At 61.9% G+C, this 57,671-nt stretch carries 43 protein-coding genes and 10 pseudogenes (2 of these 53 running past the window's edge); 22 read left to right on the top strand and 31 right to left on the bottom strand.

All coding sequences use genetic code 11. The features are described from left to right. The 11 genes and pseudogenes from ACZ1HK_RS18870 to ACZ1HK_RS18920 form a co-directional block, all read left to right on the top strand. Positions 1-735 carry the 3' portion of a citryl-CoA lyase gene (locus tag ACZ1HK_RS18870; protein WP_472629986.1) on the top strand. The gene continues 33 nt to the left of window position 1, outside the view, so only the last 735 of its 768 coding nucleotides appear in the window; its start codon lies off the left edge, out of view; its stop codon occupies positions 733-735. 138 nt (positions 736-873) lie between these two features. After that, on the top strand, positions 874-1,755 hold the full coding sequence (locus ACZ1HK_RS18875) for an NAD(P)-dependent oxidoreductase (RefSeq protein WP_472629987.1): 882 nt from the start codon (positions 874-876) through the stop codon (positions 1,753-1,755). 4 nt (positions 1,756-1,759) lie between these two features. After that, positions 1,760-2,962 (top strand): annotated as a pseudogene (locus tag ACZ1HK_RS18880) (endonuclease/exonuclease/phosphatase family protein). Between the two features lie 30 nt (positions 2,963-2,992). After that, entirely contained in the window at positions 2,993-3,406 is a 414-nt protein-coding gene (locus ACZ1HK_RS18885; protein ID WP_472629988.1) for an aminopeptidase P family N-terminal domain-containing protein, read from the top strand. Beyond that, positions 3,403-4,134, top strand: a complete 732-nt coding sequence (locus ACZ1HK_RS18890; RefSeq protein WP_472629989.1) for a M24 family metallopeptidase — start codon at positions 3,403-3,405, stop codon at positions 4,132-4,134. Before ACZ1HK_RS18885 ends, ACZ1HK_RS18890 begins: the two co-directional genes overlap by 4 nt. 132 nt (positions 4,135-4,266) lie before the next feature. After that, entirely contained in the window at positions 4,267-5,313 is a 1,047-nt protein-coding gene (mnmH, locus tag ACZ1HK_RS18895) for a tRNA 2-selenouridine(34) synthase MnmH (RefSeq protein ID WP_472629990.1), read from the top strand. Between the two features lie 185 nt (positions 5,314-5,498). Continuing rightward, complete coding sequence (locus ACZ1HK_RS18900; RefSeq protein ID WP_472629991.1) at positions 5,499-8,588, top strand: valine--tRNA ligase; 3,090 nt, start codon at positions 5,499-5,501, stop codon at positions 8,586-8,588. A gap of 489 nt (positions 8,589-9,077) precedes the next feature. Next, the gene (locus tag ACZ1HK_RS18905) at positions 9,078-10,739 is read left to right on the top strand and encodes a tetratricopeptide repeat-containing sulfotransferase family protein (protein WP_472629992.1); all 1,662 of its coding nucleotides are present in this window, start codon (positions 9,078-9,080) and stop codon (positions 10,737-10,739) included. Between the two features lie 103 nt (positions 10,740-10,842). Then, positions 10,843-11,262, top strand: a complete 420-nt coding sequence (locus ACZ1HK_RS18910; protein ID WP_472629993.1) for an SH3 domain-containing protein — start codon at positions 10,843-10,845, stop codon at positions 11,260-11,262. Positions 11,263-11,285: 23 nt separating this feature from the next. Next, positions 11,286-11,519 (top strand): hypothetical protein, encoded by a 234-nt coding sequence (locus ACZ1HK_RS18915; RefSeq protein ID WP_472629994.1) that lies wholly within the window; start codon positions 11,286-11,288, stop codon positions 11,517-11,519. A 125-nt stretch (positions 11,520-11,644) separates the two neighbouring features. Continuing rightward, a complete protein-coding gene (locus ACZ1HK_RS18920; RefSeq protein WP_472629995.1) occupies positions 11,645-11,965 on the top strand; it encodes an SH3 domain-containing protein in 321 nt (106 codons plus the stop codon). A gap of 4 nt (positions 11,966-11,969) precedes the next feature. Here the strand turns inward: ACZ1HK_RS18920 and ACZ1HK_RS18925 are convergent, their stop codons facing one another. Further along, on the bottom strand, positions 11,970-12,134 hold the full coding sequence (locus tag ACZ1HK_RS18925) for a Tat pathway signal protein (RefSeq protein ID WP_472629996.1): 165 nt from the start codon (positions 12,132-12,134) through the stop codon (positions 11,970-11,972). Positions 12,135-12,195: 61 nt separating this feature from the next. Here ACZ1HK_RS18925 and ACZ1HK_RS18930 point away from each other — a divergent pair. Further along, positions 12,196-13,298, top strand: a pseudogene (locus ACZ1HK_RS18930) (pyridoxal phosphate-dependent aminotransferase). Here the strand turns inward: ACZ1HK_RS18930 and ACZ1HK_RS18935 are convergent. Further along, entirely contained in the window at positions 13,295-14,485 is a 1,191-nt protein-coding gene (locus ACZ1HK_RS18935; RefSeq protein WP_472629997.1) for a pyridoxal-phosphate-dependent aminotransferase family protein, read from the bottom strand. The pseudogene ACZ1HK_RS18930 and the gene ACZ1HK_RS18935 sit on opposite strands and share 4 nt — an antisense overlap. 99 nt (positions 14,486-14,584) lie before the next feature. Here ACZ1HK_RS18935 and ygfZ point away from each other — a divergent pair, with 99 nt between their 5' ends. Continuing rightward, complete coding sequence (gene ygfZ, locus ACZ1HK_RS18940; RefSeq protein ID WP_472629998.1) at positions 14,585-15,364, top strand: CAF17-like 4Fe-4S cluster assembly/insertion protein YgfZ; 780 nt, start codon at positions 14,585-14,587, stop codon at positions 15,362-15,364. 47 nt (positions 15,365-15,411) lie between these two features. On the opposite strand, the gene ACZ1HK_RS18945 is transcribed toward ygfZ, so the two are convergent. The 7 genes and pseudogenes from ACZ1HK_RS18945 to ACZ1HK_RS18975 all read right to left on the bottom strand — a co-directional run bounded on the left by ACZ1HK_RS18945 (position 15,412) and on the right by ACZ1HK_RS18975 (position 22,141). Beyond that, positions 15,412-15,873: a methylated-DNA--[protein]-cysteine S-methyltransferase gene (locus ACZ1HK_RS18945; RefSeq protein WP_472629999.1), complete on the bottom strand. Its 462-nt coding sequence runs from the start codon at positions 15,871-15,873 to the stop codon at positions 15,412-15,414. Between the two features lie 31 nt (positions 15,874-15,904). Continuing rightward, the gene (locus ACZ1HK_RS18950; RefSeq protein ID WP_472630000.1) at positions 15,905-16,138 is read right to left on the bottom strand and encodes a DUF3253 domain-containing protein; all 234 of its coding nucleotides are present in this window, start codon (positions 16,136-16,138) and stop codon (positions 15,905-15,907) included. Continuing rightward, the gene (gene yghU / locus ACZ1HK_RS18955; RefSeq protein WP_472630001.1) at positions 16,128-17,009 is read right to left on the bottom strand and encodes a glutathione-dependent disulfide-bond oxidoreductase; all 882 of its coding nucleotides are present in this window, start codon (positions 17,007-17,009) and stop codon (positions 16,128-16,130) included. The genes ACZ1HK_RS18950 and yghU overlap by 11 nt, the downstream gene beginning before the upstream one ends. Before the next feature lie 169 nt (positions 17,010-17,178). Beyond that, positions 17,179-20,090 (bottom strand): annotated as a pseudogene (gene ileS / locus ACZ1HK_RS18960) (isoleucine--tRNA ligase). A gap of 223 nt (positions 20,091-20,313) precedes the next feature. After that, positions 20,314-20,928, bottom strand: coding sequence for a hypothetical protein (locus ACZ1HK_RS18965; protein ID WP_472630002.1), 615 nt, complete (start codon positions 20,926-20,928; stop codon positions 20,314-20,316). Positions 20,929-21,180: 252 nt separating this feature from the next. After that, positions 21,181-21,711, bottom strand: coding sequence for a hypothetical protein (locus ACZ1HK_RS18970; RefSeq protein WP_472630003.1), 531 nt, complete (start codon positions 21,709-21,711; stop codon positions 21,181-21,183). 124 nt (positions 21,712-21,835) lie between these two features. After that, positions 21,836-22,141 (bottom strand): hypothetical protein, encoded by a 306-nt coding sequence (locus ACZ1HK_RS18975; protein ID WP_472630004.1) that lies wholly within the window; start codon positions 22,139-22,141, stop codon positions 21,836-21,838. 120 nt (positions 22,142-22,261) lie between these two features. On the opposite strand from ACZ1HK_RS18975, the gene ACZ1HK_RS18980 reads away from it, so the two are divergent. Beyond that, entirely contained in the window at positions 22,262-23,443 is a 1,182-nt protein-coding gene (locus ACZ1HK_RS18980; RefSeq protein ID WP_472630005.1) for an FAD-dependent oxidoreductase, read from the top strand. Here ACZ1HK_RS18980 and ACZ1HK_RS18985 read toward each other — a convergent pair. From ACZ1HK_RS18985 to ACZ1HK_RS19000, 4 genes and pseudogenes are all read right to left on the bottom strand, one after another. Then, positions 23,412-24,335: a DMT family transporter gene (locus ACZ1HK_RS18985; protein WP_472630006.1), complete on the bottom strand. Its 924-nt coding sequence runs from the start codon at positions 24,333-24,335 to the stop codon at positions 23,412-23,414. The genes ACZ1HK_RS18980 and ACZ1HK_RS18985 overlap by 32 nt on opposite strands. Positions 24,336-24,367: 32 nt before the next feature. Then, entirely contained in the window at positions 24,368-25,990 is a 1,623-nt protein-coding gene (locus tag ACZ1HK_RS18990) for an FAD-dependent oxidoreductase (RefSeq protein ID WP_472630007.1), read from the bottom strand. Next, positions 25,971-26,997 (bottom strand): annotated as a pseudogene (locus tag ACZ1HK_RS18995) (YcjF family protein). The gene ACZ1HK_RS18990 and the pseudogene ACZ1HK_RS18995 overlap by 20 nt, the downstream one beginning before the upstream one ends. A gap of 84 nt (positions 26,998-27,081) precedes the next feature. After that, positions 27,082-28,494 (bottom strand): YcjX family GTP-binding protein, encoded by a 1,413-nt coding sequence (locus ACZ1HK_RS19000; RefSeq protein ID WP_472630008.1) that lies wholly within the window; start codon positions 28,492-28,494, stop codon positions 27,082-27,084. Between the two features lie 103 nt (positions 28,495-28,597). Here ACZ1HK_RS19000 and truA point away from each other — a divergent pair, with 103 nt between their 5' ends. The 4 genes from truA to ACZ1HK_RS19020 are packed head-to-tail and all read left to right on the top strand — an operon-like array spanning position 28,598 to position 34,935. Continuing rightward, on the top strand, positions 28,598-29,401 hold the full coding sequence (gene truA / locus ACZ1HK_RS19005; protein WP_472630009.1) for a tRNA pseudouridine(38-40) synthase TruA: 804 nt from the start codon (positions 28,598-28,600) through the stop codon (positions 29,399-29,401). Beyond that, the gene (gene selD, locus ACZ1HK_RS19010) at positions 29,401-31,524 is read left to right on the top strand and encodes a selenide, water dikinase SelD (protein WP_472630010.1); all 2,124 of its coding nucleotides are present in this window, start codon (positions 29,401-29,403) and stop codon (positions 31,522-31,524) included. Before truA ends, selD begins: the two co-directional genes overlap by 1 nt. 44 nt (positions 31,525-31,568) lie before the next feature. After that, entirely contained in the window at positions 31,569-33,866 is a 2,298-nt protein-coding gene (locus ACZ1HK_RS19015; RefSeq protein WP_472630011.1) for a xanthine dehydrogenase family protein molybdopterin-binding subunit, read from the top strand. Beyond that, positions 33,853-34,935: a DUF2235 domain-containing protein gene (locus ACZ1HK_RS19020; RefSeq protein ID WP_472630012.1), complete on the top strand. Its 1,083-nt coding sequence runs from the start codon at positions 33,853-33,855 to the stop codon at positions 34,933-34,935. The genes ACZ1HK_RS19015 and ACZ1HK_RS19020 overlap by 14 nt, the downstream gene beginning before the upstream one ends. 109 nt (positions 34,936-35,044) lie before the next feature. Here ACZ1HK_RS19020 and hrpB read toward each other — a convergent pair. Then, a pseudogene (gene hrpB, locus ACZ1HK_RS19025) lies at positions 35,045-37,456 on the bottom strand (ATP-dependent helicase HrpB). Between the two features lie 91 nt (positions 37,457-37,547). Here hrpB and meaB point away from each other — a divergent pair. Continuing rightward, positions 37,548-38,516, top strand: a pseudogene (meaB, locus tag ACZ1HK_RS19030) (methylmalonyl Co-A mutase-associated GTPase MeaB). On the opposite strand, the gene ACZ1HK_RS19035 reads toward meaB, so the two are convergent. From ACZ1HK_RS19035 to ACZ1HK_RS19050, 4 genes are all read right to left on the bottom strand, one after another. Next, positions 38,513-39,043 (bottom strand): DUF4166 domain-containing protein, encoded by a 531-nt coding sequence (locus tag ACZ1HK_RS19035; protein WP_472630013.1) that lies wholly within the window; start codon positions 39,041-39,043, stop codon positions 38,513-38,515. The pseudogene meaB and the gene ACZ1HK_RS19035 sit on opposite strands and share 4 nt — an antisense overlap. Before the next feature lie 124 nt (positions 39,044-39,167). Then, complete coding sequence (locus tag ACZ1HK_RS19040) at positions 39,168-39,506, bottom strand: thiol-disulfide oxidoreductase DCC family protein (RefSeq protein WP_472630883.1); 339 nt, start codon at positions 39,504-39,506, stop codon at positions 39,168-39,170. Then, positions 39,503-39,784, bottom strand: coding sequence for an HlyU family transcriptional regulator (locus ACZ1HK_RS19045; protein WP_472630014.1), 282 nt, complete (start codon positions 39,782-39,784; stop codon positions 39,503-39,505). The genes ACZ1HK_RS19040 and ACZ1HK_RS19045 overlap by 4 nt, the downstream gene beginning before the upstream one ends. A 163-nt stretch (positions 39,785-39,947) precedes the next feature. Then, the gene (locus ACZ1HK_RS19050) at positions 39,948-40,310 is read right to left on the bottom strand and encodes a YigZ family protein (protein WP_472630015.1); all 363 of its coding nucleotides are present in this window, start codon (positions 40,308-40,310) and stop codon (positions 39,948-39,950) included. A 408-nt stretch (positions 40,311-40,718) separates the two neighbouring features. On the opposite strand from ACZ1HK_RS19050, the gene ACZ1HK_RS19055 reads away from it, so the two are divergent. Then, positions 40,719-41,192: a hypothetical protein gene (locus ACZ1HK_RS19055; RefSeq protein ID WP_472630016.1), complete on the top strand. Its 474-nt coding sequence runs from the start codon at positions 40,719-40,721 to the stop codon at positions 41,190-41,192. 145 nt (positions 41,193-41,337) lie between these two features. On the opposite strand, the pseudogene rpoD reads toward ACZ1HK_RS19055, so the two are convergent. The 11 genes and pseudogenes from rpoD to ACZ1HK_RS19110 form a co-directional block, all read right to left on the bottom strand. Then, positions 41,338-43,341 (bottom strand): annotated as a pseudogene (rpoD, locus tag ACZ1HK_RS19060) (RNA polymerase sigma factor RpoD). A gap of 6 nt (positions 43,342-43,347) precedes the next feature. Beyond that, positions 43,348-45,417 (bottom strand): DNA primase, encoded by a 2,070-nt coding sequence (gene dnaG / locus ACZ1HK_RS19065; protein ID WP_472630017.1) that lies wholly within the window; start codon positions 45,415-45,417, stop codon positions 43,348-43,350. 46 nt (positions 45,418-45,463) lie between these two features. Further along, positions 45,464-46,003 (bottom strand): sarcosine oxidase subunit gamma, encoded by a 540-nt coding sequence (locus ACZ1HK_RS19070; RefSeq protein WP_472630018.1) that lies wholly within the window; start codon positions 46,001-46,003, stop codon positions 45,464-45,466. Beyond that, positions 45,996-48,923: pseudogene (locus ACZ1HK_RS19075) on the bottom strand (sarcosine oxidase subunit alpha family protein). Before ACZ1HK_RS19075 ends, ACZ1HK_RS19070 begins: the two are co-directional and overlap by 8 nt. Next, a complete protein-coding gene (locus ACZ1HK_RS19080) occupies positions 48,920-49,171 on the bottom strand; it encodes a sarcosine oxidase subunit delta (protein WP_472630019.1) in 252 nt (83 codons plus the stop codon). The pseudogene ACZ1HK_RS19075 and the gene ACZ1HK_RS19080 overlap by 4 nt, the downstream one beginning before the upstream one ends. 11 nt (positions 49,172-49,182) lie before the next feature. After that, positions 49,183-49,671 carry a hypothetical protein gene (locus tag ACZ1HK_RS19085; RefSeq protein WP_472630020.1) on the bottom strand — a complete coding sequence of 163 codons (489 nt, stop codon included), beginning with the start codon at positions 49,669-49,671 and terminating at the stop codon, positions 49,183-49,185. Between the two features lie 7 nt (positions 49,672-49,678). Continuing rightward, a pseudogene (locus tag ACZ1HK_RS19090) lies at positions 49,679-50,934 on the bottom strand (sarcosine oxidase subunit beta family protein). A 118-nt stretch (positions 50,935-51,052) separates the two neighbouring features. Beyond that, positions 51,053-51,598, bottom strand: a complete 546-nt coding sequence (locus ACZ1HK_RS19095) for a TadE/TadG family type IV pilus assembly protein (protein WP_472630021.1) — start codon at positions 51,596-51,598, stop codon at positions 51,053-51,055. A gap of 12 nt (positions 51,599-51,610) precedes the next feature. Continuing rightward, complete coding sequence (locus ACZ1HK_RS19100) at positions 51,611-52,132, bottom strand: TadE/TadG family type IV pilus assembly protein (protein WP_472630022.1); 522 nt, start codon at positions 52,130-52,132, stop codon at positions 51,611-51,613. Positions 52,133-52,161: 29 nt separating this feature from the next. Beyond that, positions 52,162-53,475 (bottom strand): hypothetical protein, encoded by a 1,314-nt coding sequence (locus tag ACZ1HK_RS19105; RefSeq protein ID WP_472630023.1) that lies wholly within the window; start codon positions 53,473-53,475, stop codon positions 52,162-52,164. 436 nt (positions 53,476-53,911) lie between these two features. Next, a pseudogene (locus ACZ1HK_RS19110) lies at positions 53,912-54,187 on the bottom strand (TadE/TadG family type IV pilus assembly protein); the annotation flags it as partial. Positions 54,188-54,426: 239 nt separating this feature from the next. Here ACZ1HK_RS19110 and ACZ1HK_RS19115 point away from each other — a divergent pair. Further along, the gene (locus tag ACZ1HK_RS19115) at positions 54,427-55,860 is read left to right on the top strand and encodes a Glu/Leu/Phe/Val family dehydrogenase (protein ID WP_472630024.1); all 1,434 of its coding nucleotides are present in this window, start codon (positions 54,427-54,429) and stop codon (positions 55,858-55,860) included. Between the two features lie 7 nt (positions 55,861-55,867). Here ACZ1HK_RS19115 and ACZ1HK_RS19120 read toward each other — a convergent pair whose 3' ends face one another. Further along, positions 55,868-56,419, bottom strand: coding sequence for a hypothetical protein (locus ACZ1HK_RS19120; protein ID WP_472630025.1), 552 nt, complete (start codon positions 56,417-56,419; stop codon positions 55,868-55,870). 37 nt (positions 56,420-56,456) lie between these two features. Here ACZ1HK_RS19120 and ACZ1HK_RS19125 point away from each other — a divergent pair, with 37 nt between their 5' ends. Beyond that, positions 56,457-57,368 carry a pirin family protein gene (locus ACZ1HK_RS19125; RefSeq protein WP_472630026.1) on the top strand — a complete coding sequence of 304 codons (912 nt, stop codon included), beginning with the start codon at positions 56,457-56,459 and terminating at the stop codon, positions 57,366-57,368. A gap of 6 nt (positions 57,369-57,374) precedes the next feature. Here ACZ1HK_RS19125 and ACZ1HK_RS19130 read toward each other — a convergent pair whose 3' ends face one another. After that, on the bottom strand, positions 57,375-57,671 hold the 3' portion of the coding sequence (locus ACZ1HK_RS19130; RefSeq protein WP_472630027.1) for a hypothetical protein. Its footprint extends 75 nt past the window's final position; the window shows 297 of its 372 coding nt (coding positions 76-372); its start codon lies beyond the right edge, outside the window; it ends in the stop codon at positions 57,375-57,377.

Below are 57,671 nucleotides of genomic sequence, written 5' to 3' on the forward strand. Positions count from 1 at the left end.
ATCATCGACATGGAACCTGGCCGCATCGACCTGCGCGGCACGCCCGTTCAAGACCATATCGGCAATCGCAGCTTTGCCGAAATGATCTGGCTGATGGTCATGGGCGAAGAAATCAACGGCCCCCGCGCGGCGCTCTTCGAGGCGGCGCTTGTCGCTGCCGTCGACCATGGCCCGCAAGCCCCCTCCATCGCCGCCGCCCGTATGGCCACCACCTGCGGTGTCGGCCTCAACAATGCCATGGCCACTGGCCTCAACATGCTGGGTGATGTGCACGGCGGGGCAGGGGAACAGGCCGTGGCCCTCTACCATCATGTCGAGCGGGCAGGCCCGGAAAACATCGCCTCCACCCTCGGCACATGGCGCGCGCAGAAAGGGCCGTACCTTCCGGGCTTTGGGCATCGCTTTCACAAACCCACCGACCCGCGCGCTCCGCGCCTGCTGCAATTGGTCGATGAGTGCGCTGAGACAGGCTCCGTCCCCGGGGCCTATGCCATGATCGGCCGCGCGATCGAGGCACATCTGGCCGAGGAAAAGGGCCGACCCGTGCCTATGAACATCGACGGGGCCACGGCGGTGATTTTTGCGGAATTGGGCTGCCCCGCGCCACTCGCGCGCGGGTTCTTCTGCCTGTCGCGCTCGGTCGGCATCCTTGCCCATGCCTGGGAGCAGTCTGAGCAGGGCGGACGCAACAAGGGCCCGACCCCGCCGGGCTATCGCTGGACATTTGACGGGTAGAGGGGGCGCTGCCCCCGTCCTGCGGACTCCCCTGAGGTATTTTTGAAACAAGGAAGACGAGACCTGGCCCGTGTCGGACGCTAGACACCACCGCCGTGCCTGCTACGTTCCGCGCAACTTTTATTGGCGGAGGCTCCCATGGCGAAACTGGCATTCCTTGGACTTGGCGTGATGGGCTACCCCATGGCCGCGCATCTTATGGGCGCGGGCCATGACGTGACGGTCTACAATCGCACCACACACAAGGCCGAGAGGTGGGCGTCCGAGATCGGCGGCGGTTTCGCATCGACGCCGCGCGAGGCGACGGATGGCGCGGACTTTGTCATGGCCTGTGTCGGCAATGACGATGATTTGCGGAGCGTCGTTCTGGGCGATGACGGCGCACTTGCCGGCATGAAAGAGGGGGCGATCTTTGTCGACCACACCACCGTATCGGCGATCGTCACCAAGGAACTTGCCGCAGTTGCGTCCGATCAGGGCGTGGGCTGGGTCGACGCTCCCGTCTCAGGCGGGCAGGCAGGCGCCGAAAACGGCCAACTCGCCATCATGTGCGGCGGCGAAGCCGCGCATTTTGAGGCGGCAAAACCCGTCATCGCCGCCTATTCCAAGGCAAGCGTGCATTTCGGGCCTGTCGGATCCGGCCAGTTGGTCAAGATGATCAACCAGGTCTGCATCGCGGGCGCGATCCAGGCGGTTTCCGAAGGCCTCTACATGGCCATGAAAGCCGGGCTGGACGCCAAGCAGGTAGCCGACCTCGTCAGCCAGGGCGCGGGCGGGTCCTGGCAGCTGGCCAACCGCGCGGGCACCATGGTCGACAATGAATTCAACCACGGCTTTGCGGTGGATTGGATGCGCAAGGACCTCGGCATTGCCTTGGCGCAGGGCAAGGATATGGGCCTGTCGCTGCCCGTGACCGCCATGGTCGACCAGTTCTACGCCGAAGTGCAGCAACTGGGCGGCGGGCGGTGGGATACGTCCAGCCTGATCCAACGCTTCCGCAAAATGAATGACGAGATCTGAGCGCGTGCCCGATTTCTCAATCGCCAGCTTCAACGTGAAAAACCTGATTGGGCCGGATCAGGAATACTACCGCTTCCAGTCCTACACGCCCGAGGAATATGCCTGGAAGGAAGATTGGCTCGCCGACCAACTCCTGACCATGGACGCCGATATCATCGGCTTTCAGGAGATTTTCGAGGAAGCCCCCTTCAAGCCGTCATCGCGGAGACCTCGCGCCGTGCGCGGGAGTTAAACGCCGCCACCATCCCCGACCGCTCCAAGCGCTACCATCGCAAGGCGATCTTCCGGAAGCTCGCCGTCGCGCCCTACGATGACGCAACGCTCGCCTTCGCCCCCAACGCTGCCGATACAGGGGAGCCCGGCCAACGCCGCCCCGGCGTCGCAATCCTGTCGCGCAACGGCTTTGCCGAGCCGCCCCAGATCATCCAGGACCTTCCCGCACCGCTCGATATCCCTTTCGCCCCCCTACGTGGGTTCGAGAATGACGAGGCCGGCTTTTTCGCCTTCGCCGCCTGTCGCGCCCAATTCTAAAGGCGCGCATCCCCGTGGGCGACACCATCCTTACCGTCTTCAACTGCCACCTGAAATCAAAACTGGGCGAGCAGATCACGCCCGAAGGCGCGGCCTATCCCCCCGCCAATGACCTGACCAATTACGACCCCACCGCCCGCGCCCTGGGCAGCCTGCGTGCCGGCCTGCGCCGAATGGCCGAGGCCTGGGTGCTGCGCCGCGCCATCGTGGATGAACTGACCCAAGGCCACCCGGTCATGGTGCTCGGCGATTTCAACGACAGCGAACACGCCGTCTCCTCCGAGATCATAACCGGCGAGACGCCCTTCAAGAACTACCAATGGATGCTCCGCCACGACGCCCAGACCCCGCGCGACCGCTATTCCGAGGAAGACCACATCCAGATCACCGAGGATATCGAGGCCGTCCGTCTGCATTCCGCCGAAAGCCTCTTCGCCCGCAAATCCCGCCGCGACATGGTCTACACCTCCGCCTTTGGCGGCGTGTACGAGAGCATCGACCAGATCTTCATGTCAGCCGCCACTTCCTGCCCGAGAACCCGGATCGGATCGGCGAGATGGATTACTTCTCCGTCCTCAACGACCACCTGACCGACGGCTCCCACCCCGAGGCGCCCTACAACAAGCTCGCCTCAGACCATGGCCAGATCATCGCGCACATGCGCATGCGGGGATGAGGCCCCGATGCCCTGCGACGGGATGCTGACATGAGCCTTTTTCACGACCGGATGCAGGCATTCCGCGCGCAGCTTTCGGACCATGGCATCGACGTGGCCCTGATCACCGATGACGATAACGTTTACTACCTGACGGGCTATTACGATTACCTGCATATGGAATTCGGACGCCCCACAATCCTTGTCGTTCAGCCTGACGAGGCTAGCGTTCTGATCACCCCCACCATCGACCTCAATACCGCCAAATCCGCGGCTCGGGTTGACCGCATCGCGCCGTGGAACGATGGCATGGGCGACGAATGGCGCGGCGATCTGCCCGCGCTCCTTAAGGGGCGTGTCGCCATTGAACCCGCGCATATGCCCGCCCTGTCCGGTCTTATGTCGATGCGCAGACAGGTGGCGAATATGCAGATGCGGCGGCGATCCTTGCGCGGATGCGCATGATCAAATCACCTGAGGAGTTGCAAATGGCCCGCCATGCGAGCGAGGTCGCGAATGCCATGATGGCAGCGGGGCGCGCCGCCATTGGCGACGGCGTGCCGGAATTCGAGGTTGCCCTCGCCACTACGCAGGCCGGTACCCGCAAGGCGGCGCAGCTTCTGGCGGATCATTACACCGACGCAGACATGTCGCCTAACATGCATTTCCTGCAAATCATGGCGACTGGCGATACGATCACCAAAACCCACCATCGCGCGTCCACCCGCGTGATGCGCCATGGGGATCCTGCTTTCCTTTGCTTCTGTGGCATGACGAATTTCCACCGCTTCAAACTGGGCTTCGACCGCACCTTCTGGATCGGAGAGGTCTTCGACACGTCGCAGATCGCGGTCTACGAGGTCGCCGTTGCCAGCCAGCAGGCCGCGCTCGCCGCGCTCCGCCCCGGTGTAACCGCCGAAAGCGTCCACGCAGCCTATGCCGAGGTCATTCAGGGCGCGGGCTATGAATATCCCTTCCGCTGTGGCCGCTCGACCGGGTTCAGCTTTCTTGAGACACCGCAGCTTGTGACCGGTGATACGACCGTGATCCAACCCGGCATGGTCCTGGCCGTCGACGGCTCCGTCTCGGTCGACACCTTCCGCGCCCAGGTGGGTGACAGTGTGATCGTGACAGAAGACGGGTGGGAGGCTTTGACAGATCACCCCAAAGAGGTCGAGGATGTGATCCTGTAAGGCGCTGAAATCGAGGTGAATGAAGAGTTGATGGTTTTCCATTTCTCATAGCTTTCCATGGCATAGCCCCCGGTCACACGCGTGCAACCCGCGCCCTTTGACCCCAGCCCCATTCTCCCCTAAGCCGCTCCCATGGCCTTCCCCCTCACCGATCTGCCCTCGCTTCGCGCCCAGGGCTTCGACACCATCATCGACGTCCGCTCGCCCGCCGAATTCGCTGAGGATCACGTGCCCGGCGCGGTCAATATGCCCGTCCTGTCGAACGAAGAACGCAGCGTCGTCGGCACCATCTACGTGCAGGAAAGCCCCTTCAAAGCCCGCAAGATCGGCGCGGCGCTTGTCGCCCGCAACGCCGCCACCGCGATCGAGCAGCACATGATGCACCACGATGGCGGCTGGCGACCGCTTGTCTATTGCTGGCGTGGCGGGCAGCGCTCGGGCAGCTTCACCTCGATCCTTCAACAGATTGGCTGGCGTGCCGAAACTCTGCAAGGCGGCTACCAATCCTGGCGTCGTCATGTCGTGGCCGAGCTCTACGATGGCACGCTGCCCTTCAAGGTCATCCGCCTCGACGGTCTCACCGGCACCGCGAAAACCGATGTCCTCAAAGCCGCCGCGACCCACGGCGCGCAGGTCCTCGACCTTGAAGGCCTCGCCAACCATCGCGGCTCCATCCTCGGCGACATCAATGGCGACCAACCGGCCCAGAAAGGGTTCGAAAGCCGGATCCTCGAAACCCTCTCCACCCTCGATCCGTCCCGCCCGCTCCTGATCGAGGCCGAATCCGCTCGCATCGGCACCCTCCGCCTTCCACCCGCGCTCTGGGCCGCGATGAAGAACAGCCCCCGCATCGTGCTGGAGGCCACGCCCGAGAACCGCGCCCGATACCTGTCCACCCAATACGCCCCCCTTGTCGCCACTCCCGATGCGCTGATCTCCCGCCTGGACCACCTGCGCCAGCTCGCGGGTCACGCCACCGTGGAAAAGTGGATCGCCCATCTGCAAAACGGTGAAACCCAGGCCCTTGCCCACGCGCTCATCACCGACCACTACGACCCCGCCTACCGCCGCCTGCGCCGCTCCGATGAAACCCCGGTCACCGCGACCCTCGACATGGGCGATCTTGGCGAAGAAGCGATCATGCGGGTCGCCAGCAATCTGGCCGCGCGTCTGAGCTGAGATGCGTTCACCTGAACGAAGTTTTACCCGCCCGCGACCAAGCCCGGAAATGCGTTCACTTGAACGCAGTTTTCGAAAAATATGCGTCCAGATGAACGCATCTCCGTTCAAATGAACGCATCTCCCTTCACCTCGGCGCTTGCATCGGCTACCTGACGGGCCACACCCGCAGATGGACAAGACGCATGGAAAAGTCATTCAACGCCGCCGAGGCCGAGGCCCGCATCTCAAGCATGTGGCAGGCCCGCAATTGCTTTGCCGCTGGCGCGAATTGGGACGGAAAATCAGACGCTTACTCGATCATGATTCCGCCGCCCAACGTCACGGGCGTCCTCCATGTGGGCCACGCCTTCAACAACACGCTGCAAGACGTCCTGATCCGTTGGCACCGCATGCGCGGCTTCGACACGCTCTGGCAACCGGGAACGGACCACGCGGGCATCGCCACGCAAATGGTCGTTGAACGCGAGCTCGCGAAGTCCCAAATCCAGCGTAAAGGCTTGAGTCGAGAGGAATTTCTGGACCACGTCTGGGCCTGGAAAAAGCAATCCGGCGGCACGATCATTGAGCAGTTGAAGCGCCTCGGCGCCTCCTGCGACTGGTCGCGTGAGGCGTTCACCATGTCCGGCGCGCCCAACGCGCCCGAAGGCGAAGAGGGCAATTTCCACGATGCCGTCATCCGCGTCTTCGTCGACATGTACAATAAGGGTCTGATTTATCGGGGAAAAAGGCTGGTCAACTGGGACCCGCATTTCGAAACTGCGATCTCGGATCTTGAGGTCGAGAATACCGACGTCGCGGGCCATATGTGGCATTTCAAATACCCGCTCGCTGATGGCCAAACCTATGAATATGTTGAAAAAAACGAGGACGGAGAGGTCACGTTGCGCGAAACGCGCGACTACATCTCCATCGCCACAACGCGGCCCGAAACCATGCTCGGCGACGGCGCGGTTGCGGTCCATCCGGATGACGAACGCTATGCGCCAATTGTCGGAAAACTCTGCGAAATTCCGGTTGGCCCCAAGGAACATCGCCGACTGATCCCGATCATCACCGATGAATACCCGGACATGAATTTCGGCTCCGGTGCCGTGAAAATCACTGGCGCGCATGATTTCAACGACTACGAAGTCGCCAAGCGCGGCAGCATTCCCTGCTATCGTTTGCTCGACACCAAAGGCGCGCTCCGTGAAGACGGCGCGCCTTACGCAGAGGCCGCAAAAATCGCGCAAGCCGTTGCAAATGGGGAGAAAACTCTGGGCGAGATGGAGGTTGATGCCCTCAACCTCGTCCCCGATCACCTGCGCGGCTTGGACCGGTTCGACGCCCGCGAAAAGGTTGTGGCGGAGATCACCGCCGAGGGCCTCGCCGTCATGACCACCTCCGACGATCCGCGTCTGGGGGGCAAGAAAAAGAAGGGTGAGGACGAGGAAATCACGACCGTCCCGCTGGTCGAGGCCAAGCCCATCACTCAGCCCTTCGGCGACCGCTCCAAGGTCGTGATCGAGCCGATGCTGACCGACCAATGGTTTGTAGATACAGCAAAAATCGTCGGCCCCGCCCTCGACGCCGTCCGCGACAGCCGCGTTCGCATCATGCCCGAACAGCACCGGAAGGTGTATTTCCACTGGCTGGAGAATATCGAGCCCTGGACCATCTCTCGCCAGCTGTGGTGGGGCCACCAGATCCCGGTTTGGTACGGGCCAAAGCTGCTGGACCTGCACGGCAAGCAATACACAAGCTTCGCGCAAGGCGACATTCAGATGTTCTGTGCACCCTCAAAAGAAGAATTGCGACAACAGACTTTTGCCTACTATGGGCGCGAAGTCGTCGAAATGGGTGTTTGGAAAGGGAACCGAGTAGAACTGCATGAACCACTCGAACCTGGCGGCAAGACCAATGTGCCGATCGGAGGTGGAGGGGTAGAGCTTCCCGCAGATCCCACGGTTCCGGTGTCCATATTCCGCGACCCCGACGTCCTCGACACCTGGTTCTCCTCCGGTCTCTGGCCCATCGGCACGCTTGGTTGGCCCGAGCAAACGCCTGAACTGCAACGCTATTTCCCGACGTCCACGCTGATCTCCGGCTTCGACATCATCTTTTTCTGGGTCGCCCGGATGATGATGATGCAACTCGCCGTCGTCGATGACATCCCCTTCAAGGACGTCTACGTCCACGCCCTTGTCCGTGACGAGAAGGGCAAGAAGATGTCGAAGAGCACCGGCAACGTGCTCGACCCGCTCGAACTCATCGACGAATACGGCGCCGATGCTGTGCGTTTCACGCTGACCTCCATGGCCGCCATGGGCCGCGACCTGAAGCTCTCCAAGGACCGCATCGCGGGCTACCGGAACTTCGGCACCAAGCTCTGGAACGCCGCGCGCTTTGCGGAGATGAATGAATGCAAGCCGAGTGCTGACTTCGACCCCGCGAGCGTCACTCAAACGGTCAACAAGTGGATCGTCGGCGAAACCGCCCGCGCGCGGTTGGCTCATGATGAAGCCCTTGAAAACTATCGCTTTAACGACGCCGCTAACGGCCTCTACCAGTTCGTCTGGGGCAAAGTCTGCGACTGGTATCTGGAATTTGCCAAGCCGCTCTTCGCATCTGGCGACGACGCCGTTATCGCCGAAACCCGCGCCACAATGGCCTGGGTCATCGACCAATGCATGATCCTTTTGCACCCCACCATGCCCTTCATCACCGAAGAGCTTTGGGCCGAGATCGCGACCCGCGACAAACCCCTCGTGCACGCCGATTGGCCCGCCTATGGCGCGGAGTTAATTGATGACGCCGCCGAGAAGGAAATGCGCTGGGTGATCGGGCTGATCGAGGAAATCAGGTCGGTCCGCGCGCAGATGCATGTGCCGGCAGGCCTCAAATGCCAGCTTCTGCAAGCTGACCTCGACGATGCCGGGCAGGGGGCTTTCGCCCGCAACGCCGCGATGATCGAACGGCTCGCGCGCCTCAGCGAAGTCACCCCAACCGACACGCTGCCAAAGGGCGCTGTGACGATTGCCGTTGATGGCGGTACCTTCGCGCTGCCCATCGCCGATCTGATCGACGTGGCCGAAGAAAAGGCGCGGCTTGAGAAAACCCTTGGCAAACTCGCCAAGGAGTTGGGCGGGCTACGCGGGCGGGTGAACAACCCCAAATTCGCCGAAAGCGCGCCGCCCGAAGTGGTTGAGGAAACAAAGGAAAACCTCGCCGCCCGCGAAGAGGAGGAGGCGCGGCTGAAGGAGGCGCTTGCGAGACTTTCTGAGGTGGCATGACACTCAGCACACAAGGCACACGTCTGTTAATGCAAACCAAGACGGCTTTGGCCGCGGGTGATGCAGAACTTGCGGATGCCCTACTGACGCGTTTGGCCGACAGTGGCGAAAGCCCGGTCGATGCCATCGTTTTGCGTGCACAGATGTTGATTGCGGCCGGGCGTGCGAAGGATGCGATCGAAGCTTTGCGGATGGCGCGGCAAGACTCACAATCGGAGCCTGCCCTTTGGATTGCATCCATCGACGCAGCCGTAGCCTTGGGCGAAAGCGATGCTCTCGCTTCAATCCTTGATGAGGCGAGAGCATCGCGACAGCCAAGCCGCTCTTGGATCTATTGCAGCAAAAGGCGGCAAGTAAGAACAAGTCGGGCGCGGCTAAACTGGGTCGCTTGCCGGCAAAGGACTTTCAAGCCGTTGCAGGCCTTTACCAAACAAGGAAGTTTCCAGAAGCCGAGAGGGCAGCAAAGGGTTTGCTCAAAACCCACCCCGAGTGGCCCCACTATGGGCGGTACTTGGGGCAGCGCGTGCAGCGCAGGGCAAGGTCGGTGCGGCAGAAAAGGCTTACACCAATGCACTGAAGATTGACCCGGATTACGCGGAGGCGCGTCTTCAGTTGGGGCAGCTTTTGTTGCAGACCGGACGGACTGAGGATGCCCTCAAGCAGTTTCATTTGGCTAATGCGATTATCCCGGGCGCACCACTGCTTCACAAGCAATTCGGGCTGGCCTACGTGGCGAAAGGGCGCCTGCCAATGGCGGTCCAACATCTTTCGGAAGCGGCACGTGGATTGGGTTTTGACCCCGAGGTATTGGCTGCGCTTGTTTACGCGACGAATTCAAGCAACCGCACTGATTTGGCGAAAGGAGCGGTGGATGCGGCGGTCAAAAGCCACCCGGACCACCCAGTTGTCCTTCTTGCGCAAGGCCAGATGCTTTTGGAGGAAGGCGCTTCCATCGAAGCGATCGAGCTTTTCAATAAGGCAAAAGCATATCCAGCCTTTCGGGCGCGCGCATCCCAGTTCCATGCCGAGGCGCTGGAGCGCATCGGCGAGCTAAGCTCGGCAAGAGAGGTTTTGACCGACCTGCTTGCATCATCGCCGAAAGATGCGGACGCCTTTTTTCGGTACACGCGGTTGGGCAGGGTTTCAGCTGACGACACCTTGGTGGCGCATGCTCAATCTCTGTTTGCCTCCGGAAAAAATGGAGATCAGGCGCAGGTAAGGTATGGGTACGGCCTTGCAAAGGCGATGGAGGATCGCGGCGAATTTGATCAAGCGTTTCGCTATTTGACAAAGGCCAAGAAGATCCAGCAGCGCACCTATCCGATCTCCGCTTCAGCGCCAATTGATGCAGCGTTTTCGGAGATCAAGAAGGTCTGGGAAATGGAAAGGCCCAGATTGCAGAGATATTCCAGCGAACCGTCACCGATTTTTGTGACTGGAATGCCGCGGTCAGGCACCTCACTGGTGGAAGCAGTGCTTTCGAGCCACAGCACAGTCGCCGCCGGTGGCGAACTCGAAATCCTGTACCCCGCGTTGGCGAGGGAAATTTCGATCGCTCTGCCGACCCAAACCCCGTTCGATGAAACCCGGATTGCGCGATTGCGCACCGATGTCGAACGGGCCTATCGCGCTCATGCCTCCGGGAAGAAGGTTATTACCGATAAATCAATCCTGACCTTTCAGATGATAGGCTTTGTGAAGCAGGTGTTCCCGGATGCCCGCATCGTCGTCGTGCGTCGCGACCCCCGCGATAACTGCCTTTCTATGTACAAGAACAACTTTATCGACGGTGCCTATCGCTACACCTACGATCTGAACGCGTTGGGCGAAGCGTATCTTGGATTTGAAAGGTTTGTGCACTTTTGGCGCGAGGCGTGCCCGAATGATTTCTTCGAAGTTCGATACGAGGATTTAATCGCCGAGCCTGAGAGGCAAACGCAGGAACTTGTGACGCAGCTTGGCCTGCCTTGGGAAGATCGGTTGCTGGAATTCAACCGAGCACAGCGGTCGGTGAAAACCCTCAGCAGCGCTCAGGTGCGGCAACCGATCTATTCATCTTCTGTCGGGGGATGGCGCAATTACCGACAGCATCTGTCGCCACTGATCGACGTGCTTAGGGCCGGAGGGGCTTTGGCGGACTATGAGACGTGAGGTGACATTCCCTGCTGATGACTGGGCAGGAATCCCTCCATTGAGGGCGTAACCGGAAAAGGGGGATAGTGGTGGCATAGATTTAAACACAAGGACCCCTTCCATGCGTTTTGTTAAAGCCACCGCTCTCGCCCTCGTCGCCGCTTTGTCGGTCACGGCCACCACCGCCTCTGCCACTGGATACGGTCAGCAGACCTATCCCCAATATGGCTACGGCCACACCCAGCCCGTGACTTACCACGGCCAAGGTGGCGGCTACGGCCATTCCAATTGGGGCCATTACAACAACTATTCCTGGTACCACGTCTCAGGCGTTAGCTATTACGACCACCTGAACGTGCGCAGCGGCCCCGGTGTCCGCAACCACGTGGTCTACGCGCTTGCGCACAACGCCTATGGCGTGCAGCTGCAGGATTGCACCGTGATCTCGACCAGCCGCGGCCCTTCGCGCTGGTGTCTTGTGGCGCATAACGGCCAGGTTCGCGGCTGGGTGAACGCCCGCTTCCTCGCACAGTCCCACTGATTTTGACTTAGGAGGGTCCGGCCATGGCTGGACCCAACCGACCCATGAACATGCTCGACACACTGATGATCCGCCACCTTCTGCTGCCCGCCAAACGGCGCGGGTTGCTTGGTGTGTTCGTGGTGATTGCGGCTGCCATTGCCGCTTGTGAGGTGCGGACAATGGGCATGGGCCTGCAGCGCTCGGACGGGCGGAATGCGGGCCTTGCCGATGCGCTGATTGTGCAACTGGCCCAGGTGCTTCTTCCGGTTCTGTAGGCGGCTGCGAAAACCAGCCATTGAGCGGCTGTGCGCCTTTCCGCTAGGCTTTCCCAAGTGTCAGCCCCTTCAAGGACCCTTACGATGAAAGCTTTTTTGCCCGCCTTGCCGTTGTCACCCTGCTTTTGGCCGCTCTGGCCCCCGCCGCGCATGCCACGGCCGATGGACCCGATGCCTGGCGGGTTCACAACGTTGCGTCCAATGATGTGCTGAATGTTCGCGTCGGGCCGGGCACCAACTATTTTCAGATCGATGCGCTGCCTTTCAATGCACGTGGTGTGCAGATTGAGTATTGCGTGCCGACCGTCACCCAGCAGCAGTTCTTTGCCCTGACGGCGCAGCAGCAAGCGCAGTTGAACACCTACCCCACCTGGTGCCTGATCTTCTGGAACGGAACGCAGCGCGGTTGGGTCAATCGCCGCTTTCTGACGGAAGACAGCTACTGAGCCGTCAGGGAACCAACCGGTCCACCGCGCGCATCATGCCCAACCCCTTGTCGTAGACCAGCGTCAGCACGCGCCGTCCACCGGTGCGCGCAACGATGGCGGGGCCGAGCCGCGCGGCGGTTGCCGCAGCAGTTCCCAGGATGATGAATTGGCGTCTGTTTGGCGTCATGCACTCAATATGGGGCCAGCGCCCCCTTGTCGGGCGGGGAAAAATCGGCAAACGAGGACCTATGTCCAATCCTCGCTACACCCCGCTCGTCCAATCCCTGCCGTCCACAGTGCCGTTCGTTGGCCCGGAAACACAGGAGCGCGCGCGTGGCGCAGCCTTTGCAGCACGGCTGGGTGCGAATGAGAGTGTCTTTGGCCCCAGCCCGCGGGCAATTTCGGCCATGGCAGACGCGGCAAGCGGCGCGTGGATGTATGGCGACCCTGAGGTTCATGATTTGCGTGCAGCCCTGGCCGCGCATCACGGTGTTGCACCTGTCGATATCCTTGTGGGCGAGGGGATTGACGGCCTGCTTGGTTATCTGGTGCGCTTGCTCGTTGGGCAGGGCGATGCGGTTGTGACATCCGACGGGGCCTATCCAACCTTCAACTACCATGTTGCGGGTTTCGGCGGGACGCTCCACAAGGTGCCCTACGCCGATGATCATGAAGACCCAGAGGCGCTGGTTGCCAAGGCGCGAGAAGTCGGTGCAAAGCTGATCTACTTCGCCAACCCCGACAATCCGATGGGAAGCTGGCACAGTGCGGCTAAGGTTCAACGCATGATTGACGCGCTGCCCGAGGGTGTGTTCTGGCTTTGGATGAGGCCTATGCAGACACCGCCCCGGCTGACGCCATTCTGCCGCTCGACATGACACATCCACGGGTGATCCGGTTTCGCACCTTCTCCAAAGCTTACGGCCTTGCGGGGATGCGGGTGGGCTATGCACTGGCCCAGTCCGATTTCATCACCGCCTTCGGCAAGATCCGCAACCATTTCGGGATGGGCCGGGTCGCGCAGGCTGCCGCCTTGGCCGCGTTGGACGATCAGGCCTATCTGGAGGATACCGTTGCGCGCATTGCTGCAGCCCGAGACCGTATCTCAGCCATCGCCCACAGTAACGGTCTGACGCCGCTGCCGTCGGCGACCAATTTCGTGACAATTGACTGTGGTGGTAATGGCGATTTCGCCCGCGCTGTCTTGGCCGCTCTCGTCGCGCAGGGCATTTTTGTCAGAATGCCGTTCACCGCCCCGCAAGACCGTTGCATCCGCGTCTCCTGCGCGCCTGATGACGCGCTGGACGCTTTCGCGAACGCCTTGCCAATCGCGTTGGAGCGCGCCCGTTAGGCGGCTTCGGCAATCACCTTCATTGCCGCTTCCAGCCCGGTTGCTCCATGGGGGATCTGCAGGGCCGACATGCCCGCCTGCAACCCGGCCAGCACGCCCAGAACCATATGGCCATTTACATGGCCCATATGCCCGATGCGAAGGTAGTCGTCCGGCGCGTCCAACCCATCCAGGGGAACACCCAGCGTCACGCCATAGTTCGCCTCCATCCACTCGCGCAGGCGTAACCCGTTGCCCGAGCCAAAGTTCACGAGCGTCACGGCATGACTGCGTTTGTCCCGTTCGGTGATGTTGGCGCGCACGGGGCCCGCCTGGCCCCAGATGTCCAGGGCGGACCAAATCGCTTCCGCCAACACGCCGTGTCTACGCCAGACCTGTGTCAGTCCCTCTTCATGGATGATCATGTCGAGTGCTGTGCGCAGGCCGTACAAGTGGTGGGTCGGTGCCGTGCCGCAGAAGTAGCGATAGAAATAGTCCGGATCGATCCGTGGGCGCCAATCCCAGTAGGGCGTGACCATGTTCGCGCGATCCCGCGCCTTGTCTGCCTTGTCGTTGAAGTAGACGAAGGCCATACCCGGCGGCGTCATAAGGCCCTTCTGGCTGCCTGTGACCATGACATCGACGCCCCATGCGTCCATATGGAATTCGTCGCAGCCGAGGCACGCGATATTGTCCGAGAAAAGCAACGCTGGGTGGTCTGCTGCGTCCAGCACATTCCGCAAGCCGAGGATGTTGTTCTTCACCGAGGTTGCAGTATCGACCTGCACGGCAAGAACGGCCTTGATCTTGTGGTCCGCGTCAGCGGCCAGCGCCTCGGCCACGCGGTCCATGTCGATGTCGGAACTCATTCCGAAATCAAGGACTTCGCACTCAGCGCCCAGGTCCCGGGCCATCTCTCCCCATCCGATGCCGAACCGCCCCGTCGCCAGGACCAGCACCTTGTCCCCGCGCGACAGTGTATTGACCAGGGCCGCCTCCCACGCGCCGTGGCCATTGCAGATATACATCGCCACGTTGTGCGACGTGTCTGCGACGGCCTTCAGGTCCGGCACGATCGTTTCCACCATCTCTACCAATGCGCCGCGGTAAATGTTCGGCGCTGGCCGGTGCATCGCTTGCAGAACCCGGTCGGGCATGACCGAAGGTCCGGGGATGGCAAGATAATGGCGACCGTGGGACAGGGACATTGCGGTTTCTCCGGGGGGATGGCGTGCACTCCTGGAAGAGGTATAGCGGCCCCCATAGCCGGTCAATGTTGCGCGCGGTCCTGCGCATGATTAGCTGTGATGCGAAAGATCACGGGGGATGAACAGATGATCGGAGAACGGGCAGAGGACCGGACGGTTCTGCGGATCGGCGGGTCGGATGCGCATAGCTTTCTGAAGGGTTTGGTGACGCGTGATGCCGGCGATGGGCTGACCTATTCGGCACTGCTGACGCCGCAGGGAAAGTACCTCGCCGACTTCTTCTTGTTAGATCGCGGGGACGGTGTGCTGCTGGACGTCAAGACCGCATGCGCCCCCGGCTTGGCACAGCGGCTGTCCATGTACCGTCTACGCGCGGATGTGGTGATTGAAGAGGCCGGGCTGGCCGTGACCCGCGGCCTCGGTGACGCGCCCGATGGCGCTTATCTTGACCCGCGCGATGCATCTCTTGGGTGGCGCGCCTACGGCGAGGAAGGTGGCGAGCCGACCATCGACTGGGACGTGCTGCGCGTCGCGGCTTGCGTGCCCGAAACGGGTGTCGAGCTGGTCCCGAACGAGACCTATATTCTGGAGGCTGACTTTGACCGACTGTCAGGCGTGGACCACCGAAAGGGGTGTTACGTTGGGCAGGAAGTCACCGCACGCATGAAGCACAAGACCGAGCTCAAAAAAGGTTTCGTCACGGTAAAGGTTGACGGCGCTGCGCCCGTCGGGACCGAGATTGTGTCCGATGGAAAGCCTGCCGGAACCCTCTACACGCAAGCGGGCGGGATGGGCATTGCCTACCTCAGGTTTGACCGTGCCAAGGGCGCCATGCTTGCAGGTGACGCGCAGGTAACTTGGCCGGGCAGCTCCGAATAGCTGCTGTGGATAAGCTGGGGATTAATTGGCTTTGTGTACGTTCTGCGTCAAATAAGCAGCCCTGCCGCCCCTTCATGTCGCAAAAGCCAAACTTTTGTTTCCACACCCCCGGGGGCCGAAAACCCACCTAACCCGTTCGCGCCAAGAATTCGGTGGCACGGGATCAGGATCGGTATACGGTTCGCCCCGCAAGCCTGGCCCACCGCCAGTGCGGGCAATCCGACCTCTTGCGCGACATCGCCGTAGCTGCGCGTTTCCCCTAGTGGAATCGCACGCATCGCATCCAGAACGCGCCCGGTCGCGTCCATGCGACCGTGCCGGATCGGAACCGTGAACTTGGTCAGCCTTCCGCTGAAATAGGCGGCCAATTCGGCTGCGGCCTCTTTCAGCAAGTCGCTGTTTCCGGGTGCGTCGACCTTGTGCCAACCGGCACGCACGATGGCGCCATTTCCCTCCTCAAGGTAGACTGGCCCGACCGGGGTTTCGATGCTGATGCGGTTCTGATCCATCGGCCAAACCTGTCTGGCCCGGCGAGAGATCTCAACCCGGATCTTGCGACAACCGGATCGGTCCGCGGGCTGTCAACGGGTCGACAACAACGCCCCGCTGCGTTGCACGCAGCCCCAGATCAGCCGCAACGCGCCGCACGTCGAGCATAAGGGGCCGCCAGTCATCGGCCACGGCCCGCGCCTCCTCAGACGGGCAGAACGTCTTGCCCGCCCGCTCCGCCGCCAATCGCAGCAGAGCCTCGGCGATCAGCGCGTCATCCGCCAATCTTGTCCTGCGTCTTGGTTGCGAAATCCTCGGCCGAGTGCCGCTCCCACAACTGCTCATGGGGCTCGCCACTGGTGCGGTTCACCATCCGGCCCCGCTGCACGCCGGGCCGCGCCAGGATCGCTTCGGCCCACCGCGTCAGATGCGTGTATTCATGGACTGAGAGGAACTCACTCGCGTTGTAGCCGCCTTCCGTCACCATGCGCCCGTACCACGGCCAGATCGCCATATCGGCGATGGTGTATTCGCCGCCCGCCATCCACTCATTCTCGGCCAGATGTTTGTCGAGCACATCCATCTGCCGCTTGCTTTCCATGGCGTAGCGGTTGATCGGGTATTCCATGGGGTAGGGGGCATAGGCATAGAAATGACCAAAGCCACCGCCCAGAAACGGCGCGCTGCCCATCTGCCACATCAGCCATGACAGAAGCTCTGGCCGCGCCTTGTCGGGCCCCATGAACGCTCCAAACTTTTCCGCCAGATGCATCATGATCGCGACGGACTCAAACACACGCACGGGTTCCGGCCCGCTGCGGTCCACCAAGGCCGGAATCTTGGAATTGGGGTTCACGTCGACAAACCCGCTGCCGAACTGGTCGCCATCGCCGATGCGGATCAGCCAGGCATCATATTCGGCGTCCGAGTAGCCCGCCTCCAGCAATTCCTCGAACAGCACCGTGACCTTCACGCCATTGGGCGTGCCGAGCGAGTAGAGCTGAAATGGATGGTCGCCCACCGGCAGTGCCTTATCATGGGTCGCGCCGGCAATGGGCCGGTTGAGAGAGGCCCATTCGCCCCCATTCTCCTTGTCCCAGGTCCAGACCTTCGGGGGTATATTCTTCCTGTCGCGCCATTTCCGGGCCTCCTGCATGTGCGGTAGATCGCAACTTAGGTGGCGCCGATCAGAAACCCAAGGCGCAAGGCCCTGTGCGGAGGCGCACCCTGCCCATCTTTGTTCCAAAAATATGCAAAACCCGACTCCACCAAACAAAACCGCGCCCGAAGGTGGGGCGCGGTTTTTCAATCAAATGGCAGGCCAATCAGGCTGAAAGCGCCTCATCACAACGACCGCACACGCCTTCATGGGAATGCGTGCCGACATCGGGCAGGATTTTCCAGCAGCGCTGGCACTTCTCGCCTTCGGCCTTTTCAAAGACGGCTGCCACACCTTCGATCTCCGTTATACGGAAGGCTTCCGCCGGGGCCGGGTCGGCGGTCAACGTGATATCAGACGTGATCGCCATATCCTCGAACGCCACCGATTTCAGGGCCTCCAGTGTGTCGAGGTCGTCCACATGGACCACCGGCGCGGCTTCAAGGGATGCGCCGATCACCTTTTCACGACGCTGCACTTCCAACGCTGCCGTCACAACGCGCCGCGCGGACCGGACCTTGGCCCATTTCGCCGCCAAGGCGTCATCCCGCCAAGATGCAGGCGTCTCGGGGATGTCGACCAGATGCACTGACGAGGCCTCCCCGGGAAGCGTTCCAGCCAGACTTCCTCCATCGTGAAGACAAGGATCGGCGCAAGCCAGGTGGTCAGCCGATGGAACAGGATGTCCAAAACTGTCCGGGCCGCCCGCCTGCGCGCCGTGTCGCCATCGCAATAAAGCGCGTCCTTGCGGATGTCGAAATAGAAGGCCGACAGATCGGTTGTCGCAAAGGTAAAGACCGCTTGGAACACACCCTGAAAGTCGAATGCGCGGTAGCCGTCGCGCACGACCTGATCCAGCTCAGCGAGACGATGAAGGACCCAGCGTTCCATCTCGGGCATGTCTTCCGGCTCGACCCGGTCGGCATCGCTGAAATCACTGAGCGAGCCCAACATGAAGCGCATTGTGTTGCGCAACCGGCGATAGCTGTCTGCCGTGCCTTTCAGGATCTCCGGCCCGATCCGCTGGTCGGCGGTGTAATCCGTCTGGGCCACCCACAGCCGCAGGATGTCTGCGCCGTACTGCTTCACGACCTCCTCGGGCACGATGGTATTTCCGATGGATTTGGACATCTTCATGCCCTTCTCATCCAGCGTGAAGCCGTGCGTCACCACGTTGCGATAGGGCGCGCGACCCATGGTGCCGACCGATTGCAGAAGCGAGGAATGGAACCACCCGCGGTGCTGGTCGGTGCCTTCCATGTAGACGTCAGCGATGCCATCCTCGGTCCCGTCCTCACGATCGCGCAGCACGAAGGCGTGGGTTGAGCCTGAATCAAACCAAACATCCAGCACTTCAAAGACCTGATCGTAGGCGTCGGGGTCCGCATCATTGCCCAGGAATTGCTCCTTCGCGCCGGGTTTGTACCAGGCGTCGGCGCCCTCGGCCTCAAACGCTTCAAGAATGCGAGCGTTCACGGCCTCGTTGCGTAGCAGGTAGTCGGGATCCGTCGGCAGCGCGCCCTTCTTGATGAAGCAGGTCAGCGGTACGCCCCAGGCGCGCTGGCGTCCCAACACCCAGTCAGGCCGCGCCTCCATCATGGAGAACAGCCGATTGCGCCCCGATTTTGGCGTCCATTTGACGTTGTCGATCTCGGTCAGCGCCCGTTCGCGAATGGTTTTGCCGTGCTGATCCAGACCATCGCCCACCGGTTTGTCGATGGCCGCAAACCACTGCATGGTGTTGCGGTAGATGATCGGCGCCTTCGAGCGCCAGGAATGCGGGTAGGAGTGTGTGATCTTGCCCCGCGCCAGCAACCCACCAACTTCGACAAGCTTGTCGATGACAGCCTTGTTTGCGTCCCCCTCACCGCCCTTGCGGCTCAGGATGTATTTGCCGCCAAAGAACGGCAAGTCGGGCCGGAATGAGCCGTCGTCGAGCACGTTGTAGGTCAACACCTGCTCCAACATGCCCAATTCGCGGTAGAGCTCATACTCCTCCATCCCGTGGGACGGTGCGCAATGCACGAAGCCCGTGCCCTCTTCGTCTGAGACGAAATCACCATGGCGGAAATCGCGCGGGTCATCCCATTCGCCGTTCGCGCCCTCGGCTTTTGCGAGGGGGTGCGACAAGCGAAGAACCTCTAGGTCCTCCGGCGTTACATCTCGCACACGGGCCCACATGCCGTCTTCCAACCGCGCACGGGCCATGACGTCCGCCGCGCGGGTATCGGCGAGGATGTATTTGTCGCCCACCTTGGCCCAGGATTCCTCCGGCGTGCCGGTGACCTCATAAAGGCCATAGGCAATGTCTTTCCCAAACGCGACGGCCTTGTTCGACGGGATCGTCCACGGCGTTGTGGTCCAGATCACCACGAAAGCGCCGTCTAGGTCATCGGCCCCGCCATGGGCTTCAAACTTCACCCAGATCGTGAAGCTGTCCTTGTCGTGGTATTCGATCTCGGCCTCGGCCAGGACCGTCTGTTCGATCGGCGACCACATCATCGGCTGAGAGCCGTGGTACAACGTCCCGTTCATCAGGAACTTCTGGAATTCCTCCGCGATCACGCGCTCGGCGTGGAAATCCATGGTGAGGTACGGCTTTTCCCACGTGCCGGTGATGCCCAAGCGCTTGAACTCGTCGCGCTGCACCCCGACCCAATGGTCCGCAAACTCCCGGCATTCCTGCCGGAACTCGAAGATATCCACATCGTCCTTGTTGCGGCCCTTCTTGCGGTACTGTTCCTCGATCTTCCATTCGATGGGCAGACCGTGGCAATCCCAGCCGGGGATATAGCGGCTGTCATGGCCCATCATCTGGTGGGACCGCACGATGATGTCCTTGATGGTCTTGTTCAATGCGTGACCGATATGGAGGTGCCCGTTCGCATAGGGCGGGCCATCGTGCAGCGTGAAAGGCGGTCGGCCTTCTTTCTCACGCAGTCGTTCGTAGATGCCGATCTTCTCCCACCGCGCCAGCCATTCAGGCTCGCGCTTGGGCAGGCCCGCGCGCATGGGGAAATCGGTCTTGGGCAGGTTCAGCGTATCTTTGTAATCCACGGATGTGGTTTCGGCGCACATTTCGGGCGCTCCTCATCATCGAATGTTTGAATGCGGTGTAGCAGGGCCGTGCGAATGCTCAAGCACGATCGCGCCAACGGCGTGTATCTCACGCAAAGACTCCCGGCGGCCTGAAGGATCAGAGCGCCGGGCTGCTAATTCGAATGACTGTCATCATCGAGCGGGCCATGCCGCATCGGATAGCCCGTGCCGCGACAAAGGTAAACCAGCATCGGGTGCGCGTTCACTTGGTCGCGTCAGGGTTCTCGATGGGAAGGCCAGTTTCTGGATCGACAGTGTCTTCCGCGAAGAAAAGGCCATCGTCTGCCGGATCACCACGACCGGCCTCGCCGCCGCAATCGGTGTCACGAAATGCAACACTGACGGCGATGTCAGTTGAATAGGCTTCGACTTCCCATCGCGAAAGCGTTCTTGGATCGATGCTGCGGAGGTGCCCGATAGAGGTGCTTTGTGTCGCCGATGTTGGAAAATTATGCGGGAAATGCCCAGGCCAACTTCCCGTGATGCCATTCGGCAATCGGGAGCAGTTTATGGCAAGCGGCGCATCGGGGTCTCGGAGGTTTTCCGCCCCAAGCTCGTCGGGCTCTCCGTCAACCACGAACAGGCCGCGCAATGTGCCCGGAACTGTGGCGGCACCGTCTGGTGTCCGAAAGCTGGCGGCAAAGCATTGGCGAACATGGGTATTCTCGTGAGCATGCGTGGCCTGCAACGCGATCCCCGTCCGACACTGCGCGGTTGCGGCGGATGCTTCGGGCATTACAAGGCTACAATTCCAGAAGGAGGTCGCCCCTGCCGCATCGTCGGTTAATCCATCACCATCGGTATCAGCATTGGTCAACGCGCCGGGTGATTGCGGGTCTTCTCCCTCAACGGGATTAGGTGGTTCGGTTTGCGTCGGTGGCGCCAGTACAACGATTTCATAGGTATCACCATTTCGCTCAAACCGGAGCGTTCCACGGTAAATGCCATCGAGCAGATCATCGTACGTAAGGTTCGGATATCCTTAGACCTCTCGCGCCGGCCTTGACGTGTAGATGATATTGTCGCCGTGCACGTAGAAGTCGTTCTCGTTTGCCATCAGATTATATGCCTAAGCAGCCTCAATGGCGTCTTCATCGGAATAGATCGAAATCCACTGTTGTGAACTCTCGATTTCTGACGCGACGTCCTGACAAATGCAGCGCGGTGCGACTCCGTCCTGCAACGTGAAGTATCCGATCCCGTGTTCGGAAATATCAAATTCCAGGCTCGCCAGCTCCGCCACAAGACTGAAGGTGTCGTAGGTCCGAATGCCACCCAGATAGAGGTCGTCGGCATCGAACCTTGGGGCAATATCAAGGTGCACCGCCGTAAAGGCGTTTGTTGATACGACGATGCCATGGCTCAAATCGCCGAGCGCGCCATAGCGAACTTCCAATCCCACTAACGGACCGCTGTTGACCGAAAGATAAAAGGTTGATGGGCATTCGGCTGCGACATCGGAATCGTAAGTGATCTCTGCTGTGCCGCTGTTGTAGGTATAGGTGCCCTGAATTGGAATGGGCTGGCCGGTGCAGTCAGTCTGCTGTGCTGCGGCGGCTCCGGGTATCAAAAGGGCAAGAGCGACACATAAACGGCGCATTGGCTGTCTCCGGTAAAAATCTCGTTGCGATCAAAAAAAGGCTGACCGTCCAAAGACCTTCCCGACGGGGCCTGCGCGAACGATAGACGCGCAGACCGGTTGTAGACAACAGCGCCGATTGTTTTCAGCAAGGCCCCCCGACAAGGCCAAGACCCACCAAGACGCTGAAGACGCCCACAAGCGCTGCGATCCCGGGAACCACCATGTTCATGGTGCGTGCCGAGGATTGGTCGTTGCGCGCGCTCATGACGCCGCCCAACCCAATGAGAACGGCCAGCGCGCCCAAGCCCAGTTTGGCGACATCGAAGTAGCTGCAGCTTACCACGCCGTTGAGGTTGGAGGTGGAGCTGAAATTGACGCTGATCACAAGGCTCAGAATCGCAAGGACGGCGGCACCTTTGGCGCTGCCTGAAAGATCGGAAAAAGTCATCAGAAGGGGTCCTTTATTGAATGCTGTCAGCGTGGCGCCGTACATGCCTTCCCGCAAGTCCGGAAATCCGCCACATCCTGCCGCATGGTCGCGGCCGCAGGGGCAGCTATCGTCGGTGCCATGAAACAAGAGATTGCAATTGCCGGGGCGGGCATCGGTGGCCTGGCCGCCGCCGCCCTTCTGGCCGCTGATGGTCACAAGGTCACCGTTTTCGACCGGTTCGATGCGCCACGACCGGTCGGCTCCGGCCTGGTGATCCAGCCCGTTGGCATGGACGTTTTGCGGGCCTGCGGTGCCGCGCCTGAGGCAATGGTACGGGGCACGCCAATTGCCACGATGTTTGGCGATGAAGTTGCGCGCAATCGTACCGTTTTGTCGGTGGCCTACGGGAAATCCGCAGATCGCAAGGGGCTCGGCATTCACCGGGCAGCCTTGTTCGGGGCGCTCTACGATGCGGCCCAAGCGGCAGGGGCCACGATTGTTGCGAGCAGTCCCGTCGCGGGGCGCGATGGTCAGCAGGTGTCGGTTGGTGGCCGGCTTGAAGGTCCGTTTGATCTGATCGTTGACGCGCTTGGTGCGGGCTCGACCCTGTCGCCACTCAAGTCACGCGCGCTGCCTTACGGCGCGGTTTGGGCCACCGTTCCCTGGCCCATCGATGCACCTTTCCCGGAAGATCGCCTGACCCAACGCTATCGCCGCGCAGATCGTATGCTGGGTGTCCTGCCCGTCGGTACGATGCGAGAGGCAGCTGGCAAGCGGTTGGCCGCGATCTTCTATTCGCTCAAGGCGGATGCGATCGACACCCATTTCAGCCGTCCCTTCGCCGCATGGCGGGCAGAGGCGGAGGCGCTTTGGCCTGAGTTCAAAGCCTTCCTTCCCGAGGATCTAGGCCATGCCGACTTTACCCGCGCCACCTACACCCATGGGACCCTGAAACGCCCCTACGATGATGGCATGGTCCATATTGGGGATGCCGCGCACCGTGCCTCGCCTCAGCTGGGGCAGGGCGCAAACATGGCGCTCCTGGATGCGCGCGCCGTGCAGCTGTCTCTGCGGCAGACGTCCGGGGAGGAGGCCATGCGCCGTTATGCCATGGCCCGGCGCTGGCATGTCTGGCTTTACCAGATGATGTCGGCCTCGTTCACGCCGCAATACCAATCCGATAGCCGCGCCTTGCCGGTCCTGCGGGACCGCGTTCTGGCGCCACTCAGCCGCACATTCCCGGTGCCGGCGATCCTGACAAAGCTGGTCTGCGGTGATCTGGTGCCGCCTATGGCGTCCCTGACGCCGCGCTCCGACTGACGGCCCGTTCCCGAAAGACAATATAAAGCCCAGCTGCAATCGTCACCGCGATTCCCGCGGCCGCCAGGCCATTGGGCAAGTCTCGGAACATCACGAAACCGACCAGTGTGGCCATCGGGATCTCCAGGTACTGCATCGGGGCGAGTGTGGCCGAGGGCGCAAAGCGCAAGGACCATGTCATCAGCAAATGCCCGATGGACCCAGCAATCCCCAACGCCACGAAAAGCCAGATTTCATTGCCGATAGGTGAGATCCATCCAACCAAAGGTGCGTCCCCCGATACCGTCAGGAACACGAGCGGGGCCACGAACGGCAGCGCAAGTATGCCGGATGAGGCTTGCAGCGCCAGCGGGTCGATCTCTTTCGCCATGGCGCGCGTCACCAGCATGAAAAAGGCGAACACAAAGGCGACCCCAACCGGCAGAAGCGCACCCCAACCCACAGCCGCGAAGCTGGGTTGCACCACCATCAGCGTGCCGACAAACCCCACGGCGCATGCAATCAACCGGCGCGGCCCAACCTCTTCATCCAGAAAGAAGCGCCCAAGCAACAGCATGATGAAGGGCATCACGAAGGCAATGGCCACCGCATCCGCCAACGGCAGCAACCGAAGGGCCGAGAACATCATCAAGAGGCCAGAGATCTGCAAGGCCGCGCGCAGGGCCGTCAGACCGACGACGCGGGCCGAGGGGAACAAGACCGCTCCAGCAATCATGGCCATAGGCGTGAACAGCAAGGCCTGGGTGGCAAACCGGACAACGATCAGCTGGAATAGGGGGAAGTCTTCGCCCAACAGCTTGGCCAGCGCATCCGCAAACGGAATGACGGCGCAGAAGCCAAACATCAGCAAGATGCCCAACAGGGGCCGGTCAGTTGTGGTGTCGCGGGCCATTGCGACTGTCTGGCACGGGGCGGCGCTGCCCGCTAGTCCGCGTTCAGATATTCCCAGACCCGAGAGATCACAACGGATCCTTCGCCCACCGCACTCGCCACGCGCTTCACGCTGCCAGCGCGCACATCGCCCACCGCGTAGATGCCGGGGCAGGAGGTCGCGTAACCACTCGATTGTCCGACATCTGCGCCGGTCTTTACAAATCCCTGCTCGTTCAGATCGACAAGGCCTGAGAGCCATTGCGTATTTGGCGCGGCCCCTACCATAACAAACACGGCGCGCGTCCTGATCTGCCAATCCTGTCCGTCAGCCGCGTTACGGATGGTGATGGCATCCAATTCGGTGTCACCATGGCAGCAGGTCATCTGCGTCCGATAATGGATCGTGATGCGGGGATGCGCCTCCAGCCGGTCCGTCAGGTAGCGCGACATGGACGCGGCAAGACTGTCGCCGCGCACAAGGACGTGGACATGTTGCGCCGAGCGGCTGAGGAACATCGCGGCTTGCCCGGCGGAGTTGCCACCGCCGATGACCACCACCTCAGTGTTACGGCAGAACCGTGCTTCTACATCCGTGGCTGCATAGTAGATGCCCGCACTTTCGAAGTCTTCGAGCCGTTCGATAGGCAGTTTTCGGTATTGGACGCCTGTGGCCACGACCAATGCGCGGGCGCAGGTCTCCACCCCGTCATCCAGCGTAATATGAAAGGTGCCGTCGTCCTTGCGCATAAGTGCGGCTGCCCGGCGTGGGACAGCAAAGCGGGTGCCAAACTTCATCGCCTGCACCTCACCGCGCCAGCACAAATCGGCGCCGGAGATGCCGGTGGGAAAGCCCATGTAGTTTTCGATCCGGCTTGAGGTGCCGGCCTGCCCGCCAACGGCCAGGTCTTCGACCACGAGCGCCTTTAACCCTTCGGAGCCAGCATAGACCGCCGCGGCCACGCCCGCGGGCCCACCGCCCACAATCAGCACGTCATGAAGCTCGTCTTCTTCAAAGCTCAGGTCCAGACCCATGCGCGCGGCGATCTTGCGCGGTGTGGGGTCCGCGATGACCTCGCCCTTCCCGAAGATGACGGCTGGCGCATTTGGCGCGATAGAGCATGCATGCGCCACCGCTTCGGCCTCTGCTTCGTCCAATGTGAGGGAGCGTACGGGGATCCGGTTCCGCCCGGCAAAGGCGGCAATCCGGCGAATATTGCGGTCTGCCTCCGCCCCGATCAACGTCAGGGCCGAGGCTTCGCGCTCCAACTGGCCCCGCCGGCGCGCCGCGAACACTGTGATGATGATGTCAGACATCTCTGGGACGCGCGCCATCAGGTCGAGCATCGTTTCCCGTTCAACGCACAAAAGCGTCGTATCCTGAACGGCACGCAAAGCCATGGAGTAGGCCCCGCCATGCAAGAATGCGATGTCACCTGCAAATTGCGTCGGGCCAAGCGTCGCGCCATCACCGTATCGCCCACCGGTCGAAGGGTCGACCGCCTCCATCTCGCCGTCCAGAAGGTAGCAGAATTCAGTCACCAATTCGCCTGCACGGTGCAGAATCTCGCCTGCCTTCAGGCGGCGTTCGACCCCCACTTTTCGCATCGCCGCGACATGCGCATCCTCCAGCGGGGTGCGCACCATCGTCTTCAGATCAGCTGCGAGCGTTTCCATCGCTTGTCCCTTCCCGTGCATTGAACAGGCCCGTCAGGGCCCGTTTGATCAGGCCGGTCACACTTGGCTTGCGCCCTGTGCCGAAAGGTAGCGGACGGCACACTTCCATCGCGGCGACGCCAACCCTTGCGGTCAGGGCGCCGTTCACCAAGCCTTCGCCAAAACGGCGCGACAGCTTCGACAGGACCGAGCCGCCAACGGCAGAGCCCAGAAGATCGTCGCCTATAGCAACGGCACCCGTCGCAACAAGATGGGTCAAAACCGCGCGAGTCAAACGCCAGGCGCCAAAAGTGCCCGCCCGCCCGCCGTAAACCTCGGCGATCTTGCGGATCATCCGCAGATTAGCGGTCAAAGCCGCGATGATATCCGCGAAGGCCAGCGGAACCAGCGCCGTTACTGTCGCCACCTGACGCGCCGCGGCCTCAACCTCGCGTTCGGCCATGGCGTCCAGAGGTGCCATCACCTCGGCCTCGGCCAAGGCAAAAAGGCTTGCCGGGTCGAACAGTTCGTCCCTCTGGCGATCCAAAACCTCACGCCCCAACCGAACTTCCGCACGACCGGCATAAAAGAAGAAATTCGCCGCGCGACGTCTCGAGCGGCCTTCACATCCCCCGACGCCAACGCCGCTTCCGCCGCGCGGTGGACCTTGTCGAGCCGACCGAGGCGCGAAAACGCGGCCAGTTCCCGCAGACAGATGAGCAGAAGCGCGAATACCACCGCGCCGATCAGGCCGACTGCAATCCAACCCAAAACCGGGTTGGAGGCGAGCAACCCGGTCACAAAGTCCCACGCCGCAAGTGACGCCACGAACCCGACCCAGCCCACCAGCGCCGACCAGAAGAACCGCGCGAGCCAAGAGGGCGGCGCGCGCCCAACGTCGCGACGACCTGCATGGCTTTGCCTTCCGGTGCTGGCATTCCCACATCGGGCACAGGTGCCGCCAGTTCAGGCCCGGCCTCCGGCGCATCTTCCAACTCGATCAGGACGGGGCCTTTTCGCTCACTCATTGCTCGCCCCCTGCTTCCTTGTTTCAAAAATACCTCGGGGGTTTGGGGGCTGGCCCCCGACTTGAAGACTGGAAAATGGCTCTGTCATCGCAATTTATCCCCGATCAGGAATTCTGCTGCCCTATCCAACCGGATGTGAGGTGGCCCTTCGCCCGCCCTCAACGACAGCGGCGCGGGTGCAAACTTCATCACGCCAAATTCCGCGTCCAACCAGGCCTCTGCACCGTCACGTGCCGGTGCCAGGAGCACTTGCGGATCGGATGGCAAATCGCCGGGATGCAAGGCCGCTTGTCTGCCATCTTCCTGCAATGTCCCACGCACCACGCCCAGGTCGGTGCCATTCACGCGGCGGGTCTCCTCGACGGTTGCACGCAAGGCGGCAATGGCCATGGCGCCCGTGTCGGCACCTGAAAAATCAGCCTTCCGCCGCGCGTCAGAGACCAACGCCACCATGATCGCCTGCAACCGTCCGTGCTGATCGTGATGCAAATGGTCCGCCTTCGTTGCGGCAAACAGGATCTTGTCCACGCGCTTGCCGAGGATCGAGGTCAGGAACGTATTCCGCCCCGGACGGAAGCTGGCGAGGATGCCGCTCAGGGCCTGCCGCAAATCCTCGACCGCGCGCGGGCCGTTGTGGATCGCACCAAGCGCGTCCACCAACACCACCTGCCGGTCGATCCGGGAAAAGTGGGCTCGGAAGAAGGGCTTCACGACCTGGGCTTTGTATGCCTCGAACCGGCGCTGAAATTCACGGGCCAGCGATCCCCGAGGCGTGGCCCCCGGCGGCAAGGGCGCAAAGGTCAGCGCGGGCGAGCCCTCCAGATCGCCGGGCAGCAGGAAACGCCCCGGCGTACAATCAGAATAGCCGGACAACCGGGCTGCATTCAAATATTCGGTCCATCCGTCTGCTAGGGCCTTGGCCGCGCTTTCGTCCAACTTCGCCGTTGCATCGAACTCATCGAGCCGCGCGATGAACGCGGCGCCCTCTTCCCGGGCCTGCGCCTTTGCCAAGGCCTCTACCGACCATCCGGCAAAGTCCATCTCCAACAGCGCCAGATCCAGAAGCCATTCGCCGGGATAGTCTACGATATCCAGATGAACCGTGCGTGGCCCGGAAAAGCCCGAAAGCAATCCCTTGGGCCGCACCCGAAGCGACAGGCGTAACTCACTGACCGAGCGGGTGCTTTCCGGCCAAAATGGCTCAGCTCCCGTCATCGCGGCCAAATGGCTTTCAAACTCAAACCTTGGCACCGTGTCATCAGGCTGGGGTTGCAGGAACGCGGCCTCGATCCGGCCACCTGCGGCGGCTTCAAGCCCTGCCATCCGACCTCGGTCCATGAGGTTTGCCACCAACGACGTGATGAAAACCGTCTTACCCGAACGCGCCAATCCGGTAACGCCAAGCCGGATCACCGGTTCGAACAACATCTCCGACACGCCGTCGGTCACGGTTTCGATCCCTCGGCCCAGGGTGTCTGCAATGGCTCCGATCACCAAGGGGGCATCCTCTCGCGCTTGTGACCTCTCAAGGATAGTCATTCGCATCAAAGGTTTCGAGGGGCGATGGACGGGGAAGATCAACTGGGGTAGCCCCGTGAACATGCCCCGCTACGCCTTCCGCATCGAATATGACGGCCGCCCCTTTGCGGGCTGGCAGCGCCAAGCCAATGTGCCAAGCGTGCAGCAAGCGCTGGAAGAGGCGCTGGCCAGGCTGCAATCGGTTGAGCCGCGCACGACGACTGCGGGCCGCACCGACGCGGGCGTGCATGCAACGGGGCAGGTGGCGTCTGTTGACCTTGAGAAGGTGTGGGAGCCGTTCCGGCTTGCAGAAGCACTCAATTGGCATCTCAAGCCCGCGCCCATCGCCGTCACCGCCTGCGCCGAAGTGCCGGAGGAATTCAGCGCCCGTTTCTCGGCTCTGTCGCGCAGCTACACGTACAGGCTCGTGTGCCGCCGCGCGCCTGTGGTCCATGACGCAGGCTTTGTTTGGCAAGTCCGGGGTGAGTTGGACGTGGCGGCGATGGCCGAGGGCGCGAAGCATCTGATCGGCAAGCACGACTTCACCACCTTCCGCGCAGTCCATTGCCAGGCCCAATCGCCGGTCAAAACACTCGACAAGATTGAGGTCGAAGAAGCCCCGGCCCTGGGTGGCGGGCGCGAGATCCGCTTTCACCTCAAAGCGCGCTCGTTCCTGCACAATCAAGTCCGCTCCATCGTTGGCTCGCTTGAACGGGTCGGCGCCGGATCCTGGGCCCCTGACGACATGCGCACGGCCCTTGAGGCGTGCGACCGCGCCGCCTGCGGCCCCGTTGCCCCGCCCGATGGCCTTTACATGACCGCCGTTGGCTACCCCGATGATCCGTTCCTGTCCGGCTGGTGCGAAACGCAAGTGGAGGCCAAGTGATGGAGCAACCCGTTCCCATCGTAAAAGACCTTGTCTTTGTCGGCGGTGGCCACACCCATGCGTTGGTGCTGCGCAAATGGGGCATGAGGCCGGTACCGGGCGTGCGCGTAACCCTCATCAATCCCGGTGCGACCGCCCCCTATTCCGGGATGCTTCCCGGCCATATCGCAGGGCACTACGCGCGGGACGAGTTGGACATCGACCTTGTCCGCCTTGCCCGGTTCGCGGGCGCGCGCTTGATCGTGGATCGGGCAATATCACTCGACCCCAATGCGCGGCATATCCATCTCGGCTCGGGCCGGGTCCTGTCCTACGACATCGCGTCGCTCGACATTGGGATAACGGCGGAAATGCCGGTTTTGCCGGGCTTTGCCGACCACGGGGTGCCAGCAAAACCACTTGGCCGCTTCGCCGACATTTGGGCCGAGCGCTGCGAAGGGGATGGCCCGATCCGGATCGCAATTCTCGGTGGTGGTGTTGCCGGTTGCGAAGTCGCCATGGCCGCAGTCCACCGCATGAACGGCCTCAATCGGGAGGTGTCGGTGACGGTGATCGACCGGGGCGCGGTGCTGTCCAGTGTCGTACCGGCGGCGCGCACCCGGCTGATGGGTGCGCTGATCGAACATGGCGTGGATGTCATCGAGAGCGCGATCCCGGCCTTAGTTGAGGCCGACAGCGTTGTTCTTGAAGATGGCCGCCGCATCGCCTCCGACCTGACCATCGGGACGGCTGGCGCGACCCCGCAGGCCTGGATTGCGGACACCGGTCTGCCGTGTCGCGACGGCTTTCTTGAGGTTGACGAATACCTCCGCTCCACCGCTGATCCGTCGATTTATGCGGCGGGCGACTGTGCCCATATCGTCCACGATCCGCGGCCCAAGGCTGGCGTCTACGCGGTGCGTGCGGCGCCGATCCTGACCCACAATCTGCGTGCCGATCTGACCGGCTCACAGCGCAAGGCGTTCCGCCCGCAAAAGGATTTCCTCAAGCTGATTTCCATGGGTGACAAGGTGGCGGTGGCCGAAAAAGCAGGGTTCGCCCGCGCCGGTCGCCCGCTTTGGCGTTGGAAAAACCAGATTGACCAGCGCTTCATGGACCAATTCCGACATCTGCCTGATATGCCGACGCCTCCCGTGCCAAAAGGCGCAGCAAAGGGCGTTGCGTCCGAGATGGAGGGCCCGGCCCCGTGTGGTGGGTGCGGGGCGAAACTGGGGGCTTTGGCGTTGGACGGGGTTCTGGCGGGCGCACCCGGCGATGACGCTGCGGTCCTGACCATGGGTGATACGCGACAAGTCCTCAGCCACGATCACCTCCGCGCTTTCGCTCTCGACCCGGTGCTTGTCGCCCGCGTGGCCGCCATCCACGCGCTTGGCGACATCTGGGCGATGGGCGCAGAACCGCAAGCGGCACTGGCGCAAGTGATCCTGCCGCGCGCTGCGGCGCGCCTGCAGCGACAGGCCTTGGATGAGGTGACGGACGCGGCTCGCGCCGTGTTCGCGGATGCCGGGGCCGAGATCATTGGCGGCCATTCCACCGAAGGCACGGAGCTGACCATCGGGTTCACCGTGACAGGCCTTCTCGATCGCGCGCCGATCACACTCTCCGGTGCCAAACCCGGAGATGCATTGATCCTGACGAAGCCGCTTGGCACTGGAATCCTCCTCGCGGCTGAGATGCAGACAAAGGCCCGCGGCGAAGACGTGCTGGCGTGCTGGAGTGCCATGCAGACCTCGTCGGCTGATGCCGCCAAAGCGCTGGCGCCCCACGCCCATGCAATGACCGACGTGACTGGGTTCGGCCTTGCAGGGCATCTGCAGAATATCTGCCAAGCCTCTGGCGTCGGCGCTGAAATCGACCTTTCTTCCTTGCCGGTGCTAGCCGGGGCAGAGGCACTTGCCGTGCAAGGCATCCGCTCATCGCTCTATGCACAAAACGCCGCTGCGGCCCCGGTTTCTGGGGCCAATGGCCCTCGGGCCGACCTGCTCCACGACCCGCAAACGGCTGGCGGCCTGCTGGCGGCGGTTCCAGCTGAAGCCGCGGCTGACCTGCCCGGGATCGTCATCGGCAAAATCACACAATCAATGGGGCTCGTCGCGACTGGACAAGGCGGGCAACGGGCTTAGTCTCCGCTCCAACAACGTCCCCCATCGTGAAAGGCGTGCGATCCATGTCGAAATTCGGCTCCAGCCAATCTGTAACCCGTGTCGAAGATCAGCGTTTCCTCACGGGCGCAGGCCGCTACACCGATGATATCGCGCCAGAAAATGCGCTCCACGCCTATGTCCTGCGCTCACCCGTTGCCCACGCCACCTTCACACTCGATACCGAAGACGCGCGAAACGCGCCCGGTGTTCATGCCATCATTGCCGCCGAAGATCTGGCCGCGGCCGGGCTAGAGAACAAGATGCGCGCCCATGTCATCAAGAACCGCGACGGCGAACGCGGCGATGCCTCCCCCCGCACCATCCTCGCCGAAGGCCGCGTACGCTTTGTGGGCGACGCCGTGGCTTTCATTGTGGGCGAAACGTTGGCCCAAGCCAAAGACGCCGCAGAGTTGATCGAGCTCGACTTCGACGACCTGCCTGTGAAGCTCGACCTCGCCCCGGGCGGCCCGGTGATCCATGAAACCGCGCCCGACAATGTCGCCTATGATTTCCATTTGGGGGATGAGGCCGCAACCGACGCGGCCCTTGCGGACTCCGTCCGCACCGTCACGCTCACCAGCCACGACAACCGCATCATCGTCAATTCGATGGAGCCGCGCAGCGCGTTTGCCGAAATCGACGGCGACAAGCTGCATGTTGCGGTGACAGGGCAGGGCGTTTGGGGCACGAAAGGGGATCTCATCAAATGGTTTGGCTTGTCCGACACGCAGGTTCGGGTCACTAACCCGGATATCGGTGGCGGGTTCGGTATGAAGGCGATGGAATATCCCGAATACCGCCTTGTGGCCCTGGCTGCTCGCCAAACGGGCCGCCCTGTGCGCTGGATCGGGGAGCGCACGGAATCGATGCTTTCGGACAATGCGGGCCGTGACCTTGATGTGACCTGCACGCTCGGCTTTGACGCTGACAACAAGATCACCGCCTATAAAGTCGACAGCCTCTCGAACATGGGCGCGTATAACTCCGAATTTGCGCAAGCCATCCAGTCCAATCTCTTCGCCCGCGTTCTTTGCGGCCCCTATGACATCCAGACGATGCATTTCCGCAATCGCGGCATTTTCACCAACACCACCCAAGTCGACGCTTACCGAGGGGCCGGGCGGCCCGAGGCGATCTATGCCCTTGAACGTGTGATGGATTTCGCTGCGCGGGAGCTTTCGGTCGACCCGCTCGACTTGCGACGGAAGAACTTTATTGCGGACGGCGCATTCCCCTACAAAACGGCCACTGACGAACTCTACGATGTTGGGGAATTCAACCGCGTTCTGACCCGTGCTGCGACGGAGGGCGACGTTTCGGGCTTCGCCAAACGCCGCGCCGCGTCCGAGGCACAGGGCAAATATCGCGGCCTCGGCGTCGCCTATTATATCGAGTCCATCCTCGGGGACCCATCCGAGACCGCCAAGATCGAACTCCACGATGGCGGCGCACGGCTTTATGTCGGCACCCAATCCAACGGTCAGGGCCACGAGACGGTCTACCGCCAAATTCTCCACGACCAGACCGGTCTGCCCTTCGATCAGATCGAGGTTATCCAAGGCGATAGCGACCTGATCGCCAAGGGTGGCGGCACTGGCGGATCACGCTCTGTCACAACGCAGGGAGTGGCGATGCGCAAGACGGCAGATGTGTTAATCTCGAACCTGACAGACTTCTTGGATAAGAATATGGAAACCGACGGAATGACATTCGACGCAGAGGAGGGCGTGTTTCGCGCCCCCGGCTCGAATGTTGTGGTCACGCTTCTGGAGGCCGCCGCTCGGGCCGAAGCGGCAGGCGAAGGGCATCTGGCCACCTCGGAGGAAACCACCAAACTGCCCGGACGCTCCTTCCCCAATGGCTGCCACATCGCGGAAGTTGAGATCGACGCCGACACAGGTCAAACCCGGGTTGATCGCTACACGGTTGTGGACGATTTCGGCGTCCTGATGAACCCGATGCTGGCCGAGGGGCAGGTCCATGGCGGCGTTGTCCAGGGCATCGGGCAGGCAATTACGGAACAGGTCGTCTATGACCAGGACGGCCAGCTTCTGACCGCCACCTTTATGGATTATGGCATGCCACGCGCTGACGACGTGCCGTTCGTCGCCTTCTACACGGAGGAAATCCCCTCCACTGCCAATCCCCTCGGCATGAAAGGCTGTGGCGAGGCCGGGACGGTCGGCGCGCTTGGTGCTGTGGCCAACGCGGTGCAGGACGCGCTCTGGCCTCTTGGCCTTCGGCAAGTGGACATGCCGTTCACGCCATCACGGGTCTGGCATATGTTGCAGGAAGCGAAGGGCCAAGTTGCGGCTGAGTGAGCGGATATCTGGCTGGCTGCGCGGTCTACGCAGTGCCGCGCCGCCCGCGCCCGCGGACGCACCGCGAAATTGCACGCATGTGATCCTGTTGGACGGCACGATGTCGTCCATGACGCCAGGATGCGAAACGAATATCGGCCTCACCTTTCGATTGTTGAAGGACCTGCCCGCCGACAGCACCGTGCGCCTTTATTATGAGCCCGGCATCCAGTGGCGTGGGATCGCCCGAGCGCACGAGGTCATGGCTGGGATTGGCATCAATCGTCAGATCAAGCGCGCCTATGCCTGGCTCGCCACTGGCTACAAACCCGGCGACCGCATCTTCCTGATGGGCTATTCGCGTGGCGCCTATGCGGTGCGCTCCCTTGGTGGTCTGATCGACCGGATGGGGCTTTTACGCCGCGATCTTGTCACGCAGGGCATGGTGGAAGAGATCTATGCCCTTTACCGAGAAGACCCGGAAGGGGCTGCCGCGCGTGCATTGAGCGGACGGGTCTGCTTTCGCGAGGTGCCGATCCGTTTTCTGGGTGCCTATGATACCGTACGCGCGCTTGGCATTCGTTATCCTTTGGTCTGGCGTTTCCTGCCCTTGCCGCACCCGTACCACAGTCACACCTTGGGCGATCACGTTGAGGTCGCGCGCCAGGCCCTCGCCCTCGATGAAACCCGCGTCGCCTATGCACCGGTTCTCTGGAATACAACGACGCCCGACCGAAACGGGCGCGATGTGCAGCAAGTCTGGTTCAAGGGCAGCCATGGTGACATTGGCGGGCAGTTGAACGGTCGGGCCACTGCCCGCGCCCGCTCCAATATTTCGCTCACGTGGATGCTGGAAGAGGCGTCTAGCTCGGGACTACCCCTTCCAGCCAATTGGCAAAGCCGTTTCCCGACAGATCCAGAGGCCCCATCTGTCGGCAATTTCTCCGGCTTCGGCAAACTCTTCTGGGCCCGTAAACGCCGTGTCGTAGGCGTTGATCCATCTGAACGCCTGCATCCCAGCGCCGAGGGGCATTCCGGCGTGCCGACCTTGGAAATTACCGAACAAAGCCCCCGACCTGCCCACGGATGACCTGCGCCTTTGTTCCGGCAGGGAAAGCAGTGCATAATCGTTAACGCGCTCTGAAAAATATTTAAAATCAGACGCATAGGTGTGCTTATCAACCTTGATAAGCCGGCGCCTAATTCCCCTTCCGAGGCTTCGCGCGCAAAGTTGGATCCGCCTCACGCGGGTCCTCGGGCCAGGGGTGTTTCGGGTATTTGGCCCGCATCTCTTTGCGCACGTCTGCGTAGGATCCATCCCAGAAGCCTGGCAGATCTGTTGTCACTTGAACCGGTCTCTGGGCGGGGCTCAGCAGGACCATTTTCAACGGCAGCCGCTCTGGTCCAACACGCGGATGCTCGCGCGTGCCGAACACCTCCTGCAGGCGCAGCGCGACTTCTGGCACATCGCCCGCGTAATCAATCGCCACCGACCGCCCAAGCGGAGAGACCCAACTCTCCGGTGCCAACCGCGCCACATCTTGCATCGCGTCCCAACCCAGCCACGCCTCCAGTGCCTGCGCCGGATCAAACCGCGTCAAATCCTCGGCCGTTTTCAAGCCCGCCAGATAGGGCAGAGCCCAGTCTTCCAAGGCCGCCAACAAAGCGGCGTCCGACATAGCGGCCACGCCCGAAAACGCGACCCGCGCGCGCAACAGTCGCGCCCGTTTCGACCAACCCAGGGCCCCCAAACCAAGATCGCGGATCCCGTCCAGCAAAGCCTCCGCCACGGCCTCCGGTGCTGCATCCTTCCAGATCCGATCCTCCAGCACCAAGGCGCCCAACCGCTCCTGCCGCCGTGCCTCCACCCGCCGCGTCCGCTTCGACCATTCGCACACGTCAACCCACGCGATACGATCTCCATAGAGCGCCCGCATCTTCCGCCTCGGACACTTCAACAGCCGCGCGAATGCGCGCCTCACGCGGGTTCCCGTCCAGATCGGTGGCCACGATCAAGCGTGCCCCCGACAGGCCATCCCCCTCCGGCATCACGGCACCTTTGCCACCTGACAGCACAAAACGCGGCTGATCTCCGGCACGCCGCAGACCGATCCGATCAGGATAAGCCAACGCCGCCTGTGCGCCGGGCCCAAGCGACGGCCCGGCCTCAAACCGCTTGAGCCGCTTTGATTCCTGCCTGATGCGCGCGATTGCCCCTTGATCGGCGTTGAACGCTTTCGGATTGTCCAACGCCCGCAACCGCCGCTTCAAATCGACCCCTTGGCCGCGCAACGGGTCACGGTCTGCCAGGAGGGCTGCTACCCGGGCCGAGCCATTCCCGCCCCGCGCCAGCATATGCGCAAGCCGGGGGTGCAGTGGCATCCGCGCCAATACCTTGCCGTGTTCCGTGATTGCGTCGCTCGCATCCAAAGCGCCCAGATCGCGCAGCAAACCGCGCGCTTCTGCCATCGCGCCCTCTGGCGGGTCCGTCAGAAACGCCAGGCCTTCTGCCCCGCCCCACAGCGCCAGTTCCAGCGCCAGCGCGGTCAAATCTGCCGCCTCGATCTCGGCGGGCGGGTGGGCAGGCAGCGCGCCTTCCGCGCCTTTCGTCCACATCCGGTAGCAAACACCAGGCGCTACGCGCCCCGCACGGCCCCGGCGTTGGTCGGCCTCCGCACGGCTGACCGCTTCCGTCACCAACCGCGCCATGCCCGAGCCCGGGTCAAATCGCGCCCGGCGCGCCCGGCCCGCATCCACAACGACGCGCACATCTTCAATCGTTAGCGAGGTCTCGGCAATTGAGGTCGCCAAAACCAGTTTCCGGCCATGGACCTCAGGCCGCACGGCTGCCCGCTGTTCAGACAGGCTCAACGCCCCGAACAGGGACCGCAGAACTACGTTCCCCGCAAGCCTGTGCTCCAGCAGCGCGGCCACGCGCCGTATCTCACCCTCACCGGGAAGGAACACCAGCACGCCCCCTCTGCCTCCGACAGTGCGTGTAGCACCAGATCAGCCAATGCGGCCTCAAAGCGGACGTCCTTGCGCAGGGGACTGTCCAGCCACCGCGTCTCAACCGGATAGGCGCGCCCGTCGGATGAGATCATCGGCGCATTGTCCAGCATCTCCGCCACCGGCCCCGCATCCAGCGTCGCTGACATCACCACCAGCCAAAGGTCCTCGCGCAAGGCGCCACGGACCTCCCACGCCAGTGCAAGGCCGAGGTCCGCATTCAGCGAGCGTTCGTGGAATTCGTCGAAAATCACCGCGCCGATCCCCGGCAATTCCGGGTTCTCCTGCAGCATTCGCGTCAGGATGCCTTCGGTGACAACCTCGATCCGCGTCTGCGGGCTGACTGAACTGTCGCCTCGAACGCGATAGCCCACCGTTTCCCCGATATCCTCACCCAGCGTGTCCGCCATCCGCTCTGCCGCCGCGCGCGCGGCCAGACGGCGCGGCTCCAGCATGATGATCTTGCCTGTGACCTCGGGCAGCAGGGCCAACGGAACCCGGGTCGTCTTGCCCGCGCCGGGCGGGGCCTGCAGAACGGCACGCCCTTCGGCCCGCAAAGCGGCGACAAGGTCGGGCAGGATGGCGTCGATTGGCAGGTCCATAATCCCGGCCTAGGCGTGCGGGGGAAGGGCGTCAACGGCTGGACTTGGCGCACCGGAATGCGTCATGTGGCACGGAACGGAGGCGGAGCGTATGGACGATCTGGCAGAAAGGGTGGCAGCAGGCGACAGGCGGGCGCTGGCGCGGGCCGTGACGCTTGTGGAAAGCACGCGGCCGGATCATCAGGAACAGGCCCTTGCCCTGTTGGATCAACTGCGCGGCCTGAACCAGTCAGGCGCTTCGCATTGGCCTGTCCGGAACGCCGGGTGTGGGGAAATCCACCTTCATCGAGGCGTTCGGGATGATGCTGGTCGACGCAGGCCTGCGCGTGGCCGTGCTTGCGGTGGACCCGTCTTCGGCGCGGTCCGGCGGTTCGATCCTCGGCGACAAGACCCGGATGGACCGCCTGAGCCGCGAGAAGGGGCCTTCATTCGGCCGTCCCCATCTTCTGCGGCGCTCGGCGGCGTGGCCCGCCGCACGCGGGAAGCCATCAGCCTGTGCGAGGCCGCGGACTTCGACGTTGTGCTGATCGAAACCGTCGGCGTCGGCCAGTCCGAGACGATGGTGGCCCAGATGTGTGACCTGTTCGTGCTGCTTCTGGCCCCCGGTGGCGGGGATGATTTGCAAGGCGTCAAGCGCGGCATCATGGAGATGGCGGACATCATCCTGGTGAACAAGGCGGATGGGGATCTGAAGGCGACGGCCACGCGGACGGTGGCTGACTACGCCAGCGCTTTGATGCTGTTGCGAAAGCGCTCCTACGACCCCGATGATTTCCCCAAGGCGCTTGCCGTGTCCGCCGTGGAAGGCGGCGGGCTCGACCAGGCATGGGCCGAGATGCAGGCCCTGTCCGAATGGCGCAAGGCTGAGGGGCACTGGGACCGGACGCGCGCCGCGCAAGCCGCCCATTGGTTCGACCAGGAGGTTCGGGAGGGCCTTCTGGCGCGGCTCACCCAAGATGCAGGGATCAAGGCGCAGATGCGTGACAGCGCCGATGCCGTGGCCCGGGGTGAGGTGACGGCGACTTCCGCCGCCAGCGCGATTTTGAGGCGTTTGACCTAGCGCCCCGTGAACCGCGTGATGGCGCCCTCGTAGCGAATGATCAGCCCCAGAGCTTTCACCTTTGCATGGACATCGAAGGTGATGGCACCATCCTCACCCACGCCTTCTACCCCTTCGCAACTGACCACCATGCCGCGCGGAACGGGAAGGCCGAAGCCGGTAACCTTGGTGATCGGAATGTGAAGCCCGCCATCTAGCACCTTCGGCTCCATCAAAAACACGCTGGTGCCGACTTGTTCGGCGATCACGCCGGGCGCCTCCAGCCATTGCTTGGAGCGGGTCATGTGCCCGTCAAAGCTGCGCTCCCAAATCTCGACGTCCCTGTCGCGGGTCATGCGGAATGTGAACGGCATCTCGCCGGACGCACCCGGCATTCCGCCGGCCTGCGCCACTTGCCGAGCCAGCCATCCGCCTTGGGTCACGGTCACATGGCCCTTGTAGAAGTCCGACCCATCGACAGAGTGAAACCGCTGCAACGCCTCGGGCAGATCGTCAAAGGCGGAGCCCATGGCCGTTGGGTAAAGCATCAGGTCGCCTCGTCGTCTCGGTCAATGAACCGCGCCATCACGTGCGGCTGGGGTATCATGCACGTCTGATAGCGCCCGAAAAGAGCATAGCGGTTTCGCGCGATGCGATTGTAGAGGAAGGTTTTCAGCGGGCGCGGCAGGAAACCCACGATCGAGGTGCTTTCCAAGGCCAGCCGATGGCGCCCATGGCGGCGGCAAAACTGTCGAGATGGGTGTAAATCACGCCGTCGACGAAGATCAGGTTCGTCTCGAAATCATCCGTAGGTAGTTCTAGCGCTTTGAAGAGCGCATGGCCGAGTTCCGACTGCGCGTGCGCGAAGTGGAAGCGCTCGGTTTTGTCGACGCGGATGATGAAGCGGAAGAAGCCGGAGCACAGGACGCATTCGCCGTCGAAGACGATCAGGTCGCGGCCCGCGAGGCGGGTTTGCAGTGCTTGCGGAAGGTCGGCGACGCGGGCGTTCAGCGGAAGATCGCCTCACCCTGTTCGTCAATCAGGCGCTTGGCTTTGAGGGTGGAGGAGGTGACGGCCTCGTCCCGGCTTTGGCACATGTCGGCACGGATCATGGTGTGGGTCTTGGTCTCGCCGTCGATCTCTTTCTCGATCACGGCGCAGATGCGGTGGCCGCCGCTATCGGCCTGCGGTTGGGGGGTGATGCGGAAGCCTTCGTATTCCTCTGCCGGGGCTGAGGACTTGGCGCCGCCACCGCTGCCGCCGCCGAAGAGTTTGGAGAGGAAGGACATGGGGGTCTCCCGGGTCGTTTCATGGGTCAGGAGAGAAGGTAGCGCGATGGGGTGGGGAGGGGAAGGCGGGCGTTTGCTCAAGGTTGAGCAGGGGGGTTAAATTATTGAAACCATGAGAGAAATGAATTTCGGTTAACCTTTGCCTAACCACGTTTGTGGCGGCTCAAGGCTGAGCGTCCAGAGTGTCGAGGTAGTAGCCCACACAGTCCTGCACCCGGCGAAAGCGGTCGCCGCCCAGATGGGTGCCGCCGAACCATCGGGTGACGATGATGAGGTGGTTTTGCAGCTCGGCGCGCTCCAGCATCCGCACGATCACCATGCCCGCACCGGCCTCTCCGTCATCGTTCTTGAGCGGGCCGTCGGGGGTGAGAAGCGCCCAGGTGTTGTGGGTCGCCTTGGCGAATTTCTTCCGGCGTTTGAGGGTTTTGAGAAGGGCGAGCGCCTGGGCCTTGCTTGTCGCCGGACCGCCGGAGACGGCGTATTTCGAGCCGCGGTCGGTGAGGATGTTGTCGTGGGTGGTGAGCATTCTGGCGGCCGGTGTGGTGGGTTTCACCCACCCTACAGTGTAGGCACGTCCTGGGCCAAGGCCTGGTCTACGGCGTTGCACCATGGGTCGTTTGCGATCCGCCCCGCGCGTGAGCGCGCGGCGCAACCCCGGTTTGAGTTTGAGTGCTGAGCCACGGCATTGTCGGGCCTCGGAACGGCGATCCGAACGGATCGTGTTTGGCAGTTTATGGTGGCCAAGTTCGTGTGACCTAGCAGGCGGAGCACCAAGCGGCAGCCAAATCGCCGGGCCCTGGGGAGGCCCGACGATGGCGGGGCGGGCTTTGCCCGCTGTTAACCCGCTGTAGTGCGCGAAAAACCGCCGTCATTCGTTGCCCATTTTGCGACCTTGGAGTTGAATTTGTGACGACGGCCTTACACGTCCACAAACATGAACGATGACTTGGACACTGATCGAGTTCGATACTGGGCTGATCAAATAAACCGACGAGGGTACGCCGGGGCGTTCGCGCGTGGGCGGGGCGAAGTAGATCTGCGAATTGTCGAACAATCTGTTTTGAACGAATGGACGGCTAGCCTAAGTAAAGAGTTTGATATTGAGGTCATCGACCCGAAGCTTTCTGAAACTGATCCGCCAGATGCGCAGGCAACTATCGGCGGAAAGACCGTGTCAATTGAGTTGAAAGAGTTCGTTGACGGCGCCGTTCTTGCAAAAGCAACGGACGCAAAGAAACTTGGCAAACCCTACAATGTGTACGGAGGCACGGGTTTCCACGAAGCTGTCTGGACAGAAGGCCGGTTCAAGGCACATTTCAAACAAGAATTGGCAAGGTTCGTCTCAAAGTATCAAAAACAAGGCAGGCCAAGATTTGACTACCTCGTTTTTCATACCGGTGAACCTTAGTTGCTTCCTAACGATGTCGAGCATTGGCTGAGAGAGCCTTTCTTGCCCAATCAAACCCAATTTAGATTTGTGAATCTACTGATGACGTACTCACCGGGCTATCGCCGGCATTGGCCGATTTTCGAGATTCGATAGCGTAGACGTGTCACTGATCCAGGAACGACCGCAACTTCCGTGACCGGCTTGGATGCTTTAGCTTCCGCAGCGCTTTCGCCTCGATCTGCCTGATCCGTTCCCGCGTCACGCTGAACTGCTGACCGACTTCCTCAAGCGTATGGTCGGTGTTCATCCCGATGCCAAAGCGCATCCGCAGAACGCGCTCCTCGCGGGGCGTCAAACTCGCCAGAACCCGCGTCGTGGTCTCTTTCAGGTTCTCCTGAATGGCCGAGTCCAGCGGCAGGACCGCGTTCTTGTCCTCGATGAAATCGCCGAGCTGGCTGTCTTCCTCGTCGCCAATCGGCGTCTCCAAGGAGATCGGCTCCTTGGCGATTTTCATCACCTTGCGGACCTTCTCCAGCGGCATCTGCAGCTTCTCGGCCAGTTCTTCCGGCGTCGGCTCGCGGCCGATTTCGTGGAGCATCTGACGACCAGTGCGGACCAGCTTGTTGATCGTCTCGATCATATGGACCGGGATGCGGATCGTGCGGGCCTGGTCGGCGATGGAGCGGGTGATCGCCTGACGGATCCACCACGTCGCGTAGGTGGAGAATTTGTAGCCACGGCGGTATTCGAACTTATCGACGGCCTTCATCAGGCCGATATTGCCTTCCTGGATCAGGTCGAGAAATTGCAGGCCACGGTTGGTGTATTTCTTGGCGATGGAGATCACGAGGCGCAGGTTGGCTTCGACCATTTCCTTCTTGGCCTGACGGGCCTCTTTCTCGCCCTTCTGGACCTGGTTCACGATGCGGCGGAATTCGGGGATGTCGAGGCCGACATATTGGCCGACCTGGGCCATGTCACCGCGCAGCTCCTCGATCTTGTCGGTGGAGCGTTCGAACAGCGCCTGCCAGCCGCGCCCGGCCTTGCCCTGCATGCGTTCCATCCAGGTCGGGTCAAGCTCCTGCCCGCGATATTCCTCGATGAATTCGCGGCGGTTGATGCGGGCCTGATCCGCCAGCTTCACCATGGCGCGTGTCAATCGACATGATGCGGCGGTTGATGCCGTAAAGCTGGTCCACCAGCGCTTCGATCCGGTTGTTGTGCAGGTGCAGCTCATTCACCAGCTCCACGATCTCGGCGCGGAGTTTCTGGTAGTCCGTCTCTTGCTTGGCAGAGAAGCTGCCATCTTCGTTCAGCGTCGCGGAAATGCGGCTGTCCTGCATTTCAGAGAGCTGAATGTAATCGGCGGCAATGCGATCGAGCGTGGCGAGGACCTGCGGCTTGAGCGTGGCCTCCATCGCGGCGAGCGACATGTTGGCCTGATCATCCTCGTCCTCGTCGTCGTCTTTCTGGATCGGGTTGCCGTCGGCATCCAGTTCCTGCTCAGGCTCGGGCTTGGGTTTGGGCGGCTCGGCACCGGGAGGGTGGAGCCGGTGGCCGTCGGTGCCACAACGGGCGTATCGTCTTCGTCGCCCATCTGCGTGCCGAAGGTCGCATCCAGGTCGATCACGTCGCGCAACAGAATGTCTTCGTCGAGAAGTTCGTCGCGCCAGATCGTGATAGCTTGGAAGGTCAGCGGGCTTTCGCACAGGCCCGCGATCATCGTGTTGCGACCGGCTTCGATCCGTTTGGCGATGGCGATTTCGCCTTCGCGGGACAGCAGTTCGACAGAGCCCATCTCGCGCAGGTACATGCGGACGGGGTCATCGGTGCGGTCGAGTTTTTCGGTCTCCGTGGCGGCCACGGCCACTTCGCGGGAGCCTGAGGTTTCCACAACCTCGGTCGACCCTTCGGCCTTCTCTTCGCCTTCCTCGGCTTCTTCATCTTCGATGATGTTGATGCCCATCTCGGACAGCATCGACATCACGTCTTCGATTTGCTCGGAGCTGACCTGTTCCGGCGGAAGCACAGTGTTGAGCTGATCGTAGGTGATGTAGCCCTTGGCGCGGGCGTCCGCGATCATCTTTTTGACGGCGGTTTGGCTCATATCGAGGCCAAGTTCCTGATCCTCACCGTCCTGCTTGCGATCGTCGGTGTCTTTGGCCATTGGCGTCTATCCCTTGGGCTTGGGTCGAACAGGGTGAGTCGAACCCTTGCGTCTGAAAGTAAACCTTAGCGCGAGATCAGTGATTCGGAAAGGGCTACTTCCTTGATTTCTTGCCTTGTCCTGCGGTTGAGAGCAACCGGTGGAACTCGGCCCGCGCGTCTGCCGTTTCGCCGAATTGCTCGGCATCGTCTTCCCCTTTGGGCGGAGGGCGGCATGTTTCCCACGGACCGCTTCATTCAGGCGGTAGGCAAGTGTGGCATCCTCGTCATTCGTGATCTCGCCAAGGTCCTGCGCGGCCTCGGCCATCTCGTCCTCAATCGCGCGGGCGGCGGCTTGTTTGGCGAACTCCTCGGCCAGGCACTCGGCCGCGCGTATGGGATCGCCGTCGCCGATCAGGAACGGAGTTATCGCCAAATGGGAAAGCGACAGCAGTCTTTCAAGAGCTGGCGCGCAGGCAGAGGCGTTTATTTCATCGAGCAGCGCGCCCGGGTCGCGGGTGGTGGTGCGCAAGATGAATGTCGCAAGCTCAGCGTGGTCAGCGTTTCGCGGGTTCAGGCGGTCGAGCTGGTCTTCGAAATCGTCGATCAAATCGGGAAAGCGGATGCAGCTGGCCACGATCAGGCCGGTGCGCAGGGTTTCGCCATTGAGCGCGGTGGCCTTCACGCGGGTCGTGGCCAGTGGGGCCTGCGCTTCGGCAAAGCCACGCCCCTTCCACTGGCCGCGCCCCGGGCCGTTTCCACGCGGTTGCCAGGCCGGGCGAAACAGCGCGCGGCGCAGGTCTGCGATGGCGTCGCCGTAGTGGCGTTTGAGGCTTGGGTCAGTTATGCGGCCAATCGCTTGGCGCAGGCGCCCATCCAGTGCTGCCTTGCGTTCGGGGCTGTCGAACACCTGCCCCTCGGTCTCACGCCGCCAGAGCAGGTTCACCATCGGCTCCGCCTTATCGAGCAGCGCCTGCATCGCACTTGCCCCCTGCGCCTTGATCAGATCGTCGGGGTCCATCCCCTCGGGCATCACGACGAAGCGCAGGCCTTTGCCGCCCTCCAGCATCGGCAGGGCCAGATCAATCAACCGCATCGCCGCGCGTTGGCCCGCCTTGTCGCCGTCGAGCGTAATGATCGGCTCGTCCGTGATCCGCCACATCAGGCGCAGCTGATCCTCGGTCACGGCGGTGCCGAGCGGGGCCACAGCCGCGCCGAACCCGGCTTTCACAAGCGCGATGACGTCCATGTAGCCCTCGGCCACGATCAGGGGCGCGCCTTTGCCCGCGGCCTCCCGCGCGGGGCCGTGGTGGTAGAGCGACCGGCCCTTGTCAAAGAGCACCGTCTCGGGCGAATTCAGGTATTTGGCATTGTCATTGGGGTCCATCGCCCGCCCGCCAAAGCCCACACAGCGCCCGCGCGGATCGCGAATGGGGAATATGATGCGGCCCCGGAACGTATCGTAGGGCTTGCCGCCCTTCTGGCTTGGCTTGGCGAGGCCGGTTTCAAGCAGATCTTTGTCTTTGAAGCCCTTGCCAATCAGCGCGTCCCACAGACCCTGCCAACTATCGGGTGCAAAGCCGATTTCGAACCGCTCCAGCGTCGCCTGGTCCATCCCGCGTCTCTGGAGATATTCCCGCGCCTCGGATGCCGCGCCGGTCTTGAGTTGCAGGCGGAACCACGACACTGCGGCTTCGGTTGCCTTGGCCAGTTCCGTGTTTCGGTCAGCCTTTTCCTGCGCTTTTGGATCACGGGCGGGCATGGTCATGCCAGCCTCGCGCGCCAAGAGCTCCACCGCCTCCATGAAACCCACATTCTCCGTCTCTTGGACGAATTTGAACATGTCGCCTTTTGCGTGGCAGCCGAAGCAATAGTAATAGCCCTTGCGATCCTCGACATGGAACGAGGCGGTCTTTTCCTGATGGAAGGGGCAGGGCGCCCACATATCGCCCTTGGCCTGATTGGATTTGCGATTGTCCCAGATCACCTTGCGGCCCACGACCTGCGCGATGGAGGTGCGGTTACGAAGCTCGTCAAGGAATCCGGGGGCATGGCCATGGCGCCAATATCGGGTGGGGGTGCGGCAGTGTCCAGACACTGAGAGGGGTGATTGGTTAACCTGCCGTGGTGTCAGGAAACTTTATCTACCCTGACATCTCTGCCCGTGCGGCAACCATCGTCATGGCGCGCTCAACCTCATGAACCAAGGTTGCGGCCATGGAGCGGAAAACCATGACCTCGTAGCGGTTGGGGCCCGTGCAAAGCAGCACGCAATTCATGTGACCCAGCAAGGTCCGCGCCGCTGCACCAGCCCCGAAGGTGGTTTCCCGCAGGTCGATGGGCACAAGGCGCGCCAGCACATCTGTGGCCCCCGCGCCTTCAATGGCGCAGCAGGCCCAGGCGCTGGTCTGATCCACCATCGCCGCCCCGGCAATGGGTTTGAGGGCTGTGCCCAGGACCAACGCCTGATCCGGCCCGAACCAGACCAGCCCATTGGCATGGGTGTTGGGGGAGGGGAAATCGGCGCCGACCTGTTTGTCGAGTGCGCGGGAGACTTTTGCCATCTGCCCCTTGTGGGGCGCGATCCATGTGATCCGGTCCGGTGTCACCGCCGAAAGGCGCACATCTCCGGCCGCGATGGGCAGCAGCGCATCAAACGGAGTCTTTGCGGTCAGGTTAGCCACGGGCGCGCCCTCCATCCGGGTCGAAGAAGACAGGATCGCAGATTTCGACCTCAGCTGTCACGCCGCGCAGCGCATCGACCATTTTCATGTGGTGCCCGACCCGGTCGCGCCCGGCCTTCAGGAAACCAAGCCCGATGAAATGACCAAACGTCGGCGAGTAGCCGACCGATGTGACGTAGCCCATATTGTTGGTACGGATGGCCTCTGCGTCGGTCTCATAAAGATGCGCGCCGGCTGTCAGTTCCTTTACCGCACCGACGGGTTTCAGGCCCACAAGCTGTTCACGCCCTTCGTCCAGAAGGCCGGGGCGAGTGGCGGCGGCTTTGCCGATGAAGTCTTTCTTCTTTGACATCATGGCTTGCATGCCGATGTCGAAGGCCGTCACGCGGCCATGGATTTCCGCGTGGGTGATGAAACCCTTCTCAAGCCGCAGGACATTGAGCGCCTCCATCCCGTAAGCGCCGCCGCCGAGGCTTTCCGCGCGGGCCACTAGATCGCGGTAGAGCGCGTCGCCATAGGCGGCGGGCACCGCAACCTCATAGGCATGTTCGCCAGAGAAGGAGATACGGAAAAGACGCCCTTCAATGCCGTGAATCCGGGCCGAGCCACATTGCATGAACGGAAAGGATTCATCGTCGATGGGCGCGTCGAGTACGCCGTTGAGCAGATCACGGGCTCGCGGACCCGCGACAGAGAATTGCGCCCATTGTTCGGTCACCGACGTGAAGCGCACGTCGAGGTCTGGTCGCAGGACTTGGGCCACGAACTCCATATGGTTCATTACCGGACCCGCAAAGGCGGTGGTTGTGGTCATGACGTAATGGTTCACAGTCAGGCACGCGGTTGTGCCATCGTCCATCACATGCCCGTCTTCGCGTAACATCAGCCCATAGCGCACGCGGCCCGGCTTCAGGGTCGAAAAGGTGTTTGTATATAAGAAGTCGAGGAATGATCCCGCGTCGGGGCCAAGGATCTCGATCTTGCCGAGGGTTGAGACATCGACGACACCAACCGCACTGCGGACCATGTTGACCTCTCGGTCACAGGATTGCCGCCAATGGGATTCGCCGGGCGCGGGAAAGTAGGACGGGCGATACCAGAGCCCGGCCTCGATCATCGGCGCGCCGCGCGCAGTGGCGGCCTTGTGAGAGGTCGTGAAGCGTTCCGGCGCGAAGCCCTTGCCTTGCGCGCCCGCACCCATCGTGGCGAGGGCGACAGGTGTGAAGGGCGGCCGGTAGGTCGTTGTCCCGGTCTCGGGGATGCCGCGGCCTGTCGCGTCGGCGAGCACAGCGAGGGCTGCGATGTTGGACGATTTGCCTTGGTCCGGCGCCATGCCTTGCGTTGTGTAGCGCTTCATGTGCTCGACGGATTGAAAGCCTTCCGTGGCGGCTTGCTTCACGTCCTTCGTGGTCACGTCATTGGCAAAGTCGAGCCAGATGCGGCCCTTGGCTTCGACCACATGCAAGGGTGCGCCGTTGCCGCCGGTCATATCTGCTTCAGGCAGGGCCGGGCGGCGGACTTTTCGGCCAAGGGCCTTGAGTGCGGCCTCCGCAGCTTCGGCACCGCTGGTGATAGCATCCCAGGTCGTGAGCAGGCCGTTGCAGGCGCCCGCGACGTGCAGGCCGGGAATGGCGCCCTCCGCCGGGATGAAGGCGTTGATCTGGTCGTTCCAGACGGGCCGCGCGCCCATGTGGCACGTGAGGTGAACTGATGGGTTCCAGCCGCCTGACAGGCCGAGGCAATCCGTTTCCTAGTGGTAGCTGCCGGACGCGGTGCGGTAGGTGATCTCGCGCAGGGCTTGCCGGCCCTTCGAGTTAATAACCTCCGCCCCCGCGATCACGCGGTAGGCGCCCTTGGCCTCCACGCCCGGGCGGGTGTCGATCACCGTGCAGTCGATGCCAGCATCAACCAGCTCGATAGCGGTTTGGTGCGCGTCGTCGTTGGTTGTGAAGAGGCTGACCTTCTCACCTGGTGTGACGCCGTAGCGGTTGAGAAAGGTGCGGATGGCCGAGGACAGCATGATCCCGGGACGGTCATTGTTCGGGAAGGGGATGGGGCGTTCGAGGGCGCCAGCGGCGAGCACAGCCTGACCCGCACGGATCCGCCAGAAACATTCACGGGGCAGAGCGGGGTTGTGGGGCAGATGGGCACTGACACGCTCGACAGCGGAGAAGGTCAGCCCGTCATAGGCACCCGCCACAGTGGTGCGCTCCATGATGCGGACGCGACCCGTCTCGCGCAGGGCCTCAACAATCTCGGCCACCCAGATATCACCGGGGACGCCGTCAACCATCTCCCCATCCGACAACAGACGCCCGCCAAGGGCCGCGCTCTCCTCAGCCAGGATGACATCAGCGCCGGATTGGGCCGCGGTCAGCGCTGCGATCAGGCCTGCGGGGCCACCCCCGATCACCAACACATCGCAAAAGGCAAAAGCGCGTTCGTTTTCCTCAGGACTGGCCTCACGCGTCATGCGACCCAGACCGGCGGCGCGGCGGATCGTGGGCTCATAGACCTTTTCCCAGAAGGCGCGGGGCCACATGAAGGTCTTGTAGTAGAAGCCCGCACCGAGCCAGGGAGAAAGCAGATCGTTGACGCTGAGCAGGTCTTTGTCGAGGGGGCCAAGATGGTTCTGGCTGCGCGTCTCAAGCCCCGCATAAATCTCCTGCACGGTGGCGCGGACATTGGGTAGCATTGCGTTGCCCGCGCCGACCTGGATCAGGGCATTTGGTTCTTCCGAGCCTGCGGTCATCACGCCACGCGGGCGGTGGTATTTGAACGAGCGACCCATCAGCTTCACGCCGTTAGCCAGCAGGGCAGAGGCAACGGTATCGCCCTTTAACCCCTCATAGGCGCGCCCATTGAAATGGAACCGCAGCTTGGTGTCGCGGTCGACCAGACCCTTGCCATCGAGCCTCATGCCGCAGCCTCCGAGGCCAGGGTCACGCTATAAATCTCATGCGTGGTGGTGTCGCGCTCCACAACCAGCCATGCACTGCATCCGCCAGTGTGCTGCCATAGCTCGCGCGTGCGACCGGCCGGATTTTCGCGCAGATGCAGATAGTCGTTCCACGCCTCTGACCATTCGTCACTGTCGGGACGCTCGAGCGCGATGGCAGAGCCTTTGATGGTGAATTCCCGTTGGTCGCGCGGACCGCAAAGGGGCACGTGATATGCATTCAGCTGGCCTCGCACGCGGAAGGGTGGGCCCGGTAGAGCAGATAACGCGTTGCCTGCCCCGGGACTTCGGCCAGGGACGTGGATTGGCCAATGTCGCCCCCACAGCCTTCCAGCGCGACGCGGACATATTCAGTTTCGATGACCAACGTGTTGCCATCATAGCGAACGACGACAAAGCTGCCGCCGTCGCATTCCACACCGAACTGTAACGGGCTGGCAAAGTTCGCGCCGGTCTCGGTCATGCGCAGGCCCGCAATGCCTTCGTCTATCGCGCGACCATTGCTTGATGTGGAGGCCGTAATCTCGACCAGAGTGATGTCGGAGGCTGCGTGTGGTTCGGGGTCGAAATACAAGGCGAGGCGCTCAACGAATTGGTTGGGATGCGCTGCGAGGTGCGCTTCGTCATAATCGCGCACGAAACAGCCTTCGGGGACCGTTTGGGTCAACCCCGTAACGGTCGAAAGCCCAAGTGCAACGGTCGCAGCCATCAGATTTCTAATGAAGGTTGTGCTGCGCACCGGTCGCCTCCTCATCCAGAATGCCGTACCCTGTGTTGAACCGATCTAGCCGGAATTTCACGGCCGCCTCGTGCGGGCGGTCCGTGGCTAGCAGATGCGCAAAGCAATGGCCCGAGGCAGGCACAGCCTTGAACCCGCCGTAGCACCAGCCGCAATTGACGTAGAGTCCCTCGATATGTGTGCGGTCGATGACGGGCGAGCCATCGGGTGACATATCCATGATGCCCCCCAGGACCGAAGCATCTTCGATTTCCCGATCATCGGCATGAGGGTCATCCCCGCCTCGATCACATGTTCGGCCATGGGCAGGTTACCGCGTGCGGCATAGCTTGAGTAGAAATCCAGATCGCCCCCGAACACCAAGCCTCCCTTGTCGGACTGGCTGATATAGAAATGGCCCATGCCGTAAGTGATGACATGGTCGATGACGGGCTTCAGCCCTTCGGTCACAAAGGCCTGAAGCACATGGGACTCGATCGGCAAGCGCATTCCCGCCATGGCGGCCACCTGGCTGGAGCGTCCTGCAACGACAATGCCGACCTTCTTGGCCCGGATGGCCCCACGCGTCGTCTGGACGCCCTTCACCACGCCATTTTCAATGTCGATGCCGGTAACTTCGCAATTCTGGATCAGGTCAACGCCCCGGCTGTCCGCCCCGCGTGCATAGCCCCAGGCCACCGCGTCGTGCCGGGCTGAGCCGCCACGGGGATGATAAAGGCCGCCGTAGATCGGAAAGCGCGTCTGCTCGAAATCGAGATAGGGCAGCTTTTTACGCACGCCTTCGCGGTCAAGCAGGATCGCATCATCGTCGCCCTTGGCGTGCATGGCATTGCCGCGCCGAACGAATGCGTCGCGCTGGCCATCGGAATGGAACAAGTTGATGATGCCGCGTTGGCTGTGCATCACGTTGTAGTTCAACGCGGTTTCAAGCCCTTCCCACAGCTTCAGCGAGTGGCTGTAGAACTGCGAATTGCCGTCCAGCATGTAGTTGGCGCGCACAATCGTTGTGTTGCGCCCGACATTGCCGCCGCCCAGATACCCTTTTTCGAGCACGGCCACATTGGTCAGCCCGTGCTCGGCTGCCAGGTAATGCGCCGTCGATAGGCCGTGGCCACCGCCGCCAATGATGATGATGTCGTACTCCGGTTTTGGATCCGGGTTGCGCCAGGCCGGTTTCCAGCCCTTGTTGCCGGTCAAACCCTGCCACAGCACGTTCAGGCCGGAATAGCGCATGCTTGCCCCTTACCTCATTGCGGCGTTGCGCCGTCATCCGAGTTCGGACCTTAGCGGGGCTGTGGGGCAGGTGAAAGACTTGGCTGCGACACGCGCCGGTCAGAGACCGACGCGGGCTTCAGGAGCACTGATCGCCGCCGTAGGGGATGCGGCCTGCATAGCGGGGACGCGTGACCGTGAAATTCTCAAAATCCACGTCGTTGACGCCCATGTTGAAGGCCGGGTCGTAGTTCACGAAGCTTTCAAGAATCACGATGCGTTCCCCAATGGCAACTGCGGGCAATTGGTCCGCATAGGCGTCGAGGCTGGCGCCGCAAAGCCGCGCAAGTGTGCCGGTGGTATGGCTCCAGACTGCCGTGAACGATCCGTCATTGGCGCGGTGCACTTCGGTGGCGCGCATTTCAACACCGTCATGGTCGCGGATCATTGCGGCCAACATATTGGCATAGCCGTCCATTGAGGATTCGGGGATCTCAAATTCCTGGCGCGAGATGAGGTCGGCGATTGTATAGGTCGCCTTGATCGACGTGTTGTAGACCCGGTAGGCGTCAAAGAACGAAAACGTGCCCACCCAGGCCCAGACGAGGATGGGGAAAATGATCACGCTTTCAAAGGCCACAGCGGCCGTTTCGTTGCGCAGGAAGTTGGTGAGAAGGCGGTTCATCTGATCTGCTCCTCAGCTCAGCTCGGCTCGTTGACGAAGATGCTGCTGGCCATCATGTGCATGCCGCCGGATCTCGTCCGTCGCAAGGTTCAGGCCAAAGCCCGAGAAAGGCAGGATACGGTCGACCACAAGGCAGGTGCGGATCAGGACGAATTCGTTGTTGCCGCCCTGGTTGAACTCATTGTCGGGCGAAATCACGATATCATTGCCGCGCCCGGCGCAGATCTGGTTGTTCGACGGCATCGTGAAGGTGTCGTCGATGACTTGCAGGTCGATGGTCAGCAGGGTTTCGCAGTTCGGCAGAAGGCTGGTATTGGCGCACATCGTGTCACGCACGGCGTTTGCATCCGTCACGACGCCTTGTGCCAGGCGCAGAACCCGAACTGACATATCCAGCGTACGTTCCAGCATGATCTGGCGCGTCAGAATGGCCGCCGTCTCAAACGCGGCCATGAACAGCAGCATCATCAGCGGGAACATAATGACCATCTCGAGGGTGGCGGTGCCGCCCTCATCCCGCCAGAAACGTTTCATGTGCAGAGGCATTTTCATGGATGGCTCCGTCACTGGATCAGGCGAAGCTGGTTGATCGAACGGGCGATATTCTCGAACGCTTCGCTGATCTCCAGGCCTTCGACGTTGTAATAGGTGGCGTCCGTCGTCGCGCAGTAGCGCATCACGGATTGGCCGCCGCTCGGCGCCTCGAATGCGATGGCGTAGACGATGATTCCGGCCGCATTGGCCGCATCGCAGATCGCGCGCAGGTTGCGGTCCGCCTCAGTCTGGGCCGCGTAGCGGTAGCTGGCATCATTCGCGACGAGGTCATGGAAATCCCAGTTGCCGGAGGCGCGGGCAGGTTCTTCCAACCATTCCTCGGCAATGTTCTCGGCCGTTAGGATACCCCAGAGGTTGGCCCAAAGCAGCACTGCGCCATCAACGTTGTCGCGGTTGCCGTCTCCGTCCCAATCGCGGTGCCAATCGTAGGCATTCACGCGTTCGGTGTACCAATTGTCCACCACCAGCCCGTCGCTGGGATCGAGCATGCCGTAGGCGGCCCATCCCCCAAAGGGTTCGTTGGACCAGTATCCACCGGCATCGCGTGGGTCACCCGTGGGGATCCAGAATTGACCGTTCGCACCCTGATCTTCCCACCAGATCGAGAAGCGGTCGTCGTCGAAACGCCAGCGCTCATTGGTGTTGTCGATCCATCCGTCCGACAGGACACCATCGGCCCCGGCATGGCGGAAAATGGGCGCATAACCGGTGCGCATCCCGATGTAGAACGCGTCGTCCGGAAGCGCGGCGCCATCGTAGTAGTAGGTGCCGTTGTGCTCCCACACATTGCGGAGGTCATATTGGTTGGTGTTCGCACCATCCGTCATCATCACAACGACCTTGATCGTCTCGTCATCCAGAGTTGTGGACGGATCGTCATCGAAAAACGGTGCCGGCCGATCATCGAAATCCGAATGAACCTGGCCTGCGTCGATCAAGTCGTTCAAGGCCGAGTTCGCCGTCGGGTCAAGCAATCCGACCGCCCAGTTCATGCCAAGGTCGATGGCCGTCCAGCCGCCAGTATTCAGGCTATTGATATGGTTGTGCAGGATCGTTTCGTCATGCTGCCAAGGCAGGATCGCACCATATTCGTCGGTCTGACAATGCGGGCTCTGGAACAGCTCATCATCGTCTTCATTGCCCCTGTCCCAATGCGAAATGCGGCGGATCGCAACGTCGGGATCAATGGCTGTCGTCAGGTAATCCGATGCTGGCCAGGATGCAGCGCTCCACGATGCCCAACCGTTGGACGGATCGAAGGAATACGTGGACGCGACCGCGTCGAAACGGGCGCAATTGGATCTCGTCCTGCACGTCGTCAAAGGTGAACACGCTCCCGATCATCGAGCCACTGTTGACGCGTCCGTTGTAGGGGACGATCGAGACAGACACGAGGTTGTCGGCGTTCAGCGTCTCGTTCGCGCTCAGCACTTCGGTCACGAAGTCGCGGGCGGCGGGACGCATGTTGGTCATCCGGTTGTTCGAACCCATTGAGCCCGAGATATCGAGCACCATGGACACTTCGATGTTGCGCACGCGCTCTTCGGCGGCGCCAATGGCCGGCGAGGTCATGACACGGACGCCGAAAAGGCTCATGAACATCGAGCGGACTTCAAGTTCGGCATAGGCATGCACGCGGCGGAAGTTCAGGCCTTCGTCGACGCGGACATCCAAGCGATAATTGTCGAGGCCCGATACCTCAAAATAATTGCGAACCACACCCTCTGGGTCATAGGGCTGGGTCAGCGAGGCGGCAGCGAGAATGGCGCGGTCGAGCGTGTATTGCAGTTGTGTGCGCTGTGTCTCGTAGCGCATTACGTCAATCGCAATGCCGCTTGCGCCAACCATCAAAATGAACATGAGAACGGCGAAGGCTGTAACCGTGCCCTCTTCTTTTTTTGCAAAACGCACCGGCGACAACCGGGCCGCCCAGGCGTTCGCAGACGTCGCCATCTTACTGACAAGGCCCATCATGGCCTGCCCTCCAAAATCGTGTACCCAATGACAACGGATGCAAATTACACACGTCGCCATTGGTTTGTGTCGTCGCAAAGCAAGGCAAAAATGGGGCGCGGACGTGGTGGATTGTGGCCATTCGTCAACGAGGCCTTTCTGGATCTGCTTGATTTTTGTGCAACGCAAGGTTGCAAGGCGGGTTCTGCTGTGCCCTTCTGGCGTTGGGCGCGCGCGGCTCCGAGGGCGCCTTTCAGCACGCGCCGGATGCAGCCGTGAAAGCACATCCGGGCCGGGGCGAACGCGAAGGGAGACGCGCTATGACGACCAACCGGGCAGAGCCCAGTTTCCGGGAATCCGTAGATCTGATGTTCAATCGTGCCGCCGCACTTTTGGACCTGCCGCCTGGTCTGGAAGAGAAGATCCGCGTCTGCAATTCCACTTATACCGTCCGCTTTGGAGTGAAGCTGCGCGGCAAGGTTCATACCTTCACTGGCTACCGCTCGGTCCATTCCGAGCATACCGAACCCGTGAAAGGCGGCATCCGCTACGCGCTTGGCGTGAACCAGGATGAGGTCGAGGCGCTGGCCGCTCTAATGACGTACAAGTGCGCACTTGTGGAGGCGCCTTTCGGTGGCTCCAAAGGCGGGCTGTGCATCGACCCCCGCGAATATGACAGTGACGAGATCGAGAAGATCACCCGCCGTTTCGCGTACGAGTTGATCAAGCGGGACCTGATCGACCCAGCGCAAAACGTTCCCGCCCCCGATATGGGCACAGGCGAGCGTGAGATGGCCATCATGGCCGACCAATATGCGCGGATGAACACCACAGATATCAACGCGCGCGCCTGCGTCACGGGCAAACCGCCCCATGCGGGCGGCATCCAGGGCCGGGTCGAGGCGACCGGGCGCGGCGTGCAGTACGCGCTGCAGGAATTCTTCCGTCACCCCGAGGATATCGCGAAGGCTGGCCTCTCAGGCAGTCTGGATGGCAAGCGTGTGATCGTGCAAGGCTTGGGCAATGTGGGCTACCACGCGGCCAAATTCCTGTCGGAGGAAGACGGCAGCATCGTCACCCATGTTATCGAGCGCGACGGGGCGATCCATGATGCGGGCGGCATCAACATCGACGCGCTGCGCCACTGGATCGCCGATCATGGCGGCGTGAAGGGTTTCCCAAACGGGGAATATATCGAAGACGGCTCGGCCTGCCTTGTGGCCGAGTGCGATATCCTGATCCCCGCAGCGCTGGAGGGCGTGATCAACCTTTCAAACGCCGCGGACGTGAAGGCACCGTTGATCATCGAAGCCGCGAATGGCCCGATCACGGCCGGGGCGAATGATGTCCTGATGGAGAAGGGAACGGTGATCATTCCCGACCTCTACGCCAATGCGGGTGGTGTGACGGTGTCCTATTTCGAATGGGTCAAGAATCTCAGCCATATCCGCTTTGGCCGGATGCAGCGACGCCAGGAAGAGGCGCGCCACCAGCTGATCGTGGATGAGTTGGAGCGTCTCGATCAGCATCTGGGCGGGGCCTGGTCCATGACACCGGACTTCAAGCAGAAGTATCTACGGGGTGCGGGCGAGCTGGAGCTTGTCCGCTCCGGCCTCGACGACACGATGCGGGAGGCTTACGCGGCCATGCGCGAGGTCTGGCATAGCCGGGATGATGTGCACGATTTGCGGACAGCGGGCTTTCTTGTTTCGATCGGCCGGGTTGCTGCCAGCTATCAGGCGAAAGGCATCTGACGACGCCTCAGGTGGCGTCCCGCTTGGCCAGCATCACGCTGATCAGGTCCGCCACCTCTTTCGCCTCGGCCCGTTTGGTCACACCGCCAACCGCCAACGTGCGCCCCGCCCGCCACCACAGGCCGGGCGCATAAACCCGGCCAACGGGCGTCTTCAACTTGACCAGAAAGCCACCGGCGGGTTTGAATGCGAACAGACCCCGATCGACCCGCTCGATATTATCCACGGTGGTCAGCACCCGGCCATCGACTTCCCGAAGCTCAGACCGGGTCAGTGCAATCACGTGGGATGAGGCGCGCCACATGGCGACGGCCAACCAGATGCACAGCGCGCCAAAGATGACCAGAAAGGCCAGCCACCCCAGATCAGCCGGTGGCCGCATCCCGGCAATCAACAACAGCAAGGTCCCCAACGCGCCGGCCATGCCAACGGCCGCCACGCGACGGCTGGTGTTTGGCGTGATCTCGGCCAGCACCTCGTTCGGGTCTTCTTTGTCTTCCGCGCCATCGCACACCTTCCGTGCCTTCGCGCAGAATGGACGCGCGGGCTGCCACGGCATACTTGCCCTTCATCTACCCCGCAAGGAGGCTTCGCCCATGTCGATCCGACCCATTCTGGAAACCCGTGCCGCCCAACCCACTATGGAGGGCGCCGGCGTACACCTGTACCGCGCATTCGGCTTCCAGGATCCGTCCGAGCTGGACCCCTTCCTGTTGTTCGATGATTTCCGCAACGACGATCCCGCTTTCTACGCCAAGGGCTTTCCTTGGCACCCGCACCGGGGGATCGAGACGATCACCTATGTTCTGGAAGGCACGGTTGAGCATTCCGACAGCCTTGGGAACAGCGGCAAGCTGGGGGCAGGGTCGGTGCAATGGATGACGGCGGGTTCCGGCATCCTGCATCAAGAGATGCCGCTGGGGAACGCCAAGGGCCAGATGCACGGCTTCCAGCTTTGGGGGAACCTGCCATCCGACCAGAAGATGACCGCCCCGCGCTATCAAGATATTCAGGGCGCGGACATTCCCGAGGTGGTCGATGATGATGGCACGCGCGTGCGCGTGATCACGGGCGAATTCTGGGGAAAGCGCGGGCCCGTGGACGGGATCGCTGCCGATCCGCAGTACCTCGACGTGACGGTGCCTGCGGGTGTGCGCAAGACCTTCCGGATTGACACCTACCGCCGCGCCTTTGCGTATGTCTTCGAAGGGGCGGGTGTCTTTGCCGATGCCTCCGCGCCATCCGGCGTCCTGCTAGAGAAGGAAGTGATGGGTCAGGAGGTCAATATCCGCGACCTGTCAGGTGATCGCACTTTGATCCGGTTCGGCACCGGCGACGAGGTGACGGTGCAGGCGGGCGAAAACGGCGTGCGCTTCTTGCTGATCTCCGGCGCGCCGATCGAAGAGCCAGTCGCGTGGCATGGCCCGATCGTGATGAACACGCAGGAAGAACTGCAGCAGGCGATGCGCGACTTGCGCAACGGGACCTTCATTCAGCCCGCGCATTGAGTGATGTCAGACGGGTGATTGCCATTGCAAGAAAAGCAGTCCCGCCGCAATGACCACAAGGGCGCGGAACCCGATCTCCGCCGCCAGAAGGCTGCGCCGCTGTGCAGCCCGCGCGCCCGGCTTGTGACGAGCCAGAGCGGTGCTGATGGTATCGGCCGCGGCGTGCAGGTTGGACGGATCAGTGCGCACGGCCAGCTTCGGATGGGTCAGCCGCGCTTCGGCGTCGACCAACTCTTGCGCCGCCGCGCGGGCAGCAGGCGGCAGCAAGCGTCCGGCTTTGCGCACAGCTTTGGGAAAGCTGCG

This window comes from Gymnodinialimonas sp. JB5-7, assembly GCF_055693405.1.

What these genes read in the sequence shown, in the direction of transcription:
- ACZ1HK_RS19100 (WP_472630022.1), bottom strand. Translation starts at nt 52,132, where the DNA reads ATGAAACGTTTCTGGCGGGATGAGGGCGGCACCGCCACCCTCGAGATG.
- ACZ1HK_RS18980 (WP_472630005.1), top strand. Translation starts at nt 22,262, where the DNA reads ATGAAACAAGAGATTGCAATTGCCGGGGCGGGCATCGGTGGCCTGGCC.
- truA (WP_472630009.1), top strand. Translation starts at nt 28,598, where the DNA reads ATGCCCCGCTACGCCTTCCGCATCGAATATGACGGCCGCCCCTTTGCG.
- yghU (WP_472630001.1), bottom strand. Translation starts at nt 17,009, where the DNA reads ATGCAGGAGGCCCGGAAATGGCGCGACAGGAAGAATATACCCCCGAAG.
- ACZ1HK_RS18970 (WP_472630003.1), bottom strand. Translation starts at nt 21,711, where the DNA reads ATGCGCCGTTTATGTGTCGCTCTTGCCCTTTTGATACCCGGAGCCGCC.
- ygfZ (WP_472629998.1), top strand. Translation starts at nt 14,585, where the DNA reads ATGCGAAAGATCACGGGGGATGAACAGATGATCGGAGAACGGGCAGAG.
- ACZ1HK_RS18925 (WP_472629996.1), bottom strand. Translation starts at nt 12,134, where the DNA reads ATGACGCCAAACAGACGCCAATTCATCATCCTGGGAACTGCTGCGGCA.
- ACZ1HK_RS18985 (WP_472630006.1), bottom strand. Translation starts at nt 24,335, where the DNA reads ATGGCCCGCGACACCACAACTGACCGGCCCCTGTTGGGCATCTTGCTG.
- ACZ1HK_RS18910 (WP_472629993.1), top strand. Translation starts at nt 10,843, where the DNA reads ATGCGTTTTGTTAAAGCCACCGCTCTCGCCCTCGTCGCCGCTTTGTCG.
- ACZ1HK_RS19055 (WP_472630016.1), top strand. Translation starts at nt 40,719, where the DNA reads ATGAACGATGACTTGGACACTGATCGAGTTCGATACTGGGCTGATCAA.
- ACZ1HK_RS18900 (WP_472629991.1), top strand. Translation starts at nt 5,499, where the DNA reads ATGGAAAAGTCATTCAACGCCGCCGAGGCCGAGGCCCGCATCTCAAGC.
- ACZ1HK_RS19120 (WP_472630025.1), bottom strand. Translation starts at nt 56,419, where the DNA reads ATGCCGTGGCAGCCCGCGCGTCCATTCTGCGCGAAGGCACGGAAGGTG.
- ACZ1HK_RS19095 (WP_472630021.1), bottom strand. Translation starts at nt 51,598, where the DNA reads ATGAACCGCCTTCTCACCAACTTCCTGCGCAACGAAACGGCCGCTGTG.
- ACZ1HK_RS19045 (WP_472630014.1), bottom strand. Translation starts at nt 39,784, where the DNA reads ATGTCCTTCCTCTCCAAACTCTTCGGCGGCGGCAGCGGTGGCGGCGCC.
- ACZ1HK_RS19050 (WP_472630015.1), bottom strand. Translation starts at nt 40,310, where the DNA reads ATGCTCACCACCCACGACAACATCCTCACCGACCGCGGCTCGAAATAC.
- mnmH (WP_472629990.1), top strand. Translation starts at nt 4,267, where the DNA reads ATGGCCTTCCCCCTCACCGATCTGCCCTCGCTTCGCGCCCAGGGCTTC.
- ACZ1HK_RS19015 (WP_472630011.1), top strand. Translation starts at nt 31,569, where the DNA reads ATGTCGAAATTCGGCTCCAGCCAATCTGTAACCCGTGTCGAAGATCAG.
- ACZ1HK_RS18875 (WP_472629987.1), top strand. Translation starts at nt 874, where the DNA reads ATGGCGAAACTGGCATTCCTTGGACTTGGCGTGATGGGCTACCCCATG.
- ACZ1HK_RS18885 (WP_472629988.1), top strand. Translation starts at nt 2,993, where the DNA reads ATGAGCCTTTTTCACGACCGGATGCAGGCATTCCGCGCGCAGCTTTCG.
- ACZ1HK_RS18915 (WP_472629994.1), top strand. Translation starts at nt 11,286, where the DNA reads ATGGCTGGACCCAACCGACCCATGAACATGCTCGACACACTGATGATC.
- ACZ1HK_RS19035 (WP_472630013.1), bottom strand. Translation starts at nt 39,043, where the DNA reads ATGCTTTACCCAACGGCCATGGGCTCCGCCTTTGACGATCTGCCCGAG.
- ACZ1HK_RS18935 (WP_472629997.1), bottom strand. Translation starts at nt 14,485, where the DNA reads ATGTCCCTGTCCCACGGTCGCCATTATCTTGCCATCCCCGGACCTTCG.
- ACZ1HK_RS18890 (WP_472629989.1), top strand. Translation starts at nt 3,403, where the DNA reads ATGATCAAATCACCTGAGGAGTTGCAAATGGCCCGCCATGCGAGCGAG.
- selD (WP_472630010.1), top strand. Translation starts at nt 29,401, where the DNA reads ATGGAGCAACCCGTTCCCATCGTAAAAGACCTTGTCTTTGTCGGCGGT.
- ACZ1HK_RS19085 (WP_472630020.1), bottom strand. Translation starts at nt 49,671, where the DNA reads ATGGCTGCGACCGTTGCACTTGGGCTTTCGACCGTTACGGGGTTGACC.
- ACZ1HK_RS18990 (WP_472630007.1), bottom strand. Translation starts at nt 25,990, where the DNA reads ATGGAAACGCTCGCAGCTGATCTGAAGACGATGGTGCGCACCCCGCTG.
- ACZ1HK_RS18945 (WP_472629999.1), bottom strand. Translation starts at nt 15,873, where the DNA reads ATGGATCAGAACCGCATCAGCATCGAAACCCCGGTCGGGCCAGTCTAC.
- ACZ1HK_RS19115 (WP_472630024.1), top strand. Translation starts at nt 54,427, where the DNA reads ATGACGACCAACCGGGCAGAGCCCAGTTTCCGGGAATCCGTAGATCTG.
- ACZ1HK_RS19125 (WP_472630026.1), top strand. Translation starts at nt 56,457, where the DNA reads ATGTCGATCCGACCCATTCTGGAAACCCGTGCCGCCCAACCCACTATG.
- ACZ1HK_RS18975 (WP_472630004.1), bottom strand. Translation starts at nt 22,141, where the DNA reads ATGACTTTTTCCGATCTTTCAGGCAGCGCCAAAGGTGCCGCCGTCCTT.